Below are 56273 nucleotides of genomic sequence, written 5' to 3' on the forward strand. Positions count from 1 at the left end.
GAGGTGTCGATATTGACTTCGCCGCCGACGGCGTAATTGACACCGTTGGGGCCGCGCTCGTAGGTGTAGGACGGGCCAGAGGTGGCGAGTCCGCCTGCGGCTGACAGATGCGCCATTTCATGCTGGCGCACCGCGGTATCGCGCGCTTTCAGCTTGTCCAGCTGGGCTTGCGCTTCCTTGCTGAGCTCGGCCGTGCGCACCGGCCGCGTATCGGCGGCAGGGGGCAGGCTGCGAACGGCTGGGATAGCGCTGATGCTCATGGCTGCATGATAGCAAAGCTTGTGCGCACATTTTTTGCATGCGAGGTCAACGGGGGCTTAGCGGCCCACGTTCTTTGAGAAGCAGTACCGTCAGCTCTCTGAGAGGTCCATGTCATGGAAGAGAAGAAGCAACCGAGCAAGGAAGATGTCCGCCATTGGCTGCAGACGCAGGTCGAGGGGCGCAGGCCGCCCCCTGACCCGCAACAGATCCGGCGCGAGCTGGGCTGGGATCTCGTGAAAATGGAGCGGGGCGAAATGCCGAAGCGCTAGTTCCTGCCGGTTTATTGAACACCCACCACGCTGCGCCCGCCCGCTGCGGGCTGAACCACGATGCGGGTGCCGATCCGATCCGTCATCTCCTGCACATGGGAGATGATGCCTACCTTTCTTCCCATCGATTGCAGATTGTCCAGCGCATCCATCGCCACGCGCAGCGTTTCCGCGTCCAGGCTGCCGAAACCTTCGTCGATGAACAGCGACTCGACCCGTACACGGTTGGAGGACAGCGAGGCCAGGCCCAGCGCCAGCGCGAGCGAGACGAGGAAGGATTCGCCGCCGGACAGCGAATGTACCGAGCGCAGGTCGTCGCCCATGTGCTGGTCGCGCACCAGCAGGCCGAGCGAAGGCTGGCCGGGGTTATCCGTGCGCTGCAGCTGGTAGCGCGGCGCGAGCTGGCCGAGGTGGGCGTTGGCATAGCCCAGCAGTACGTCCAGCGTGAATTGCTGGGCGTAGTTGCGGAATTTTTTGCCATCCGCCGAACCAATCAGTTCGTTCAGGCGCGCCCAGCGCCGTTCTTCCATTTCCTGCTTGCCGATATCGGCCAGCATGGATTCCGCGGCCTTGCGGCGCCCATCGTCCTGGGCCAGCACGAACTTCGCGGCGGCTGCGGCGTCGTGCGCCTGCTTGCGTTCGGCCTCGATGGCGGAGAGCGCGGCCTGCAGCATGGCGGCATCCGCGCCAGCACCGTCTCCGATGGCATCGCTGGCACCGGCCTCGCCCGCGGCAGGCTGCGGCGCCAGCGCGGCATGGCGGGCCGCCTGGGCTTCGCGTTCCGCGAGAACGCTCTGCGCATTGGCGAGCGACTGTTCCATCGCCTGCAGCGCTTCGCGCTCGCGGCGGATGGCATCTGCGGGCTGCGCCAGCAGCTCGCGCAGGGCTTCCGGCGTGTCGGGATCGTCCTCCTGCGCGCCGGGGCGCTGGCGGAAAGCGCTGAGCCACTGCGCAAGCCGGCCGGCTGCGAGATCTTGCGCGGCGGCGGTGTCGGCCAGGCGCTGTCTGCATTGGGCCAGCGCTTCGTCCGCGCGCGCCCTTTGCTGGCCTGCCGCGTGCAATGCCTCCTGTTGCGCGGTCAGCGCGCTGCGGGCGGTGTCGACCGCTGCCTGCAGCCCGGCTTCGATCTCGCTGACCGCTCTGCCGTCCCACAGCGCTGACCGTGCCGTGCGTGCGGCATGCAGCGCTTCCCCATTGCGCTGGTGCGCAAGGCGCGCGGCGGCAAGATCGGCGGCCGCTTTGTCCGCGGCAGTGCGCAGCGCGCCGGCGGTGACGGCTGCGGAAGTGATTTCGGCCTTGCGCTCGTCGCATGCTGCCTGCTGCGCCAGCCATTGGCGGCTTTGGTCCTGATGCCGTTCGTGGAAAGCCGCCGGATCGGCTTGCCAGCTTGCGCGCCACGCCTGGTCTCCGAAGGCGCTGTCGATGCGTTCCAGCAGGCCGTTCAGGCGCTCGCGTGCCTCGCTGTGCCGGGAGTGCAGCCCCTCCAGCTGCGTGCGCTGCGCCGTGAGTGTGTTCTGTGCGCCGGCGGCCGCGGACTGCAGCTGCGTGTGCTCGGCGCTGGCGCGGTCGCACGCGGCCTGCGCTGCATCGCGCGCCTTGCGGGCGCTGTCCAGCCGCTGCGCCTGCACTGCGAGAGCGTCCAGCGCGGCGAGCGTGTTGGCCAGCTCGGTGGACAGCCATGCAGTGATGCCGCTTTCAGGCAGTCCGCCCAATGCTGCACTGGCCTCTGTCCATAGCGTGGACAGTGCATCCACGGCGGTGCCGAGCGCGTTCAGTTCCGTGCCAAGGCTTGCCTGTTGCCCGATACTGGCCTGCGCTTTCGTACGAAGTTCCGCTTCCTGCTCGATGCCTGCCTGGGTAGCGGCGCGGCAGCGGGCCACTTCGGCCTGCAGCTCCGCGAGCATCGCGTGCAGTTTGCTGTCGCCGTGGCGGTAGGGATGGTCGGTGGCGCCGCAGACAGGGCAGGGCACCTCGTCCTCCAGCGTGGCGCGCAGGGTTTCCACATTCTCGCCGGTTGCGGCTTCGGCCAGCCGCAGGGAGCGCTCGGCCTGAACCAGCGCGGCGGCCAGGGCGGGGCCGTGCTGCTGAACGGCGGCGAGCTGCTGTTCAGCGGCGGCTTGCGCCGCCTGCAGGTCCGCCAGCTGCTGTGCGAGTGTGCGCTGGCGCTGCCTCGCCGCCTCCATGTCCGTGAAGGCGCGTTCCGCCTTGGCCAGGGCCGCACGGCGGCTTTCCAGCTGTTCGCGGCCGGTCAACAGCGCATCGGCATCGATGCCGGCCAGCGTGGCCGCCGCTTCCTGGCGTTTCGCTTCGCAGGCATTCAGCCGTCCGGATGCGGCGGCAAGCCGTTCGAGCGCGGAGGCATGCGCTGTACTCGCGCTTTCCATCGCTGTCTGCAGCGCGATGCGGTCCTGATCCAGCTTGCGGACCTGGCCGTGGGCCTGCTCGGCCTGGGTGAACAGCACTTCCCAGCGCTGCCATTCGCGCGCAAGGGCGGCCCAGCCGGCATGCTGCGACAGCCACTCGCTGCCCGCATGCTGCGCCTGCTCCAGGGCCTGCAGCGCAGCCTGCTGGCGCGTGGCTGCGGCACGCGCATCGTCATCCGTGGCACTGGCAGCCTGCAGCGCGGTCTGCGATTGCCGGTGCGCGGGCAGCATGGCTTCAATGCGGGCGTCCAGCGCCTTGGCCTGGTCCAGTCCCGGTCCCGCATCGCGGCGTGCCTGTTCAGCCGCCTGCAGCCGCGCGGCGTGCTCCTGCGATTGCGCGGCGAGCGCCTGCTGCGCTTCGGCCGCAGCGGCGGCATCGCGTTCGCCGTGCTGCAAGGCCGTGCGTACCGCTGCCGCCTGCGCGTCGAGCCGCGCTGCTTCTTCAGCGAGGGGGCGCGCTTCCTGTGCTGCTTCCAGCCTTTGCAGTGCGGTGCGGCGCGGCGCGGCATCGTCCAGCGCTGCCTTGCAGCCGGCGATCTGGCGGTGCGCGGCGGCGATGTCCTGCGCCAGCTGGTCGGCCTGCAGGCGCCAGCGCAAGCGGGCTTCGGCGGCGGACTTGCGCAGGTCGATCTGCGCAAGCGCTTCTTCCGCGGCGGTGCTGCGCAGCTCTGCCTCGGCACGGGTTTCGGCGGAAAGCGGCTGCTGGTCGGCGAGGCGCGCGTGCAGCGCCTGCAGCCGTTGCAGCTCCAGCTTGGCGCGCTCGTGGGCGCGCTTCGAAATCTCGGAATAGACGGTGCTGCCGGTCAGGGTTTCCAGCAGCTGGCCGCGTTCGTCGTCCTGCGATTTCAGGAAGGTGGCAAATTCGTTCTGCGCCAGCAGCACGGCGCGCGTGAACTGGTCGAAGCTCAGGCCGATGCGCTGTTCGATTTCGGCTTTAACTTCGGTCTTGGTGCCGCCAATCGGCTGCAGTTCTGGAAGGCTGCTCAGCGACATGGCCGTTGCCTGCAGGGCGCCGGCAGCCTTGGTGCGCGCGCGGCGCACGCTCCAGCGCGCACGGTAGGCCTTGCCGTCGCTGCCCTCGAAATCCACCTCCGCATGGCCCTCGGCCATGCCGCGCCGGAGCAGGGTGCGCGTGTCATCGGAGGAAATGGCGTCGCCCGCATCCGGCGTCTTGCCGGTGGCCCGCACCAGGCGTGGCGTGCGGTCATACAGGGCCAGGCACAGCGCGTCCAGCAAGGTGCTCTTGCCGGCGCCGGTAGGGCCGCTGATGGCGAACAGGCCGGCCGATGCCAGCGGTTCGGCAGTGAAATCGATGGAGAATTCTTCGGCCAGCGAGGCGAGGTTGCGGCCGCCGATGCGCAGGATCTTCATCCGTGCTCCCGTGCCAGCACCAGTTCGGCGAACGCGCGCAGCTGTTCCTCGGGCACCTCGCTGTCGAACTTCTGGCGGTAGAGGCGGCGGAACACTTCGTCCGGCTGCAGCTGCGCCAGCTGGTCGAGCGACACGGCGGCATCTTCCAGCGACTGCCCGCGCGAGCTGCTCGATGTTTCGATCTTTGCCAGCCGTACCGGCTTGCCTTCGATGGCCGCTTCGATGCGCGCGCGCAGGCCCGGCTCCGGCGCATCCAGCCGCACCCGCACTTCGAGATAGGGCTGGGCCTGTGGCGGACAGCCCGGCAGGTCCAGTGCCGCCAGTTCGGCCAGCACTTCGTCGATCGGCGCCGGGCGGGCCGGAATGCGCAGCAGCGGCACCGCGCGCGGCACCATCAGCGGCGTGACGCTGCGCAGCGCGGCGCCTTCCAGCTCGATGCTCAATACCTGGTGCTGGTAGCCGGTTTCCGAGAACGACAGCGGAATCGGGCTGCCGGAGTAGCGGATATGCTCCTGCTTGCCCACGCTTTGCGCCAGGTGCAGGTGCCCCAGCGCCGTGTAGGCGATGGAGGGCGCGAACATCCCGGCCGGCAGCATTTCGGTGCCGCCGATGACGATGCGGCGTTCGGAGTCGGCCGACATCTGGCCATCCACCATATGGCAGTGGCCCATGGCGATCAGGGCTTCGTGGGGCTGGCGCAGGGCCTGCGCATGGGCTTCGGCCAGGCGGTACAACTCCGCGATGCCGGCCAGGTAGGGATCGCCTTCCACAGCTTCCAGGCGCGGGACGTCGCCGGGTCGCAGGAAGGGCACGGCGATACACCATGCGGCGATTTTGCCGTCTGCCGTGGTGAGCGGCACCACCAGGCTCCCGATATCGATGCCGCCATCCGCCTTGCGCAGCACATTGCCCACGATGCGCACGCCCTGCGCTTCCAGCAGCGGCACCGGCGCTTCCAGGCGGCCCGGCGAATCGTGGTTGCCCGCGATGATGACCAGCTCCAGCTGCGGCGCACGCTCACGCGCCTGCTGCAGAAAGCGGTACAGCTGGCGCTGCGAGGCGGCGGAGGGATTGGCATTGTCGAACACGTCGCCCGCGATCAGCAGCGCATCGGCGTTTTCGCTGACGATGCGGTCCAGCAGCCAGTCCAGGAAGCACTGGTGCTCGTAGTGGCGGTCAAAATTGTGGAGCGACTGGCCCAGATGCCAGTCGGACGTGTGCAGCAGGCGCATGGAATGTGAAACCGGTGGTGGAAGCCGATTCTATCAGGCCGCGTCCGGGGCTGCCTGAGGTTCCGCAAGCGGATCGCCGGAGCGGAAGGTGTTGCGGCCGGCCTGCTTTGCTTCATACAGCAGCATGTCGGCGCGGTTCAGCAGTTCGGCGCAGCTGATGTCCTCGTCGGTGTACCAGGTCAGGCCAATGCTGGTGGAGATGCTGACCTTCAGGCCATCGAGGTGGAAAGGGGCCTGCATGGTGGCCACGATCTTGGCCGCCGCCGCCGCCGCATCGTCGCGGCGGGCAATGCGCTCCATGATGATGGTGAATTCGTCCCCGCCAAGGCGGGCCACGGTGTCGGTGCCGCGCATGGCGTGGGTGAGGCGGCCGGAGAAAGCCCGCAGCAGGGCGTCGCCCACGCTGTGGCCGTAGGTGTCATTGACCGGCTTGAAACGGTCGATGTCCATGTACATGACGGCCATGGTGGCGCCGTTCTCGCGGCAGTACTGCATGGTTTCGCTCATCTTCTGCAGGAAGCCGGCGCGGTTCGTCAGCCCGGTGAGCGCGTCCACCTGCGACAGCTTGAGCAGGCGCTGCTTCTCGCGCTTCTGCGCCGTTACATCCTGCCGCATCACGTGGTAGCCGATCACCGTGGCGCCTTCCGCGTCGCTCTGCGGAATGTAGACAACTTCGAAATTGCGCGGCGCCGGGCCGCTGGTATCTTCCTCTTCGAAGGTCAGCGTCTCGCCGTCCAGCGCGCGGCGGATATAGGGCTGGAGGAAGCGGTAGCGTTCTTCGCCCACCACTTCGCGCACCGGATGGCCGGTGGGCGGCTCGCCATGGAAGCTGAATTCGCGCTCGTAGGCCACGTTCTGGAAACGGAACACCTCTTCGAAATCGATATAGGCGATCATTGCCGGCAGCGAGTCGGCGATGGTACGCAGGCGGGCTTCGCTCTCGCGCAGCGCAACCAGCGATTTGCGCACCAGCGTCACGTCGTCCAGCGTGCCCACATAGCCCTGGATCTTGCCGTCCACCATAATCGGCGCGACCTTCATCGACACCCAGACCAGCGTGCCGTCCGGGTGCACGCAGCGTATGGTGTCCTGGAAGGCCTGCTGCGTGCTGCGCAGCTGGTCGAACACATTGCGCATCACTTCGCGGTCGTTCGGATGGATGCTGGCGAGCCAGCCGTCATACATGGCATCGGCGCGCGCGATGCCGGTAATGGTCTCGAAGGTGCGGTTGACGTAGCTGCACTGGCCGAAACGGTCGATGCGGATCAGGCCCAGCGGCGAAGCGTCGTTGACCGCGGCCAGCTCCGCCTCGTTCTGCCGGATGGCCAGTTCCGCCAGTTTGCGCGGCGTGATATTGCGCGTGGTGACGGCCACCCCGTCCGCAATCGCCACGATCTGGTGGCGCAGCCAGCGTTCGCCCGGCAGGTTGCTGGTTTCGAATTCCTCTTCCAGCGGCTGGCCGGTGGCCAGCACCGAAGCGTATTTTTCAATGAAGCCTTCGCCGCGCCACACCGGGGCCAGCTCGCCGATGCGCTTGCCCAGGGCTTCTTCGCGCGGATAGCCCAGCATCTGCGCGCCGCGCTCATTGATGTCCACCAGCGTGAAGTCGACCAGCTTGCCGCCGCTGCGGCAGGCTTTCAGCAGGAAGACCGAATCCAGGCTGGCGTCGGCCGCCGCGCGCAGCTGCTGCTGCGCTTCCAGCGCCAGGCGGCTGCTGTTGCGCAGGCGGCGGCCCTGCTGGAACAGCAGGATGGCGAAGCCCAGCACCAGCAGCGAGGCAACGGCCACGGCCCCGAAATACAGGCTGCGGCGCCGTTCGAAGCGGCCCATCGCATGGTCCGCGTTGATGCCGACCACCGCCACCAGCGCATAGCGCGGCATGTCGCGGAAGCTGTAGGCGCGCTCGATGCCGTCGTAGGGCCGCTTCAGCAGCACTTCTTCCGGCAGCCGCAACTGGTCCGGCGAGGGCACGAAATCGACGGTGTCGCTGATGAACAGCTCCTCGTCCACCCGGCCCATGGAGAGGCCGGTGTCCCGGCTAAGCAGCATGGCCATGCTGCCATCCGCCATGTGCAGGCGGTCGTAGTCTTCAATGAAGATCATGGGATCGACCAGGATCACCACGGCGCCGGCGAACACGCCCTTGCCGTCATCGAGCCGGCGCGAGATCTGGATCTGCCACTTCTTGCTGATCGGGTCCACCGTGGGGTGCGTCACCAGCGCCGTATCGAGCGTGCTCGTGGCGAGGGTGCGGAAGAAGTTCTGGTCGTTGACCTCCGCGGGGAAGGCGCCATGGATGCTGTCCACCAGCTTGCCGTGCGCGCCATACAGCGCGATCGGCAGTTCCAGCTTGGAGGGCATCAGGGAATCGAGCAGGCCATTGCGGCGGGTGAATTCGGGCAGGCGCAGGGCGCCTCCGGTTTCCTCGAACTTCAATTTGAAAAGCTGGGTGGCGTGGTCGGTCTGGCGCAGCAGGTGGCTGGCGTTTTCCGCCATGGTGCGGGCCAGCGCATGGCTATGCAGCACGGCCTCGTAATGGGCGCTCTTGTGCTCCTGGCTTACCTGCCAGGCGACGGCGGCCCACATCGATACCAGCAGCACCAGAGTAAATCCAGGCAGCAGGACCGCCCGATACACTTTTTGCACTACCCGATGGACCGTCATCATTGTGGCGAGCCTTTATAAGTTCCTGGGATGTATTCTGCCTGTAATTGCCGCCCTTGGCACCTTCCTGGACAAGAAAATTGGCGAAACGCCGGGAAAGCGACAGAATCTTTATTAGAATAGCCACGCCCCCTCTTAAAGGATGCCACTTTTGAGCGATTTCCATTTCTCCCTGCCCGCGGCGCGTGCCCTTCACCTGGCCGCGCAGGGCCTGCTGCAGCCGCGCCGCCGCAAGGCGGTGAAGGCAGACGTGCTGGACGCCATCCGCCACCTGGGCGTGCTGCAGATCGACACCATCCATGTGGTGGCGCGCAGCCCCTACCTGGTGTTGTGGAGCCGCCTGGGCGACTACCCGCTGCCTTGGCTGGAGGAGCTGCTGGCCGAGGGCAAGCTGTTCGAATACTGGGCGCATGAAGCCTGCTTCGTCCCGGTCGAGGACTACCGCCTGCTGCGGCACCGCATGCTCAATCCGGGCGCCATGGGCTGGAAGTATTCAGAGCGCTGGATGCGCGAACACAAGGCCGATGTGGAAGCCCTGCTGGAGCATGTGCGGGCCAGGGGGCCGGTGCGTTCCTCGGACTTCGAACGCAAGGACGGCAAGGGCGGCGGCTGGTGGGAATGGAAGCCGGAAAAGCGTACGCTGGAGGTGCTGTTCACGGCGGGCGAACTGATGATCGCGCGCCGCCAGAATTTCCAGCGCGTGTACGACGTCGCCAGCCGCGTGCTGCCGGACTGGGACGACAGCCGGCTGCCGTCGAATGAAGAGACGCAGCGCGAGCTGGCCCTGAAAACGGTACGCGCACTGGGCCTGTCGAAAGCGGCCTGGATTGCAGACTACTACCGGACCCGGCCGCCGCGCCCGCAGCCGGAGCCGCTGGTGGAACAGGGCCTGCTGCTGCGCGGCCGGGTGGAAGGCTGGAAGGAGCCGGTCTATATCCATCCCGACCTGGAGAACCTGGCCCGCATGGCGCAGGACGGGACACTGGTCCCGAGCGCCACCACGCTGCTGTCGCCATTCGACCCCGTGGTCTGGGACCGGCGCCGCGCCCAGGAACTGTTCGGCTTCGACTACCGGCTGGAGTGCTATACGCCTGCCGAGAAGCGGCGTTACGGCTATTTCACGCTGCCCATCCTGCGCCGCGGCGCGCTGGTGGGGCGGGTGGACGCCAAGGCGCACCGCAAGCAAGGCATCTTCGAACTCAAGGCGCTGACGCTGGAACCGGGCGTGAAGACCAGCGAGCGCTTCGTGCGCGACGTGGCCGCCGCCGTGCAGCGCTGCGCCAACTGGCACCAGTGCCCGCAAGTGCAGGTGGTGCGCAGCGAGCCCGCCGCCTTCGCCGCCGCGCTGCAGCCGGTGCTGGATGGGGAGGCGATGGCAGCATGAAGCTCCCGCGCGCACCGCAGCACATTGTGGGGCCGGACGGCATGCCGGCGCTGGGCCGTTTTGCCGGCATGGCGGAAAGCTTCGACTGGGCCTCGCTGGCGCCGCCCCATCTGCGCGGCGCGCTGTGGCGGCGTTTCCATCACAAGAAGTGGCATTACCTGTCGCTCGTGAGCGAGCAGGTGCTGTGCGCCGTCGCCATCGTGGATGTGGGCTGGACCAGCACCTGTTTCGCCTACGCCTTCGACCGTTCGGATGGCGACATGATGGCCAATTTTTCGCAGGACGGCCGCCTGTTCGGCCATTCGGCGAAGATAGCGGACCACGCCGGCGGCAGCAGCAGCTTCACTACCCGCAGCACGAAGATCCGCATCGATGCGCTGGAGGGCGGGCGCTACCGCCTGGCGCTGGCCAGCCCCTGGCTGGAGATCGACGCCGAATTCGGGCCCGCTGCCGCGCCCCTGCTGCTGGCGGCGGGACCGGTAAAAGGCGGCGCTATCCACGCCACGCAGAAATCGCCCGGCATGCCTTTGAGCGGCGAAGTGCGCACCTGGCGCGACGAATATTCGCTGGATGGCGGCGTGGCCAGCTTCGATTATTCGAACGGCCTGCTGGCGCGCGAAACCTCATGGAAGTGGGCCTCGGCGCACAGCCTCGATCTCGGTTTCAACCTGCAGTCCGGCTATTTCGGCGGCCACGAGAACGCGCTGTGGCTGGACGGCGAGCTGGTTCCGCTGGCGCCCGCGCACTTCATCCATGACCTGAAAGACCCGCTCGAGCCCTGGCACATCTTCACGGAAGACGACCAGCTGGACCTGGTCTTCACGCCCGAAACCGCACGCCGCCAGGACCGCAGGATGGTGGTGGCGGCCAGCCGCTATGTGCAGCCGGTCGGCACGTTCAGCGGCTGGGTGCGCGAGACGCCGGAAGCCCCGCGCCGCATCGTGACCGGGCTGGCCGGCGTGACGGAAGACCACTACTCGCGCTGGTGACAAGGCCATGACCATCCGCCACCTGGATAAACTGTTCGAACCGCGCACGGTCGCGGTGATCGGCGCTTCCCAGGCTGCGGGACGCATCGGCACCACGGTCCTGAACAATATGGCGGGCAGCGGTTTTGCGGGCGCGCTGTGGCCGGTCAATCCCAAGTACGAGGAACTGCTGGGCATTCCCTGCTACAGCCGCGTGAGCGCCTTGCCGGCCGCGCCGGACCTCGCCGTAATCTGCACCCCGCCCGATACGGTGCCGGGACTGATCGCCGACCTCGGTGCACGCGGCACGCGGGCCGCCGTGGTGCTCACGGCGCTGCCGCCCGCCACGCGCACTGCCATGCTGAAGGCGGCCAGGCCGCACCTGCTGCGGATTCTGGGGCCGGGCGGCATCGGCCTCGTATCGCCGCTGGCAGGCGTGAATGCCAGCGTGGCCCATGTGGGAGCGAAGGCCGGCCACACGGCCTTCATTTCGCAGTCCGGCATGCTGATGACGGCGGTGCTGGATTATGCGCGCCTGCATAACATCGGCTTCTCGCGCGTGGTGTCTTTGGGCGAGGGCGGCGATATCGACCTGGGCGACCTGCTGGACTTCCTCGCGGGCGACGCCGATACAAGCGCCATCATCATGCACATGGAGTCCGTGGTCTGTGCACGCAAATTCATGTCGGCCGCGCGGCTGGCGGCGCGCGGCAAGCCGGTGGTGGTGCTCAAGTCGGGACGGGATGGCGGCGACCGCGTGGTCGACGCCGCGATCCGGCGCGCGGGCATGCTGCGCGTGCTGTCTTCGGCCGACCTGTTCGATGCGGTGGAGACGGTGGCCCGCGCCCGGCCCCTGCGCGGCGAACGCCTGGCGGTGATGAGCAATGGCACCAGCCTCGGTTTGCTGGCCAGCGACGCGCTGGCCGCCATCGGCGGCAAGCTGGCCGAATTCTCGCCTGCGACATTGAAGCAGCTGAAGCCCCACCTGCCGCCGGGCGGCGTGGCGGGCAACCCGCTCGATATCGGCGTGGCGGCGGACGCTGAGCGGCATGCGGCCGCGCTGCAGATCCTGCTCGATGCGCCGGAGGCGGACGCGCTGCTGCTGATTCATGCGCCCACATCCTCCGCAGGCAGCACCGAGGTGGCGCAGCGCCTCGCGCCGATGCTGGCGCAGACCCAGCGCAGCGTGCTGTCCTGCTGGCTGGGCGGCAGCGGCGTGGCCCATGCGCGCGCCGTGTTCGCGCGGGCGGGGCTGCCGGCCTACGACACGCCGGAAAAGGCGGTGCGCGCCTTCCGCCAGATCGTGCAATACCACCGCAACCAGGCCTTGCTGATCGAGGTGCCGGCGCAGGCGCCGCTGGCGCAGCGCCCGGAGCGCCAGGCGGCACGCAGCATCGTGGCTGCGGCGCTGGCCGCGCGGCGCAATATGCTCACGGACGATGAGAGCCAGGCGGTACTTGGCGCCTACGGCATCGCGCTCGCCGCGGCGCCGGATCCGCAGGCCGCCGCGTCCGGCAGCCGCGCCGTGCCCACGCCGCCCGGCACATCCGCCGCATCCGCTGCGCCGGATGCGCTGGCGCTGCGCATCGCCATGGAAGCCGATCCGGTCTTCGGTCCCGTCATCGCGTTCGGCCTGGCAGGCGATGCCGGCCGCGTGCTGGACGACGGCGCCGTGGGCCTGCCGCCGCTGAACATGGTGCTGGCGCGCGACATCGTGCGCCGCTCCCGCGCCGGCAAGCTGCTGGCGCATGATTCGGACGCCATTTGCCATGCGCTGGTGGCCGTCTCCGAGCTGGTTGCCGACCTGCCGGAAATTGCGAGCCTCGGCATCGAGCCCATCACCGTCGCCGGCAGTGCCGTGCAGGCGCGCGCGGCCGGCATCGCCATCGGCCCGCCGCGGCCCGAGCAGGCGATGGCGATCCGCCCCTATCCGCAGGAGCTGGAAGAGACAGCCGGCTGGAAGCAGGGCACGCTGCTGCTGCGCCCGATCCGGCCGGAGGATGCCGCCGCCCATGTGCGCTTCTTCGCCGCCGTGCATCCGGACGACGTGCGCCTGCGCTTCTTTACCGCGATGAAGGAGCTGCCGCCGGCCCAGCTGGCCCGCCTGACCCAGATCGACTACGACCGCGCCATGGCATTTATTGCAACACGCGACGGCGCGCACGGCGAGCCGGAAACCCTGGGCGTGGTGCGCGCTGTCGCCGATCCTGACAACCAGCGCGCCGAATTCGCCATCCTGATCCGTTCAGACCTGAAAGGACAGGGCCTGGGAAGTATTCTGTTCGGAAAACTTGTTCAGTATCTGCGCAGCCGGGGTACGCATTATCTGACCGGGGAAGCGCTGGCCGAAAACACCGGCGTGCAGCAGCTGGTGCGGCGTTTTGGCGGCACCGTGAGCGCCTCGGCCGAAGCCGGCATGGTCGATCTTCTGCTTGATTTGCAGGCGAAATCATCCTAACTTGGTAGGACTCCGCCGAGGTTTCAGCCTTGAGCAAAGTCAAAGTGGCCTTGTCGGGCGTCTTTACACTTGAACTTCCTTTTCGCCGTAGTGTCATCCGGGAGTCAGAATGTTAACGGCCACTTACACGCTGGTTGCGCTGTCCGTTGAGCAGGCAAGTGTGCGTCTCAGCCTTCAATCCTTTCAAAAGAGTATCCAGTCCATGGTCACGCGCCAGCAGACGTTGACGCTGTCCCAGCTCGAGCAGGCTTGCGAGATGCTGGAACAGCTGTACCAGGCCTGCAACTGGCGCAAGGTCGAGCTTTACCTCATTCCCGCCGTGCGCCAGGCCACCGAAAGGGCCGACCGGCTGCTGGAGGAGCTGGGCCGCCTGAACCAGAGCGCGCTGGCCCTGATCCGCCGCGTGAAGGCCCAGGTGGAGGCCATCGGCGCCAGCGGGCAGGCCCAGGCTGCCGCCATTGGCGAGGCCATCGACGCGTTCTGCCAGGCCATGCTGAAGCGGCTGGAGAAAGAGGAACAGGAACTGTTCGGCATTGCCCGCACCGTGATCGGCGGCGAGGCCTGGTTCAATATCGCGAACCAGCTGCTGACCCATGACGCCGAAGTGGCGGAGGCGCGCCGCGCGGCGCAGCCCGGCCAGCCGTCCCGCGCCGCCGAGCCCATCGCCTTGCTGCCCCGTTCGGCCCCGGCCGCCGGCGCCATCCAGGCCATGGACATCCGCGTGCCCGACCTGCATTTCCGCCGCCGCCATCGTTCGCTGCAGCGTGCTGCGGCCGAATAGCCTGTCTGCCGCCGCGAAAAACGGCGCTGCGCTATGATGGTGGTTTTGATCCATCCATAGCCCATCATGTTCGAATTCCTCCGCAAACGACCTGGCGATCCTTCCGGCACGGAAGGGGAGGCCGAACAGCCCGCCGCCCATGAGGCTGGCGCGGATGCGGCGGCCCGGCGTGCCCTGCAGGTAGAGCAGGCCCATGCGCTGGCCGGGAACGAGCCTGCCGCGCTGGAGCTCATTTTCAACAGCGAATTCGCCGATGTCCGGCTGGCCGCGGCCGAACACATACAGTCGCAGGAGGCGCTGCAGGCCGTGCAGCAGGCGGTGCGCAACTCGGACCGCCGGGTGGCCAAGCTGGTGCAGGGGCGGCTGGACGCGATCCGCCATCAGCAGGCCGAACAGCGCCAGGCGGAACACACGATTACCGTCGCGCAAAAAATGTTACAGGACGAGAAGCTCGCGCCCAACCACGTTGCCGACCTGGACCGTCAGTGGAAGGTCATTGCCGCGCCGCCGGAACTGGCGGCGCAGTTCGGCGAACTGCGTGCCGCGCTGGCGGCCCGGCTGGAAGCCCAGGTAGCCCTGCAGCGCCAGATGATCGACGCGCTGGGCCAGCTGCGCCGGCTGGCGCCGGGGGAGGGCGCCGACGCGGAATTCACGCGTATCGCAGAGGAACACGCGGCCCGCCTCGCCTCGGCCGAGCGCGCCTCGCTGCCGCGCCACCTGCTGAACGATTTCACGCAGGCGCTGGACGCTGCCCAGGCCCGGCTGGCCCGGCCGGCGGAAGCGCCGGCGGCGGCGGTGGCCGAACCTGCCCCCGCGGCCGAGGTGTCCGCGCCCGAACCCGCAGCGCGCCCGCCGCGCGAACGCAACAAGGCCTCGCCTGCGGACAAGGAAGCCAACCAGCGCTTCATGGCCATGGTGGACCAGATGGAGGCGGCGCTGAACCAGGGCCAGCTGCACATTGCGGCCGATATCGACAAGACCCTGAAAGAGACCCGCACCGGCCGCCTGAGCCCGCAGCAGGCGGACCGCCTGAGCCATGTGCGTGCCGAACTGAAGCGGCTGGGCGACTGGGCGCGCTGGAGCGGCAATGTGTCGCGCGAGGAAATGGTGCATGCCGTCGAGCAGCTGCCCGCACAGCAGCTGCCGATGAGCGAACTGGCGCGCAAGGTGGGCAGCATGCGCGAACGCTGGAAGGCGCTGGATGGGGTGTCCGGGCCGGCGCCCAAGAGCCTGTGGGAGAAATTCGATGCGGCCTGCACCGCCGCCTATGCGCCCGCCGCCGCCCACTTCAAGCACCTGGCCGAAGAACGGCACGGCAATGCGGCCAGGGCGCAGGCCCTGGTCGATGAGGTGCAGGCCCTGATCGCGGCCAACCCGGCGGCCCGCGAGGACTGGCGCGGCATCGCCTCGGCTTCGCAGCGCCTGCGCCAAGCCTGGAGCCGCCTTGGCACCATCGACCGCAAGGAAAAGAAAAAGCTGGATACCGCTTTCGGCAAGGCCATGGAAACGCTGATGGCGCCGCTGGAAGAACAGCGCAAGATCGAAGTGGCGCGGCGCGAGCAGCTGATCGAAGAGGTCGGCAAGCTCAATCCGGCCGAGCGCCACACGGTGGATACGCTGCGCGGCCTGCAGCAGAGCTGGCAGACCCACGCCAAGGCGCTGCCGCTGGAGCGCAAGTCCGAGCAGGCCCTGTGGCAGAAATTCCGCGCCGCCTGCGACGCGGTGTTCGCCCAGCGCAAGGAATCGGCGCACGCCGCCGACCATGAGCGCAAGGCCCACCTGCATGCGCGCGAAGCCATCTGCGCCGGCCTGGAGAGCGCCAGCTTCGAGGGCGATGACAAGGCCGTGCAGGCCGCCATCGGCAAGGCGCTGCGCGATGCCGCCAGCGCCTGGCAGGCGTCCGGCACGGTGCCGCGCGCCGCCGAGCAGCGCATCGAACAGCGCTACAAGGCCGCCGTCGCGGGCCTGCATGCGCAGGCCGACGCCATCCGCAAACGCGCCGGCGCGGCGCAGGCCAATGCCATGCGCGACAAGCTGCGGCTCACGCAGGCGCTGGAGCATGCCATTGCGGCGCCGGAGGCCATCGACGCGCAGGACTGGGCCGCGCGCTGGCAGGCGCTGCCGGCGCTGGCCGCCGACTACGAGCGCGCGCTGCGCAGCCGTTTCGACGCGGCCCTGAAAGCGGCGGCAGGCGAGGCCAGCGAACGGGCGGCCTATGCCGGCGAGCTGGAAGCGAACCGCTCACGCCTGCTGTCCGAAGTGCTGCGCCTGGAAATTGTGGCCGGCATCGACAGCGGCGCCGAGTTCGCGCGCGACCGCCTCAAGATGCAGGTCGAGGTGCTGCAGAGCTCCCTCAAGTCGGGCCAGAAACCGGCCAGCCAGGCCACCCAGTTCCAGCAGCTGTGCGCCATGCCGGCCCTGGTGGATGACCGCACCGCCAGCCGTATCGAGCAGCTGTTCCGCCGCATTGGCGCATCGGAGGGCAAATGAACCGTGTACGGATCCAGGAAGCCGACTTCGACCTCTCGCAAGAGGTGGCCCAATTGCGCGCCGGGCGAGGCAAGGTTGGCGCTATTGTGAGCTTCGTCGGCACCGTGCGTGATTTGAACGATGGCGCCGACGTGGCGGAACTGGAGCTGGAGCACTATCCCGGCATGACGGAGCAGGCCATCGAGGCCATCATCGTGCAGGCGGAGAAGCGCTGGCCCATCATGGGCGCCCGGGTCATACACCGTGTCGGTCCGCTCAAGCCGCTGGACCAGATCGTTCTGGTGGCCGTGACCTCGGCCCACCGCGGCGAAGCGTTCGCGGCCTGCGAGTTCATCATGGACTACCTGAAGACCGAGGCCCCGTTCTGGAAAAAAGAGCAGATCCCCGGAGGCCGGCGCTGGGTTGATGCCCGCAGCAGCGATGATGCCGCCCTGAAGAAATGGGAGTAGATTTGTGACGACGCTCACAAATTCCTCTTGAAATGTGGCCGCGCATCCATATTTGTCGGTAAGATAAATTCGGGAGGCAGCGATGCGCCAAGATAAGCTCACAACGAAACTGCAGGAAGCACTCGCCGACGCCCAGAGCCTGGCCGTCGGCAACGACAACCCCTATATCGAACCGCTGCACCTGCTGTTGGCCCTGATGAACCAGGACGACGGCGGGGCGCGCTCGCTGATGCAGCGCGCCGGTGTCAATATCAGCGGCCTCAGCAACGCGCTGAAGGCGGGCCTCGAGCGCCTGCCCAAGGTGTCCGGCACCGCCGGCAATGTGCAGGTGAGCCGCGAATTCGTGGCCATGCTGAACCTGGCCGACAAGGAAGCGCAGAAGCGCAACGACCAGTTCGTGTCCAGCGAGATGGTGCTGCTGGCGCTGACCGACGACAAGTCGGACGCAGGCCGCCTGGCGCGCGAGAACGGCCTCACCCGCAAGTCGCTGGAAGCGGCCATCGATACCGTCCGCGGCGGCAACAAGGTGGATTCGGCCGAAGCCGAAGGCCAGCGCGAGGCCCTGAAAAAATACACGCTGGACCTGACCGAGCGGGCCCGCATGGGCAAGCTCGACCCGGTGATCGGCCGCGACGACGAGATCCGCCGCGCGATCCAGGTGCTGCAGCGCCGTACCAAGAACAATCCGGTGCTGATCGGCGAACCGGGCGTGGGCAAGACCGCCATCGTGGAAGGACTGGCCCAGCGCATCGTCAACAACGAGGTGCCGGACTCGCTGCGCGGCAAGCGCGTGCTGTCGCTGGACATGGCGGCCCTGCTGGCGGGCGCCAAGTTCCGCGGCGAATTCGAGGAACGCCTGAAGTCGGTGCTGAACGAGCTGGCCAAGGACGAAGGCCAGACCATCGTCTTCATCGACGAACTGCACACCATGGTGGGCGCGGGCAAGGCCGAAGGCGCCATGGATGCGGGCAATATGCTGAAGCCTGCGCTGGCGCGCGGCGAGCTGCATTGCCTGGGCGCCACCACGCTGGACGAATACCGCAAATACATCGAGAAGGACGCCGCGCTGGAGCGCCGCTTCCAGAAGATCCTGGTGGACGAGCCGAGCGTGGAAGCCACCATCGCCATCCTGCGCGGCCTGCAGGACAAGTATGAGCTGCACCACAAGGTGGAGATCACCGACCCGGCGATCATCGCGGCGGCCGAGCTGTCGCACCGCTATATCACGGACCGCTTCCTGCCCGACAAGGCGATTGACCTGATCGACGAAGCGGCTTCGAAGATCAAGATCGAGATCGATTCCAAGCCGGAGGTGATGGACAAGCTGGAGCGCCGCCTGATCCAGCTGAAGATCGAGAAGGAAGCCGTCAAGAAGGAAAAGGACGAGGCTTCGCGCCGCCGCCTGGACCTGATCGACGAAGAGATCGCGAAGCTGCAGCGCGAGTACAACGACTATGAGGAAGTGCTGAAGGCCGAGAAGGCCAATGTGCAGGGCACCACCCATATCAAGGAAGAGATCGAGCGTATCCGCCTGCAGATGGAGGAAGCCACGCGCGCCTCCAACTGGCAGCGCGTATCCGAGCTGCAGTATGGCCGCCTGCCGGAGCTGGAGGCGCAGCTGAAGCAGGCCGAAACCCACGGCGCCGGCGAGGACGACGGCAAGCCGAAGCTGCTGCGCACCCAGGTGGGCGCCGAGGAAATCGCGGAAGTGGTGTCGCGCGCCACCGGCATTCCCGTGTCGCGCATGATGCAGGGCGAACGCGACAAGCTGCTGCACATCGAGGAGAAGCTGCACGAGCGCGTGGTGGGGCAGGATGAGGCGATCAACGCGGTGGCCGACGCCATCCGCCGTTCGCGCGCGGGCCTGTCCGATCCGAACCGCCCGTATGGCTCCTTCATGTTCCTGGGCCCGACCGGCGTCGGCAAGACGGAGCTGAGCAAGGCGCTGGCGGCCTTCCTGTTCGATACGGAGGATTCGCTGATCCGCATCGACATGAGCGAGTTCATGGAAAAGCATTCGGTGGCCCGCCTGATCGGCGCGCCGCCCGGCTATGTGGGCTACGACGAAGGCGGCTACCTGACGGAAGCCGTGCGCCGCAAGCCTTATAGCGTGATCCTGCTGGACGAGGTGGAGAAGGCGCACCACGACGTGTTCAATGTGCTGCTGCAGGTGCTGGACGACGGCCGCATGACCGATGGCCAGGGCCGCACGGTGGACTTCAAGAACACGGTGATCATCATGACTTCCAACCTCGGCTCGCACAAGATCCAGTCGATGGACGAGTCCGACCCGGCGGTGGTGAAGCTGGCGGTGATGGCCGAAGTGCGGTCGCACTTCCGTCCCGAGTTCATCAACCGCATCGATGAAATCGTGGTGTTCCATGGCCTGGACGACAAGAACATCGGCTCGATCGCGAAGATCCAGCTGAAGATCCTGGAAGACCGCCTGAAGCGCATGGACATGGACGTGGACATCAGCGAGGCGGCGCTGCAGAAGATTGCGGAAGCCGGCTACGATCCGGTGTATGGGGCCCGCCCGCTGAAGCGCGCCATCCAGCAGCAGATCGAGAACCCGCTCTCCAAGCTGATCCTGGAAGGGCGTTTCGGTCCCAAGGACACCATCCACATCGACGCGCGCAATGGTTCGCTGGTATTCGGCGCCGACGGCAAAGAGGAATTCGTGCAGCGCTAAGCGAACCGGGTGGCCGATTCAGGCCGCAGTATCGCGCCGCCGTGCTCTCCGGAGTACGGCGGCGTTTTCCATTCTGGCCAGCAGCTGCGTGGCCGCCTGCAGGTCGGCCGTGCCGAAGCCTTCGCTGAAACGCGCCAGCACGCCGTCCAGCAGTTCGCAGGCCGCTTCGGTGCTGCCTTCGCGGTGCCACAGGGCGGACAGCGAAGTGGCGCAGCGCAGTTCCCAGGCCAGGGCGCCCTGGCTGCGCGCCAGGTCCAGCGCCTGCCGGTACAGGTGGCCGGCGCGGCGCGCGGCGCCGGTCTGGCCGTCGGCCAGCGCGGCATCGCCCTGCAGGCGCAGCACTTCGGGCGCGCACCAGCCGGCCTGGCCGGCTTCCACCCGGCCCACGGTTTCCGCATCCAGATAGCGCCCGTCGAGGGTGAGCAGGGTTTCGATCTGGGGCCCGCGGCGCGGACTGTGGTGCTGCGGCCCCGCTGCGGGAGACTGTCTTGCCAGCAGCGCTTCGTAGCGCTCGCCCCAGGCATTCCAGTAGGGATGCGAACGTTCCGCATTCAGCTCGGCCAGCGCGCGCAGTGCCGCCGCCGCGCCTGCGAGCTCGCCGTTCCACCAGGCGACAGGGAAGGCGGCGGCGGTCAGCGCATAGCATTCGGAGATGCGGTCGCCGGTGTGGCGGGCACGCGCCACGGCGGCATCGGCAAGCTGCTGCGCGTGTTCCGGATAGCCCTGCAGCCAGCGTGCGCGCGCCAGCACCACGCCTGCGGCCACATACTGGTCGTAGTGCACGGCGCTGGCCCGCGTGCGGCGCTGTGCGGACTGGCGCTGGTGCATCACCTGCTGCGCCAGGCGTTCGGCGCCGCGCTGGTCGCCGGACAGGTGCAGCGACATCGCCGTGACGCGGTCATGCACCAGCTGCGCATCGCGCGAGCCGGCATAGCGGATGCCGGCCTGGAAGCGTTCGCCCAGCTGCAGCGCCGCCGCATAGTCGCCCGCCATCACGAAGCCGGAGCACAGGCCGGAGAAGGCCAGCGCAAGCTGGTGCAGGTCGCCATTGGCTTCGGCAATTGCAAAAGCGCGCGCGAAGGCGGCTGCCGAAGCATCGCCGCCATGCAGGTGGAACAGGGCATTGCCCAGCGCGCTGCACAGCTTCATCTCGGTCAGGGGATCGCTGTCCGCGCCTTGCGCGACGCGCTCCAGGGCCTGCTCAAGCCACTGCCGCTGTTCGTCCAGCAGCAGCATTTCCACCCACAGCAGGCCGGAGGCCAGCAGCAGCGCCATGCCTGCGTTCGCATCGCCCTGCGGCCCGAAGCACCAGGCCAGCGCACTGCGCACGTTCGGCAGCATGGGCGCATGGCGCTTGCGCCAGACGTCGGCGGGCTGGCATTGCCAGTCCGCTTCGAGCTGCGCCAGCTGCGTGATGCAGGCCTGCGCGTATTGCGCGTGGGCGGCCTGCGCCTGCGCTTCGTCCATGGCCAGCTGCTGGCGGCCATACAGGGCCACGGTATCGGGCAGGCCGCACACCAGCGTGTCGCCGCCCTTGCAGGTGTAGAGCAGGGAGCGCGCGCTCAAGCTGACGATGGCGTCTTCGATGGCGCCGGCGGACAGGCCGGCGCCCTGCATGGCAGCGCAGGCCATCGGCATGTCGAAGGGGCTGCGCCACAGGGAAAGCCGCTGCAGCACGCGCTGCTCGGCGGCCGTCAGCGTGCGGTAGCTCCAGTCCAGCGAGGCGAGCAGGCTTTGCTGGCGCGGCGGGGCCGTGCGGCGGCCGCGGTTCAGCAGCTGGAAGCGCTCGTCCAGCCTGGCGGCCATTTCCTGCACGCTGAACAGGTCCACCCTTGCCGCCGCCAGTTCAAGGGCCAGCGGCAGTCCATCGAGCGCGCTGCACAGCTGCAGCAGCGGCGCCACGTCTTCATCGCGCAGCACAAAGCCGTTGCGCACTGCGCCGGCCCGTTCCGCAAACAGGGCGACGGCAGGCCAGCGCAGCGCATCGTGCGCCGTAGTGATGGTGCGCGGCGGCAGCTGCAGGCCCGGCAGGCGGTGCACCCACTCGTCCGCCGCGCGCAGCGCTTCGCGGCTGGTGGCGAGAATGCGCAGCTGCGGCGCGTGCTGCAAGGCCTGCTCGGCGAACGCCGCCGCGCTGTCGATCACATGTTCGCAGTTGTCGAGGATGAGCAGCAGGGAGCGTTCCCGCAGGTGCTGCAGCACGGCCGGCAAGGGCTGCACGCCGAGGCCGAGCGCCAGCGCGACGGCGGGCACCAGGCGGCCCGGCGTGGTGACAGTGGAGAGGTCGGCGAAGCAGAAGGGCAGGCGGTTTGCCAGTGCGTGGGCGGCCGCCAGCGCAAGCGCCGTCTTGCCTGCGCCGCCGGCGCCCACCAGCGACACCAGGCGGTGCTCCTGCAGCTGCGCTTCGAGCTGCGCCAGCGCTTCGCCGCGTCCCGCCAGCGTGCTGACGGTAATCGGCCAGCCAGCGCGCGCCGCAGGCAGGCTGGCAGCCTGGCGGCGCTGCACCGGGGCGATGAAGCAATAGCCGCGTCCCGCCACGTTTTCGATATAGCGCTGTTGCTGCCCGCAGCGCAGCACCTTGCGCAGGGCTGCCACGTGCACGCGCAGGTTGGCTTCTTCCACCACGGTATCCGGCCACACGCGCGCCATCAGTTCGGCCTTGCCAATGGTTTCGCCGGCCCTTTCCAGCAGGGCAGCCAGGATGTCGAAAGCGCGTGAGCCGAGCTTGAGCGGCTGGTCGCCTTCCAGCAGCACGCGCTGGAAGGGGAGCAGGCGGAACGAGCCAAATGACACGCAATGCTCTGACGACTCGTTTTGCGGGAGTGTCATGCCGTGATCTCTCTCAGTGGATCTGTGCGTGTTGCTGTTTTGATTGGCCCGATTCTATCCCTGGAATATTACAGGAGGCTGACGCCAGGAAAACGTTTTACGGCAGATCGCGCTCCGCGAAATCTTCCACTTCGTACTGGTCCAGGAAACGCTCCGGCGGCCGGCCGGCGCCGAAGCGGATGCTGGCCAGGCCGTCCATCTGCTCGATCACGCGCCGCACATAGGCGCCCAGCGACTGGCGCGTGGTGCATTTCTGGCGCATCGGATAGAGGCCGCTCAGCTCGAAACCGTCGAGATAGACGATCTCGAACTCGCAGGCAGGCTGGTCGCGCTTGCCAGTTGCCCAGGATTTGAGCAGGCGGTCGGCGGCAACGAAGGAGCCCAGCACGGCCATGGTGTGGGCCGCGCTCTGGCGGATGCGGATTTTTGCGACGCCAACCTTTTCGCCGCTGCACAAGGCCGGCGTATGAAGCTGGGGAACGCGCTGCGGTAGGCACATGGTGGTCATGATCGGTCTCGCCCTATGGTGACGTTTCTGATTGTAGAAGTCGGCACTGCCTGCTAGCGAATTAATCCTTGTAAAGCCTTGTTAACTGCGGTGGAAGGTTCTGGAAAAACACCGGGCGCTGCAGGCGCGCGATGGCCTCGGCGGCGGTGGCCGGGGTCTGGCCTGGGGCGGCGCTGAAGCTGTTGATGGCCACATGGGCCGTCATGCGCTCCAGCAAGGGCAGCAGGCGGGCGGCCAGCGCCAGGTCCGCCGCATCGCCGTCGCGCAGGTGCAGGGCGGCCATGGGCTGGCGCCGCAGGATGCGCGCCACCGCCAGCATCTGCCCGGCGTCCGCGCAGCGCAGCAGCAGGCCGGCGGGGCCCGGGCGCTCCTCGGCCAGCTGCGGGGAGCCGAGCAGGGCGCCGGCTTCCGCTTCCGCAAACATGGCACGGGCGCCGGAAGGCGCATCGGCCGGTTCCGCGCCTTGCGCCAGCAGGTCCACCTGCGCATCGTTCAGCAGGCGGTCGACGCTGCCCCGGTGGTAGCAGCTGATGCTGTAGTTCGCCATCGGCACCGGCGGCATGGCCGCTACCGTATCCATGATGGCTTCGCGCAGGTCGATGAAGCCGGGACCGTCGATTGCCACCACCATGCCGGTTTTATGGGCCTGGTGCAGGCCGGGCGGCATGAACTGGCGCAGCAGCTGCTGGCCCAGGTGCTCGGCGCGCGCATTCAGCGCGGCCGGCAGGATGAAAACGGGATTGCTGCCGGGGAGCTGGCCCAGTACGGGAATCGGGTCGGCGCGCTCTAGCACCGCGTGCTGGTAGCGCAGGCCGTCGAAGCGGCTGCCGTCATACAGCGCGCCGCGGATGGCGGGATGCGCCAGCAGGGTTTCCGCGCTGCCGGGATGGTCGTCCAGCATCTGGTACAGGCCGGCGGGCAGGCCGCAGTCGGCCAGCGCATGCTGCACCAGTCCGCCGACCAGGGCGCTGCAGCGGGGATGCAGGTGGTGGCGCAGCGTCACCACGGCGCAGCCCGCCGCCAGGGCGGCCACGATCTGGCTGCCGGCTGCCGCATACAGCGGCGTAAGGCAGCCATTGCCGAGGGCGGCGACGGCGCCGAGGGCGGCTTTGCGCACCGGGATCCCGGCTGCCGCGTCCGGCGTGCGCAGCACGGCCGCGAAAGCCGCCAGTTCCGCAAGCGCGGCGCTATGTTCCGCGTCGGCCGCCGCAGCGCTGCAGCCGGTATCGGCCATGGCCAGGCGGCGGATCGCGCCGCGCTCCTGCTCCAGGCGCAGGGCGATGCTGTCCAGCAGGCCGGCGCGCTGCGCCGCCGCGCCATGGGCCATCGCTTCGGCGGCCTGGGCTGCGGCATTGCAGGCCCGCTCCAGCGCCAGCCGCGCCTGGCCGGCCAGCGGCGCCGGCACCGGGCGGGCGTGGTGCGGAACGTACACTGCCTGTCCGCTTGTTGACTGTTGCTGCATAATGGTTGGCAACCTGCTGTCACAGGTGATTAATTGTTGTAAATCGCGTTGTAAACCGCATCAAGCGCGCTGTTCCATACGTTAGAATTCGCCCCCGAAAAAATCAATATTGCTTTTGAGGTAAGAGCGACCATGCAGCGTAGCGATTCCAGTGTTCGCGGCCTGCCGGCCATGCCGGAAGGCGCCGTGCTGTTCGGCGATTACCGGCTGGTGCCGTCGGAACGCGCGCTGCTGTTCCGCGGCCATCCGGTGCGCCTCAGCGGGCGTGCTTTCGACCTGCTGCTGGCGCTGGTAGACCAGGCCGGCGCGGTGGTCGGCAAGGACGAGCTGATCGCCCGGGTATGGCCGCGCACCTTCGTTGAGGAAGGCAACCTGCGGGTGCATATCGGCGCCTTGCGCAAGGCCCTGGGGGGCGACGCCCACAGCTATGTGGAAAACGTGGTGGGCCGGGGCTACAGCTTTGTGGCGCCGGTGCGCCATGTGCCGCACCCTGAACCGGCGCCGGAACCGGCGCCGCCGCCCGCCCAGTTGCCCGCCGCGCGCGCGCGCGTGATCGGGCGCGACGATGTACTGGACTGGCTCGCCACCCAGCTGCCCGAACACCGCCTGGTGACGATTGTGGGCCCGGGCGGCATGGGCAAGACCACCATTGCGGGCGCCGTCGCAAACCGGCTTGTGCCAACGTTTTCCGGCCATGTGGACTTTGCCGACCTGGCGCCGCTGGCCGATGCGCGCCTGCTGCCCAGCGCCATCGCGCTGTCGCTCGGCCGGCCCGCCGGTTCGAACGAGTCGCTGGATACGCTGATCGGCGCGCTGAAGAACCGGCATGGTCTGCTGGTGCTGGACAGCTGCGAGCACCTGATCGATGCCGTGGCTGGCCTTGCGGAGCGCATCCTGCGCGAAACCAGCGGCATCTACATCCTCGCCACCAGCCGCGAGCCGCTGCGTGCGGAAGGCGAATGGGTGCACCGCCTGCAGCCGCTGGCGGTGCCGGCCAGCGCCGGCGAAGGCCTGAGCCTGGACCAGCTGACCGCCTGTCCGGCCGTGCAGCTGTTCGTGGAACGCGCCACGGCGGCATTGGGCAGCTTTGTGCTCGATGCCGGCAATGCGGGCGCCGTGGTCGATATCTGCCGCCGCCTGGACGGCATTCCGCTGGCGATCGAGCTGGCCGCGGGACGCGCCGAATTCTTCGGCGTGCAGGGCCTGGCGGCGCGGCTGGAAGACTGCTTCGCCGTGCTGACGCGCGGCCGCCGTACCGCACTGCCGCGCCACCAGACCCTGCGCGCCACGCTGGACTGGAGTTTCGACATGCTGTCGCCCGAAGACCAGGCCATGCTGTGCCGCCTGTCGATCTTCCGCGGCAGCTTCACGCTGGATGCCGCGGCGGAGGTGGCGCATGCGGGCGCCATCGAGCGCGCCGATGTGTTCGAGAGCATCGCCAATCTTGCTGCCAAATCGCTGGTGGGCGTGGACTCGGGCAATGAGCTGGTGCATTACCGCCTGCTGGATACCACGCGCGCCTACGCGATGGAGAAGCTGCGCGCGGGCAGCGAAGCGCGCGGGGTGGCGCGGCGCTATGCGCGCTATTACTGCGCCCTGATGGCAAGCGCGGAGGCGGATTGGGAAGTGCTGAACCCCACCGAATGGCAGGCGCGCTACGGCCGCTGCATCGACCATGTGCGCGCGGCGCTGGACTGGGCCTTCGGCCCGGACGGCGAACTGGCTACGGGGCTGGAACTGACCGCCGTATCGGCTGCGCTCTGGTACCAGCTGTCGCTGATGGAGGAATATCGCCAGCGGCTCGATCTGGCGCTGGCGCGCAGCGCCGATACCATCGACCTGGCGCCGCCGCTGGCCATGCGCCTGCATCTCGCGCTGGGCCATACCTTGCTCCATGTCGGCAATATGCATGATATCGACGAGCGCTCGCGCAATTTCGAGCGCGCACTGGAGCTGGCGGAACAACTGGGCGACAACGATACGGCGGTGCGCGCCCTGTGGGGCTGCTTTACCGACGCGCTGTTCCGCGGCGAGTACCGCAAGGCGCATTTCCTGACCGGACGTTTCGGCGAACTGGCACAGGGCGGCGGCGACATGCTGCAGCTGGCATGGCGGCGCATGCAGGCGCGCGCCATGCACTACCTGGGCGACCAGCATGCGGCGCGCGCGCATGTGGATGTGCTGATGGCGCATCCCCTGAGCGGGCGGCGGCGGCCGCGCGTCAACGGCTTCCAGTTCGACCAGCGCGTGTCATCGCTGGCGGTGCAGGGCCGGGTGTTATGGATGCAGGGCAGTCCCGACAAGGCCCTGGAGGTGGCGCGGCAGGCCGTGGCGGAAGGGCTGGAGCTCGACCACAGCGTGTCGCTGTGCTTCGCCCTGCTGCTGGCCTGCCCGGTGGCCCTGTGGACCGGCGAGCTGGCGGCAGCGGGCGAGTACAGCGCGCTGATGCTGGAGCGTTCGCGCCAGGGATCGCTGCCCCTGTGGCAGTTCTGGGCGCGCGCCTTCGATGCGGCGATCCAGCTGCATACGGGCGGCGGGGGCGATGGCGGCGCCGGCTTCAGCGCGCTGGAACGCAGCCCCTTCTGCAGCGGCATGCACGTGGACATGCTGGCCACCCTGCACGGCGCCATGCTCACGCCGCGTGCCATCGCCCGCGCCGACGAGGGCCTTGCGGGATGGAGCATGGCGGAGATCCTGCGCTGCTGGGGCGAGGAGGTGCTGCAGGTGGGATCCTTCACGCAGGCCGAGACGCTGTTCCGCCGCGCGCTGGCGGTGGCAAGGGAGCAGGGCGCACGCGCCTGGGAACTGCGCGCAGCCTGCAGCCTGGCGCGCCTGGCCATCGGCAATGGCGGCGCACCGGCGCGGCAGGAGGCCCGGCACACGCTGGCGGAGGTCTATGGCTTCTTCACGGAAGGCCGGCAGACGTACGACCTGCGCACCGCGGCGGCCTTGCTGAAAGCGCTGGCCTGATCAGGCGCCCTGCTGGTCCGCGAAGAAGGCGGAGGGCGTGCTGCCGAAGGTCTTGCGGAACATGGCCGTGAAAGCGGACTGGCTGGCATAGCCCAGCTGCTGCGCCACCTGCCACAGGGGCATGCCGCGCGCGATCATGGGCGCCGCATGCGCCAGCCGCACCTGCTGCCGCCACTGGCCGAAGGTCATGCCCAGCTCCTTCTCGAACAGCCGTGCCAGCGTGCGTTCCGACGCGCCCACTTCGCGCGACCAGTGCTCCAGCGTTTGCGTGGCGCCGGGGCTCCCGATCAGCGCCTCGCACAGCGACTTGAGGCGCTTATCCTGCGGCAGCGGCACCCGGATCGGCCGCGTCGGCGCGCGCGCCAGTTCATCCAGCACCAGTTCGCCGATCAGCGCGGCGCGCTGCGGCGCCAGCTGCGGGTCGCCCATCGCCGCAATCAGCTCGCGCAGCAGCCCGCTCACTTCCACCACGCGGCACTTCTCGCCGTTGAAGGGTTCGCGCTCCGCATGAATGCGCAGCGGCGACAGGTAAGCCGGTTCCAGCATCGTCACCTCATGGTCGATGCCGGGCGCGATCCAGATTGCGCGCTGCGGCGGCACGATCCAGCTGCTGTTGTTCGCGTTTACGCGGATCACGCCATTGACCGCATAGGTGAGCTGGCCCCAGGGATGGCTGTGGGCGCCGATCGAGGTGTCCGCATCCAGGTTGCGTGCCGTGATGGTCACGGGCTGCTGGAGCGTGGGGCCGGGGCCGGGCATCGGGCGCAGGGTCTGCATGGCGGTTTCTCGATAAATGTTGTCCTTCTATCTTAAATCAGCCGCCGCCACTTTGCTTACACTGATTCTTTCTACAAGGATTTTTCCATGAGCTCTGACGACAACACCGTCCGGCAGGATGCCCGCGTGATCGGCCTGGTTGGCATCGCGCACGGCACCTCGCACTTCTATCACCTGATCCTGGCCGCGCTGATTCCCTGGCTGAAGCCGGCCTTCAATCTCAGCTACACCGAGCTGGGCATGCTGATGACGGTGTTCTTCGTGATTTCCGGCGCGGGCCAGGCCATGGCCGGTTTCGTGGTGGACCGCGTGGGAGCGCGCGCCGTGCTGTTCTTCGGCATGGCCATGCTGGGCGTATCGGCGCTGGTGCTGTCGGGCGCCGGCAGCTATGGCGCGCTGCTGGCGGGCGCGGTGCTGGCCGGCGTGGGCAATTCCATTTTCCATCCGGCCGACTACACGCTGCTGAACCAGCGCGTGTCGCGCCCCCGGCTGGCGCATGGTTTCTCGGTGCACGGCATCAGCGGCAATATCGGCTGGGCCGCGGCGCCACTGTTCCTCACTTCGATTGCTGCCGTCCAGGGCTGGCGCTCAGCGCTGCTTTGGGCTGCACTCATTCCGTTCAGCGTGCTGTTTGTATTGTGGCTGAACCGCCATGCGTTGCGTCCCGACCCCATCGTGCGCCATGCCGGCGCGGTGGAGCAGGGCGGCACGCTGGCTTTCCTGCGCCTGCCTTCGGTGTGGATGTGCTTCGCCTTTTTCCTGCTGACGGCGGTGGCGCTGGGCGGCATCCAGAGTTTCGCCTCGATCAGCCTGCAGTCGCTGTACGGCATCTCGCGGGAACTGGCCACCAGTTCCTATACGGCGTATATGCTGGCCTCGGCAGGCGGCATGCTGCTGGGCGGTTTCCTCGGCGCGGGCGCGCAGAAGCATGACCGCACCGTGGCGCTGGCCTTCGCTGCCGCGGCCCTGCTGGCGCTGGTGCTGGCGGCGGGCGCCGGCCCGGCGTGGATGGCATTGCCGCTGATGGGCCTGATCGGCTTCTGCTCCGGTATCGCCGGACCTTCGCGCGACCTGATGATACGCGCCGCTGCGCCGAAGGGCGCGACGGGCAGGGTCTACGGTGTGGTGTATTCCGGCCTGGACAGCGGCCTCGCCATCGGCCCGCTGCTGTTCGGCGCTGCCATGGATGCGGGCCATCCGAGCTGGGTATTCGCGGGCATCGCTTTCTTCCAGGCACTGGCCATTGCCACGGCGGTCGGGGTAGGCGGCAGCACGCGCTCCGCGCAGCTGCGCACCGCCTGAACAGGCCGATTTTTCATCTGGCGAGAACGTCATTTCGCATCCTGAAATGCGCACCATTTACTGCCGGGATTTTCCTTCCATTGCGAGAAATGTCGTTCCGTATCATGGAAAATACAATACAAGATATTGAAAAATAAGGAAAATATATTGCTCATATGTCTTATATAAGACTATTGTTGCACTGAACAATTTTGCCTAAGATGTTCTTAACGGACTTCACTTCCAACTAAGGAGAGCATCATGGCAACTCGTGAACAGCAAATCGCAGCACTGCAGCAAGACTGGGACACCAATCCTCGCTGGAAAGGCGTTACCCGTACTTATTCGGCGGAAGACGTGATCCGCCTGCGCGGCTCGGTGCAGATCGAACACACGCTGGCCAAGCGCGGCGCGGAAAAGCTGTGGGACCTGGTGAACAACGAGCCCTTCGTCAACGCGCTGGGCGCGCTGACCGGCAACCAGGCCATGCAGCAGGTCAAGGCCGGCCTGAAAGCCATTTACCTGTCCGGCTGGCAGGTGGCGGGCGATGCCAACCTGGCGGGCGAAATGTATCCCGACCAGTCGCTGTATCCGGCCAACTCGGTGCCGATGGTGGTCAAGCGCATCAACAACACCTTCCAGCGCGCCGACCAGATCCAGTGGTCCGAGGGCAAGGACGATATCGATTTCTTCGCTCCCATCGTGGCTGATGCGGAAGCAGGCTTCGGCGGCGTGCTGAATGCCTTCGAGCTGATGAAGTCCATGATCGAGGCGGGCGCCTCCGGCGTGCACTTCGAAGACCAGCTGGCTTCCGTGAAGAAGTGCGGCCACATGGGCGGCAAGGTGCTGGTGCCGACCCGCGAAGCGGTCGAGAAGCTGACCGCGGCGCGCCTGGCGGCCGATGTGATGGGCACCTCGACCCTGGTGATCGCCCGCACCGACGCGGAAGCGGCCGACCTGCTGACCTCCGATATCGACGACAACGACAAGGAATTCTGCACCGGCGAACGCACGGTGGAAGGCTTCTTCAAAGTGCGTCCCGGCATCGACCAGTCGATCTCGCGCGCGCTGGCCTATGCGCCGTATGCGGACCTGGTGTGGTGCGAGACCGGCAAGCCGGACCTGGCCTTCGCCAAGAAGTTCGCCGAAGCCGTGCATGCCAAATTCCCGGGCAAGATGCTGGCCTACAACTGCTCGCCGTCCTTCAACTGGAAGAAGAACCTGGACGATGCCACCATCGCCAAATTCCAGAAAGAGCTGGGCGCGATGGGCTACAAGTTCCAGTTCATTACGCTGGCCGGTTTCCATGCGCTGAACTACGGCATGTTCAACCTTGCCCACGGTTATGCGCGCCGCCAGATGTCGGCCTTCGTGGAACTGCAGGAAGCGGAATTCGCCGCGGCGGAAAAAGGCTTCACGGCCGTGAAGCACCAGCGTGAAGTGGGGACGGGTTATTTCGATGCGGTGACGCAGACCATCCAGCAGGGCCAGAGCTCGACCACCGCGCTGCATGGCTCGACCGAGGACGAGCAGTTCTTCGATAAAAAAGTGGCTTGAGGAAGATGGGCAGCCCCATCGGGGCTGCCCCGGCTGCGCTTATGGCTTCGGCACGTGGGCCGACAGGCGCTGCTGGTACTCGTCCAGGTCGCGGATGGTGCCCATGTCATCATCCACGTCCACCGTATGCAGCTGGTGGCCCGGTGCGAAGCTCACCGTCGCCTCCACGCCGTCTTTTTTCTCGGTCAGGGACTCGCCCTGCACCGCGCCGATGATGTTGCCGGCACGATCCGTCACAATGGTCATCTTCATGACATCCCCCCGCCTTGCAGATTGTGGAAGCAGCCACCCGCACCCTGGTTGTGGATGGCGACGAAGTAATTCGTGTTGCCGTTGTTGAGCTTTTGCTTGCGCTGCTGGTCGGCCAGGTGCACCGCGCCCAGGTTGGGCGTCTTCACATCCGCCGACGCGAACTGGGTGCCGTGATCGGCGCCGTAGGTGTAGCTCCAGAAGGCCGTCTGACCAGGCGCCAGGAAGGTCAGGGGACCAACGTTATTAAATGCCATGATGTCCTCCACGGAATGGGCCGCACGCCCGATTGTGCGCGGCTCAGCTATCCTGGCACATCCTGCCGGGCTCGCCTTTGATCCATGTCGATATGGGATAATGATGGCTCGATCAAGAAGAAGCCCCCTATGTTCAGTTACCGCCACGCCTTCCATGCCGGCAATCACGCCGACGTCCTCAAGCATTTCGTGCAGATGCAGGTGCTTCAATACCTGAACCAGAAAGACGTCGCCTATACCTATATCGATACGCACTCCGGCGCCGGCGTGTATGCGCTGGACAGCGCCCAGGCCACCAAGAATTCCGAGTTCGATACCGGCATCGGCCCGCTGTGGGAGCGCGACGACCTGCCGCCGGCGCTGGCCGAGTACGTGAACCTGGTGCGCGCCATGAACCCCAGCGGCAAGATGCGCTACTACCCCGGCTCGCCGTATGTGGCGGAGCAGGTGGCGCGCGAACAGGACCGCCTGCGCCTGTTCGAGCTGCACCCGGCCGACGCGCGGCTGCTGGATGAAAACTTCCGCAAGCTGGAACAGCACCAGGCCGCGCAAGGCCAGCGTCCGGCCACGCGCGGCAAGCGCGTCATCGTCAACAAGGCGGACGGCTTCCTCGGTGTGCGCGCCTTGCTGCCGCCGCCATCGCGCCGTGCGCTGGTGCTGTGCGATCCGCCGTATGAGGACAAGCAGGATTACAAGAAGGTGGTGGACATGCTGGCGGACTCGCTGAAGCGCTTCCCCACCGGCACCTATGCGATCTGGTATCCGGTGCTGCAGCGTATCGAGGCGCGCAACTTCGCGGAAAAGCTGAAGCGCCTGCCGGCCGCCAGCTGGCTGAACGTGACGCTGACCATCTCCACGCCCGGCCCCGACGGATTCGGCCTGCACAGCAGCGGCATGTTCCTGCTGAACCCGCCATATACGCTGGAGCCTGTGCTGAAGCAGGTAATGCCCTATCTTGTCAAGGTTTTGGGACGGGACAACGGTGCCAAATTTACACTGGAGAGTGGTGAAGTGACCACATCGAAGGCAACAGGCCATAGCAAATCATAAAGATATTGCTAAAAAACATGGGTAGGATTAGTCTTACAAGTATCTATTCGTAAGTGAGTCCCCGCCATGATGGTCGCCGACGCTGCGTTCAACGCACCAGGTTTTGTTAATCAATTCTTCCTGGCCCGCCAGCCCATCCTCAACCGCGAGCAGCGGCTGGTGGCGTACGAGCTGCTGTACCGCAGCGCGAACCATGCGCCGGGCGCCGAGTTCTCGGACGGGACCTCCGCTACCGCCTCGGTGATTGCGCATGCAAACGAGCTCGGCATGCAGCAGGTGGTGGGCGACCAGCTGGCCTTCGTCAATGTGGACGCGGCTGGCCTGATGAGCGATTTCATCGCCTTCCTGCCGCCCGGCAAAGTCATTCTCGAAGTGCTGGAAACGGTGGACCCGACGCCCGAAGTGGTGGCGCGCGTGGTGGAGCTGAAGGCACTCGGCTACAAATTTGCGCTGGACGACGTAGCAACCGATTGCGAAATCGTGGAGAAGCTGCAGTCCCTGGTGGACATCATCAAGGTGGACCTGAAGGCGATTCCGCCCGGCGAGCTGCCGGCGCTGACCGAATCGCTGAAAAGCCCGCACCGCAAGCTGCTGGCGGAGAAGGTCGAAACCCAGGAAGAATTCGAGGAATGCCTGAAGCTGGGCTACGAGTACTTCCAGGGCTATTACTTCGCCAAGCCCGCCGTCCTGAGCGGCAAGAAGATTTCGCCGTCGCAGATGGCCATCATCAAGCTGCTGGAGCTGCTGACGACGGAAGCGGAACAGCGCGATATCGAACAGCAGGTCAAGCAGGATCCGCTGATCTCGGTGAACCTGCTCAAGCTGGTCAACACCCCGGGCGTGGGCGCCAGCGTGCGCATCGACTCCGTCGGCCACGCCTTGCTGGTGCTGGGGCGCCGCCAGCTGCAGCGCTGGCTGCAGATCCTGCTGTATGCGCGCGGCTCCGAATTCGATTCGCCGCTGCTGCAGCTGGCGACTTCGCGCGGCAAGATGATGGAGCTGCTGATGCAGCGCCTGAATCCGCGCGACCGCGCCACGGCGGAAGTGGGCTTCACCATCGGCATCATGTCGCTGATGGACGCGCTGTTCTCCATCAAGATGGATGAATTGCTCGAATCGATCCATGTGCCGGAGGAAGTGAGCGAGGCGCTGCTGCACCGTAGCGGCACCTTCGGCGATGTGCTGATGCTGATCGAGCTGATCGAGATGGCGCGCGGCGGCGAAGAGCTGACCAGCCTGCTCGACAAGGTGGGCATCGAGCTGCCGGAGCTCTACGAGACCCAGCTCAATGCCTACGAGTGGGTGAACGGCGTTTCAAGCAGCCAGTAAGAGGAACACCGTCGGCTTCTTGTGGAAGTCCGGCGCCTTGCCCGCATCCAGCAGGCCTTTCCATTGCGCGCCCGTGCGCGTGCCGATCGTTTCCGAAGGCAGGCTGATATCGGTCGCCACGCAGATCAGCGTGGACGGCGCGCAGCCTGCCACCAGCGCTTCCAGCATGGCGGCATTGCGGTAAGGCGTTTCGATAAAGAGCTGGGTCTGCTTTTCCTTGCGTGAGCGTTCTTCCAGCTCCTTCAGGCGTTTGGCGCGCGCCGCCGCATCGGTGGGCAGGTAGCCGTTGAAGGCAAAGCTCTGGCCATTGAGGCCGCTTGCCATCACCGCCATCAGCAGCGAGGATGGCCCGACCAGCGGGCGCACCGCAATGCCTTCCTTATGGCACAGGCGCACCAGGTCGGCGCCCGGATCGGCCACCGCGGGCACGCCCGCTTCGGACAGCAGGCCCACATCATGGCCCGCCTTCAGCGGCGCCAGCAGGCCGGCCAGCGCATCGGCCTTCGTATTCACGTTCAGCTCCGCAATCGCGATTTCCTGCATCGGCTTGCTCAGCGGGTGCGTGCCGCCCACCAGCTTGAGGAAGGCGCGCGCCGTCTTGGCATTCTCGGCCACGAAGTGATCGAGTTGGGCGGTCAGCGCCTGCACATGGTCGGGAATGACATGGTTCAGCGATGCGGTTTCGCCGAGGGTGTTCGGGATCAGGAAGAGGGTGCCGGGCATGGTTATACGTTAAAGAATTGAATGCCGGCCTTGCGCAGCATGCCGGTCAGGGCAATCAGGGGCAGGCCGGTGAGGGCGGTGGGATCGCTGGAATCGATGCGTTCGAGGATGGCGATGCCGAGCGCCTCGTTCTTCGCGCTGCCCGCACAATCGTAAGGCTGCTCGATGCGCAGGTAGGCATCCAGTTCGGCATCGGGCAGGTCGCGGAACTTCACCACCGTTTGAATGTCTTCCACTTGATGGCTGCCGTCGCGGCCATCCCACAGGCAGAGCGCGGTATGGAACACGACTTCGCGGCCGCGCATCAGCTGCAGCTGGGCCAGCGCATTGGCGTGGCTGCCGGGCTTGCCGATCTGCAGATGGTCCAGTGTGGCGACCTGGTCGGAGCCGATCACCAGGCTGCCGGGATGGCGGCCGGCCACGGCGGCCGCCTTTTCGCGGGCCAGGCGCAGGGCGGTGGCGGACGGGCTTTCGCCGGGCAGGGGGCTTTCGTCGATGTCCGGTACGTCGGCCGTGAAGGGGAGTTGCAATCGTGACAGCAGTTCACGCCGGTAGGCGGAGCTGGAAGCGAGGATCAGTGCGGGATTCGGCATTTTTGTTCTGGATAGGCGACAGGATTTGCGCTATGCTCTCTGCGCCGTCGGTTTTGCGCGAAAAAACGCGCAAGTCTTTGACGCGGCGGTGAAAATCCTGTTATTATCGCAGGTTTTCGAGGGAAAATTTAGCCAATGAATGCTTTTGTGATCGACGCTTTCGAGTTCTGTCGGACCAACAGCAAGCGCGACGGCGTAACGCCGGTGGCTGAAATGGAACGTCTGGCGAAGGACTGCGCCGACGACGGCGGCGATGTGCGCTGGACGGCGGAGGGCGGTACCAGCAAGCAGGGCTACCCGCAGATGCGTTTGGGCGTCGCCGGTACCGTGCACCTGAACTGCCAGCGCTGCCTGACCCCGTTTGCATATGAAATGGATTCGTCCACGCTGCTGATGCTGGGCGAGAGCGATGCCGAAGCCGATGAGATTGAAGAGCTCATCGATGATGAATCGATCGATGTGATCGTCGGCACCCGCTCCATGAACCTGATGGATTTGATTGAAGACGAGGCATTGCTGGCCCTGCCGCAATCGCCGCGCCACGAGGTGTGCCCGGATACGGCGCTGCTCGACAAGCTCAAGACTGAGAAGCCGAGCCCGTTCGCGGCGCTCAAGGACCTCAAAAAGTAAGAATTGCAGTCGTAAGGAACGTGTCAAAACGCGTGTAGTCGATCGAGTATTGGCATTTGTAGTAAGGCAGTAACGTCGGTTGGACCATCGGGTAAAAATATTTGCCCCAGGGATACTCGATCTGCATCGTTTTGCCGATCGGATGTGTTAAAATTTTAGAACTTAAGTTTAAGTATTAGGAGTCATCATGGCAGTTCAGCAGAACAAAAAATCCCCTTCGAAGCGCGGTATGCACCGTTCGCACGACTTCCTGGTTGCTCCGCAACTGGCAGTCGAGCCAACCACCGGTGAAACCCACCTGCGTCACCACATCAGCCCTAACGGCTTCTACCGTGGTCGCAAAGTGCTGAAGACCAAGAACGACGAGTAATCGACGTTTTTTGTTGGGCCCAAGACTAAAGCGGTGCGACGCAGTGCATGCTGACGTGGCGCCGCTTTTTCTTTTATGAACTCCCCAGCAACTGACGCCGCGTCAGCATTGCTCTTTGCCCCGCAATGACAATCAAAATCTCTATCGACTGTATGGGCGGCGACCACGGCCCCTCAGTTACCATTCCCGCTGCAGTTTCCTTCCTCAAACGCGATCCCAATGCCGAGCTGATCCTGGTTGGCCTGGAGGATGCCGTGCGTGCCGAGCTGAAGAAGCTGGGCGCCGACAACCACCCGCGCATCACCGTGCACCACGCCTCCGAGCAGGTGACGATGGACGATCCGCTGGAAGTGGCGCTGCGCCGTAAAAAAGATTCCTCGATGCGCGTGGCGATCGAGCTGGTGAAGGACGGCAAGGCCTCGGCCTGCGTCTCCGCCGGCAATACGGCCGCCCTGATGGCCGTCTCGCGCTACGTGCTGAAAACCATGGCGGGCGTGGACCGTCCCGCCATCTGCTCCATCCTGCCGAACCAGAAGGATGGCCCGACCTATGTGATGGACCTGGGCGCCAATGTGGACTGCGAACCGCACCACCTGCACCAGTTCGCCATCATGGGTTCCGTGCTGGTGCACGCGATGGAGGGCATCGAACGCCCGACCATCGGCCTGCTGAACGTGGGTACGGAAGACATCAAGGGCAACGAGGTCGTCAAGCTGACCTCCAAGCTGCTGCAGGCCGACCACGAGCGTGGCGCCCTGAATTTCTACGGCAATGTGGAAGGCAACGACATCTTCAAGGGCACCACCGACATCGTCGTATGCGATGGCTTCGTCGGCAATGTCACGCTGAAGGCGGTGGAAGGCCTGGCGCGTTTCGTGAAAATGGTGCTGACCACCGAGTTCAAACGCAACCCGATTACCATGTTGGGCGCGCTGATTGCGAACTCTGCGCTGCGCCGCATCTCTAACCGTCTGAATCCTTCACGCTATAACGGCGCCAGCCTGCTGGGCCTGCGTGGCCTCGTGTTCAAGAGCCACGGCGGCGCCGATGCGGAAGCGTTCAGCTGGGCCATCCGGCGCGCGCACGATGCGGCCAGCCAGGACGTGCTGCAGCAGCTGTCGGCGATGATCGCCGAGCTGATGCCGCGCGAAACCCCACAAGAACCTGTTGCAACGAACATCGGGTGAGACATGTATAGCAAAATCATCGGTACAGGCAGCTACCTGCCTGAGCGGCGCGTCACCAACCAGGATCTGACGGACCAGCTCGCTGCCAAGGGCATCGAGACCTCGGATGAATGGATCTCCTCGCGCAGTGGCATTTCGGCGCGCCATTATGCGGCGCCGGAACAGAATTCCTCCGACCTGGGCGTGATTGCTGCCCAGCGCGCGCTGGACATGGCGGGCCTGAAGGCGGACGATATCGACCTCGTCATCGTGGCCAGCTCCACGCCGGACTTCTTCGGCAGCTTCCCCAGCACGGCCTGCGTGGTGCAGCGCAAGCTGGGCATCAGCAACGGCGGCGCGGCGCTGGACGTGCAGGCTGTGTGCAGCGGCTTCGTGTATGCGATGGCCACGGCGGACAGCTTCATCAAGTCCGGCATGCACAAGAAGGCGCTGGTGATCGGCTCCGAAGTGTTCTCGCGCATCCTGAATTTCGAAGACCGCACCACCTGCGTGCTGTTCGGCGATGGCGCCGGCGCCGTGGTGATGGAAGCATCGGAAGAGCCGGGCGTGCTGGCGTGCAAGCTGCATGCGGACGGCCGCCATGGCGATATCCTGAACCTGCCGGGCAGCCTGTCGGGCGGCGCGGTGGAGGGCAATGCCTTCCTGTACATGGACGGCCAGGCGGTGTTCAAGCTGGCGGTCAACGTGCTGGAGAAGGTGGCCAATGAGGCGCTGGAACAGGCGGGCATGACGTCGGACCAGATCGACTGGCTGATTCCGCACCAGGCCAATATCCGCATCATGAACGGCACGGCCAAAAAGCTGGGCCTGCCGCCGGAAAAAATGGTGGTGACGGTGGACCAGCACGGCAATACCTCCGCCGCCTCGATCCCGCTGGCGCTGGACCAGGCGGTGCGCGACGGCCGCGTGAAAAAAGGCCAGACCGTGATGATGGAAGGCGTGGGCGGCGGCTTCACCTGGGGCGCGGTGCTGGCCAGGATGTGATTTCCGGGCCTTGCGAAAATCCAAGGCCCTGTCATCTGAGCCGTGTAAAATCGCACATCTTTAGAATTAGTAGTCTAAAAGAACAGAACTATGAGCAAATTTGCATTCGTTTTTCCCGGCCAGGGTTCCCAGGCCGTCGCCATGATGGAAGGCTTTGCCGGCAACCCGGTCGTGGCCCAGACCATCGCCGAAGCCTCCGACGCGCTGCAGTTCGATATCGGCAAGCTGATGGCCGAAGGTCCGAAGGAAGAACTGGACCTGACCACCAATACCCAGCCGGTGATGCTGACCGCCGCCGTCGCCGCCTACCGTGCCTGGATCGCCGCCGGCGGCCCGGTGCCGTCCGTGGTGGCGGGCCACAGCCTGGGTGAATACTCGGCCCTGGTCGCGGCCGGTGTGATCGATTTCAAGGACGCCGTGCCCATGGTGCGTTTCCGCGCCCAGGCCATGCAGGAAGCCGTGCCCGTGGGGCAGGGCACCATGGCCGTGGTGCTGGGCCTGTCCGACGACGACGTGCGCGCGGCCTGCGCCGAAGCCGTTGCCGCCGACCCGTCGCAAGTGGTGGAGCCGGTCAACTTCAACGCCCCCGTCCAGGTGGTGATCGCCGGCCATACCGCCGCCGTGGAAAAAGCCTGCGAATTCGCCAAGGCCAAGGGCGCCAAGCGCGCCATGCGCCTGCCGGTATCGGCCCCGTTCCACAGTTCGCTGCTCAAGCCGGCTTCGGACCGCCTGCGCGACTACCTGGCCAATATCGAGTTCAAGGCGCCGCAGATTGCATTGATCAATAACGTGGACGTGGCCGTCGTCAACGACCCGGCCGGCATCAAGGATGCGCTGGTGCGCCAGGCGGCCCGTCCGGTACGCTGGGTGGAAACCATGCAGAAGGTGGCCGCCGACGGCATCAGCAATGTGATCGAATGCGGTCCGGGCAAGGTGCTGATGGGCCTGACCAAGCGTATCGATGCTTCGCTGGTGGGCGACGCCATCACCGACCAGGCTTCGCTGGAACGCCTGCTGGCTTCCCTGAAATAACAGAAGGAGAACGAATGAGTCTGTCCAAACAAGTTGCACTGGTGACTGGCGCCTCGCGCGGCATCGGCAAGGCCATCGCGCAGGAACTGGCGCGCCAGGGTGCGATCGTGATCGGCACCGCCACCACCGAAGCGGGGGCGGAAGCCATTTCCGCCTACCTGGCGGAAATCGGCGCCGAAGCGTGCAAAGGCATGGTGCTGAACGTGACCGACGCCGAACGCTGTGCCGCGGTCATCGATGAAATCGGCAAGGCCTACGGTGCGGTCGGCATCCTGGTCAACAACGCGGGCATCACCCAGGATAACCTGGCCATGCGCATGAAAGATGAAGAGTGGGATAGCGTCATTTCCACCAACCTGACGGCCGTGGGCCGCCTGTCGCGCGCGGTCCTGCGCGGCATGATGAAAGCGAAAACTGGGCGTATTATTAACATCACTTCGGTGGTGGCGTCTTCCGGCAATCCCGGCCAGATGAACTACGCGGCGGCCAAGGCCGGCGTGGAGGGCATGAGCCGCGCGCTGGCGCGCGAGATCGGCAGCCGCAACATCACCGTCAACAGCGTTGCCCCCGGTTTCATCGATACGGACATGACCAAGGTGCTGGGCGAAGACCAGCACGCAGCCCTGCTGACCCAGATTCCGCTGGGCCGCCTGGGCAAGCCAGAAGACATCGCCGCCGCGGTCGCTTTCCTCGCGTCCCCGGCTGCGGCATACATCACCGGCACCACGCTGCACGTGAACGGTGGCATGTATATGAATTGATGAGGCCGCGCGGCAAGATGGCTGCGCGATCCCGTCTTTTAGCAGTGAATTCGGTTCAGCTAGGTGCAAAAGCCGAAATTAGTTTTTCAGTGCGCAAACCTGATAAAATGCGCGCTTTCCGTAACATACACATAATGGAGCTATAACATGTCGGATATCGAACAACGCGTTAAGAAAATCGTCGCTGAGCAACTGGGCGTCGCTGAAGCGGACATCAAGAACGAATCGTCCTTCGTTGACGACCTGGGCGCCGATTCTCTGGACACCGTTGAACTGGTGATGGCACTGGAAGACGAGTTCGAAATGGAAATCCCTGACGAGCAGGCTGAGAAGATCACCACCGTGCAGCAAGCCATCGACTACGCTACCAACCACGTCAAGGCCTAAGTTTCAGCAGCACCCGATCGACTCCAGGAGATTCGCTTGAGTTCCAAAAACCGTCGTGTAGTGGTTACCGGCCTCGGCTGCGTATCCCCGGTCGGCAATACGATTGCCGAAGCGTGGAGCGCGGTTACCGAGGGTAAGTCCGGTATCGCCAATATCACCAAGTTTGATGCAACGCCGTTCTCGACCCGTTTCGCGGGCGAGGTCAAAGGCTTCAACGTCGAGGACTACCTCGACGCCAAGGAAGCCCGCCATATGGATACCTTCATCCACTTCGGCATGGCGGCAGGCATTCAGGCGATCCAGGATTCCGGTCTGGTCGTCACCGAAGAGAACGCCGACCGTATCGGCGTGATCATCGGCTCCGGCATCGGCGGCCTGCCGATGATCGAAGAGCAGAAGGAAGACTACGACAAGCGCGGTCCGCGCCGTATCTCCCCGTTCTTCGTCCCGGCCTCGATCATTAACATGATCTCCGGCAACCTCTCGATCAAGTACGGCATGCGCGGCCCCAACCTGGCCATCGTCACCGCCTGCACCACCGGCCTGCACAGCATCGGCGCGGCGGCCCGCCTGATCGAGTACGGCGATGCCGACATCATGATTGCCGGCGGCGCGGAATCGACCGTGTCGCCGCTGGGTCTGGGCGGTTTCGCCTCGGCCCGCGCGCTGTCCACCCGCAACGATGACCCCGCTACCGCGTCCCGTCCATGGGACAAGGACCGCGACGGCTTCGTGCTGGGCGAGGGCGCCGGCGTCATGGTGCTGGAAGAATACGAACACGCGAAAGCGCGCGGCGCCAAGATCTACGCGGAGCTGCTCGGTTTCGGCATGAGCGCGGACGCCTACCACATGACGTCGCCGCTCGAAGACGGCAGCGGCGGCAGCAAGTCGGCCCAGGCTGCGATCAGGAACGCGGGCATCAACCCGGACCAGATCAACTACGTCAACGCGCACGGCACCTCCACGCCGCTGGGCGACGTGGCCGAAGTGGTGGGCATCAAGCGCACCTTCGGCGACCACGCGACGTCGAAGAATATGGTGGTGTCCTCGACCAAGTCGATGACCGGCCACCTGCTGGGCGGCGCGGGCGGCCTGGAAGCCGTGTTCACGGTGCTGGCCCTGCATCACCAGGTGGTGCCGCCAACCATCAACCTGATGAACCAGGACCCGGCCTGCGATCTGGATTTCTGCGCCAACACCGCGCGCAATATGCAGATCAACTATGCCCTGAAGAACTCCTTCGGCTTCGGCGGCACGAACGGCAGCCTCGTCTTCGGAAAAGTTTGAACTTTCTGAGCTCACTCCGGTCATACCGGAGTGAGCGTTAAGCCCGGCCCCTGGCTGGCGCTCCTGTAATACCCCTCCAACCTTTGATGTCAGCGCGCGCAATGTCGATTGCGGTGAGCGTGTTCGTCCGTCCTTCGCGCCTGCTGCGGCTGCTGCAGGGCGGCTTCTGCCTGTCGCTGGCGCTGATGGCCGCTGCGCTGCCCTGGTGGCAGGGGACGCCGCTCGCGGTGGCGGCGCTGGCCGCGCTATGGGCCGCCGTGTATCCGGGAAAGCCCGCGCACATTGATATTTCTGGTGTCGGGCGGATCCGGCTGACGGTATACCGGAAGCAAGGGCTGGACGTGCGCCTGCTGCCGGGCTCGACCTTCTGGCCGCAGCTGATGCTGCTGCGCCTGCGGCCCGAATCAGGACGGACCCGGTGGCTGCTGGTGCTGCCGGATAGTGTGGCGGCGCCGCAGTTTCGCCGCCTGGCGCTCGCTTTGCGGGCGATTGCCGCGCGCGGCTGAAAAAAAAGCCGCCGGCCCATGAACCAATTGCAGCGGACAAACTCTATAACAGGGTAGCGTCCCGAGGACACCGGTGTGACGACAGACCGTGAAGGCGATCAGCTACTTGTCGAGCGCGTCCAGGCGGGCGAGCGGCAGGCATTCGACCTGCTGGTGTCGAAATACCAGCGGCGCCTGATGCGCCTTGTCTCCCGCATCGTGCATGACCCGGCCGAAGCGGAAGACGTGGTGCAGGAGACCTTTATCAAGGCCTTCCGCGCCCTGCGCCATTTCCGTGGCGATGCCGCCTTCTACACCTGGCTGTACCGCATCGGCATCAACACGGCCAAGAATTTCCTTGTGAACCAGGGGCGGCGTCCGGCGACGTCGAGCGAGCCGGACATGGACCAGGCGGGGCAGGGCGAAGGCGAGGCTTTGCGCGATATCAATACACCGGAGTCCATGTTGGCAAGCAAGCAGATCGCACAGACGGTCAACGAGGCAATGGACGCCTTGCCGCTCGACCTGCGCACGGCCATCGTGCTGCGCGAGATCGAGGGACTGAGCTACGAGGAGATTTCGGCCATCATGGGCTGCCCCATCGGTACCGTGCGCAGCCGGATTTTCCGGGCCCGTGAAGTCATTGCGGAGAAATTGCGGCCTTTATTGGATATGCCGGTTGACAAGCGCTGGTAAGCGTCTGACACTAAAGGATCAGTCTGGTGTAATTTTTGGTGACATACGGCAATGAACAGCTCCCACCATCTGCAGCAGAACATTTCGGCCATGCTGGACGGCGAATTGCCGGCCAGCGAGACCGAGCTGACCCTGGCCGCGCTCGCCATGCCGGAAGGGCAGGCCGCCTGGCACACTTACCAGCTGATCGGCGATATACTGCGCGCCGACCAGGCGGGGGCCGAGCTGACGCCCGATTTCAGTGCCCGGCTGGCGGCGCGCCTGGCGCAGGAAGTGGCGCCCGCTGCGCCTGCTGAAACCGCCCCCTTGAGCCGCCACGCACCCGCCGCAACATAGCGCTACAAATTCCCTCTTGAAATTCCTCGTGGCTTGCAACATCTTGTGCGTGCTGCAACGCTGCTTTTCGCTTACCATGTGGCGGAGCTTCGCGCTTGCGCCAAGCGACCCTGACTTACCCTGGATAAAACCTACTATTCGATATGAAAACTCAATTTTCTGCTGGTAGTAAAACCATGTCGGCGCTGATGCTCAGCGCAGGTGTTCTGTTCGCGCCGGCGCTGCTGGGCGCGGCCCCGGCCGCTATTGCCGCCCCGGCGGCCGTGGCCGGACTGCCGGACTTTGCCGATATCGTGGACCGTGTCGGCCCCGCTGTGGTCAACATTCGCACCACCGAACGCCTCAAGATGCGCGAGCAGCCTGATGAAGACGAAATGCAGGAATTCTTCCGCCGCTTCTTTGGCGGCCAGATGCCGCGTGGGCAGGCGCCGCGCAGCCAGCGCCGCCAGGCGCCGCAACAGCAGCCGGAACGCGAAGTGCAGCGCGGCGTCGGCTCCGGGTTCATCATTTCGGCCGACGGCTATGTGCTGACCAATGCCCATGTGGTGGCCGGGGCAGACGAGGTCTATGTCACCCTGACCGACAAACGCGAGTTCAAGGCCAAGGTGCTGGGCTCGGATGTGAGCACGGACGTGGCGGTGCTGAAGATCGACGGCGCCAGGCTGCCCTACCTGACGATAGGCGACTCCAACAAGATCCGCCCGGGCGAATGGGTGCTGGCCATTGGCTCGCCCTTCAACCTGGAAAACACCGTAACGGCCGGTATCATCTCGGCCAAGTCGCGCGATACCGGCGAATACCTGCCGCTGATCCAGAGCGACGTGGCCGTCAACCCGGGCAACTCCGGCGGCCCGCTGCTGAATATGCGCGGCGAAGTCATCGGCATCAACTCGCAGATCGCGACCCTGTCCGGCGGTTATAACGGCATTTCCTTTGCCGTGCCGATTGACGAGGCCATGCGCGTGGCCGACCAGCTCAAGAAGAGCGGCAAGGTCTCGCGCGGCCGCATCGGCATCTCGCTGAACGAAGTGAGCCGCGAAGTGGCGGAAACGCTGGGCCTGAAAGGCGCGCGCGGCGCCGAAGTGGCCATGGTGGAGGATGACGGTCCGGCCGCCAAGGCCGGCCTGAAAGCGGGCGACATCATCGTCAAGTTCGGCGGTACCGAAATCGTCAAGTCGAACGACCTGCCGCGCATCGTGGGCAACACCACGCCGGGCACCAAGACCACGGTGACGGTATTCCGTTCCGGCGCCATGGTGGACCTGCCGATTACCGTGGTTGAACGCGAAGGCGACCAGCCAACGCGTGGCGGCAAGCCGACGCCGAAAAAACCGAAACCGGAAGCCACCGCGAATGCGCTGGGCTTCAAGGTCAGCGACCTGACGGCGGCCCAGAAGAAAGACCTGGGCATTGCTGGCGGCGTGATGGTGGACGCGACCGAAGGCAGCGCCGCCGGTGCAGGCCTGCGCGAAGGCGACATCGTTCTCGCAATCAACAACACGGCGATTGTGAGCGCCAGCCAGTTCAACAGTCTGGTCGCCAAGCTCGACCGCAGCAGGCCGGCCGTCGTGCTGGTCCGCCGCGACGACGTCACCACCCACATCCTGCTCCGTCCGGCCCCGGCCAAGGAAAAGGACGCCAAGTAACTGACACCATGGGGTCAGGCACCGCGTGTCACATGACACCGGGTGCCTGACCCCAAGGTGTCATGATTCGCATATGCAATTTACTCTTTATTCCCGCAGTTATTGCCATCTTTGCCAGGACATGCTGGACGCGCTCAATGCGCTGCAGGCGCCTGACAAGCCCTTCACCGTCAACGTCATCGATGTGGACCAGGACCCGCAGCTGGTGGAGCGCTTCGATGAGCTGGTGCCGGTGCTGTTCGCCGACCTGAACCAGCCCGAGCTCTGCCACTATTTCCTGGATGAAAGCAAGGTTCGTGCCGTTTTGGCATCTTTGTGAGCCAAATGCGTCAGAATTCGGGCTTTCCCCTCTGAAATCCGGTAAAATGCGAAGGGTTTTCCTTTGCTTCTCGCGGTCCAAAGGCGCTCATGAGCGCTTTTTTTGTATTGAACTTTAATGAAGAACATTCGTAACTTTTCCATCATCGCCCACATCGACCACGGCAAATCCACGCTGGCGGACCGTATCATCCAGCTCTGCGGTGGCCTGTCCGAGCGCGAAATGGAAGCGCAGGTGCTCGATTCGATGGATCTGGAGCGCGAGCGCGGCATCACCATCAAGGCCCAGACCGCAGCGCTGAAGTACAAGGCCCGCGACGGCCAGATCTACAACCTGAACCTGATCGACACCCCCGGCCACGTGGACTTCTCCTATGAGGTGAGCCGTTCCCTGTCCGCCTGCGAAGGCGCGCTGCTGGTGGTGGACGCCTCGCAAGGCGTGGAAGCCCAGACCGTGGCCAACTGCTATACCGCGCTGGATCTCGGCGTGGAAGTGGTGCCGGTCCTGAACAAGATCGACCTGCCGAACGCCGATCCGCCGACCGCCATCGCGGAAATCGAGGACGTGATCGGCATCGAGGCCGGCGACGCCGTGCACTGCTCGGCCAAGACCGGCTTCGGCGTGGACGACGTGCTGGAATCCATCATCGCCAAGGTGCCGCCGCCGAAGGGCGATCCCGAGGCGCCGCTGCAGGCCCTGATCATCGACTCCTGGTACGACCCCTATGTGGGCGTGGTGATGCTGGTGCGCGTGGTGAACGGCACCATGCGCCCGAAAGAAAAGATCCGCCTGATGGCCACCGACTCGGTGCAGCTGGTGGAAGACGTGGGCATTTTCTCGCCGCGTTCCGTGTCGCTGCCGGAGCTGAGCGCAGGCCAGGTGGGCTTCGTCATCGCCGGCATCAAGGAGCTGAAGGTGGCCCGCGTGGGCGACACCATCACCACCGCCGTGAAACCGGCCGAAGCGCCGCTGCCAGGCTTCAAGGAAGTGCAGCCGCAGGTGTTTGCCGGCCTGTTCCCGGTGGAAGCGAACCAGTACGACGCGCTGCGCGATTCGCTGGAAAAGCTGAAACTGAACGACGCCGCGCTGCAGTACGAGCCGGAAGTGTCGCAGGCGCTGGGCTTCGGTTTCCGCTGCGGCTTCCTCGGCCTGCTGCACATGGAAATCGTGCAGGAGCGCCTGGAGCGCGAGTTCGATATGGACCTGATCACGACGGCGCCTACCGTGGTGTATGAGGTGGAGCAGCGCGACGGCACCATCCTGAACGTGGACAATCCGTCGCGTATGCCGGACCCCTCGCACATCACCGAAGTGCGCGAGCCTATTGTGACCGTCAACCTCTACATGCCGCAGGAGTATGTGGGTTCGGTGATCACGCTGTGTATCGCCAAGCGCGGCATCCAGATGGACATGGCCTACCACGGCCGCCAGGTGAAGCTTATCTACGAAATGCCGATGGCCGAGATCGTGCTGGACTTCTTCGACAAGCTGAAATCCACCTCGCGCGGCTACGCCTCCATGGACTACGAGTTCAAGGAATACCGCGCCGCCGACGTGGTGAAGGTGGACATGCTGATCAACAGTGAGAAGGTCGATGCGCTGGCCATCATCGTGCACCGCGCCAACGCGCCGTACCGCGGCCGCGCCGTGGCGGCCAAGATGCGCGAGCTGATCCCGCGCCAGATGTTCGACGTGGCGATCCAGGCTGCGATCGGCTCCAACATCATCTCGCGTGAGAACGTGAAGGCGATGCGCAAGAACGTGCTGGCCAAGTGCTACGGCGGCGACATCAGCCGTAAGAAAAAGCTGCTGGAGAAGCAGAAGGCCGGCAAGAAACGCATGAAGCAGGTGGGCTCGGTCGAGATCCCACAGGAAGCATTCCTGGCAATCCTACAAGTGGAAGAGAAATGAGCCTCCAAGGTATCCTGAGCAACTTCGCCCTGATCCTGTTCGTGCTGATGGTGATCACGGGCGTGATCTGGTGCATCGACGTGTTCTACCTGGCCAAGCAGCGCCGCATCGCCGCCGACAAGGCGCTGGCCGAGTACGACGCGCGCACCGCCAAGCTGACCGCCGACGGCATCAAGCTGGACCAGAACGGCAGCCGCGCGCAGATCGAGCACGCGCTGCTGCGCCAGCCTACCTGGATCGAATATTCGGGCAGCTTCTTCCCCGTGATTGCGCTGGTATTCCTGCTGCGCTCCTTCCTGTTCGAGCCCTTCAAGATTCCCTCGTCCTCGATGGTGCCGACCTTGCTGGTAGGCGACCTGATCCTGGTGAACAAGTTCACCTACGGCATCCGCCTGCCCATCGTGAACCAGAAAATCATCCAGCTCAACGACCCGCAGCGCGGCGATGTGATGGTGTTCAAATTCCCGCGCGATATGAGCCAGGATTACATCAAACGGGTGGTCGGCGTGCCGGGTGATAAAATTGTTTATGAAAACAAGCGCTTAACCGTGAATGGCAAAGAAATTTCTTATGCGCCGCTGGACGACTACCTGGAAGAGGGGAGCGAAAGCCTGACGTACAAGAAGCAGTTCACGGAAAACCTGAGCGGCGTGGAGCACCGTATCCTGAATGATGAGCGGGCCCCGACCATCAACCTGACCGGCGTGAAGGAATTCCCGCACAGCGAGGCCTGCACTTACCGCTATGAAGGCTTTACGTGCGTCGTGCCTGCTGGCAATTACTTTATGATGGGCGATAACCGCGATAATAGCGAAGACAGCCGTTATTGGGGTTTCGTTCCTGATAAGAATATTGTCGGAAAAGCAGTGGCAGTCTGGATGAACCTGAGTAACCCGCGCCGCATCGGCGGGATCCACTAACACTAACAATAAATAAGCAGCGGGGGAATAGGGATGAAGAACAAGCAGCGCGGCATTTCGCTGGTGAGCCTGATTCTGGTGCTGGCGATTCTCGGTTTCGTGGGCATGATTGCAGCGCAGGTATTCCCCACCTACACCGAATTCCGTTCCGTGAAGACGGCGGCGGAAAAAGCCAAGGCGGCGGGCAGCACGCCGGCCGAGATCAAGGCTTCCTTCGACAAGAGCGCCGAAGTGAACTACATCACCTCGATCAAGGGCAGCGACCTGGTCATCACGCGCGAAGAGAGCGGCCTGGAAGTGAGCTTCGCCTACGAGAAGAAGGTCCACCTGTTCGGCCCTGCCAGCCTGGTGATGGACTACGCGGGCACCACCTCGAAGAACGGCATGCCGGCCGCCAATCCGGCGCAGTAAGAACCAGAGAACAATGAATTTACAGTTATTGCAGACTCGGCTAGGCCACACGTTCCAGGATGCTGGTTTGTTGCAGCAGGCCCTGACGCACCGCAGCCATAGCAGCCTGCATAACGAACGCCTGGAATTCCTGGGCGACTCCATCCTGAACTGCGTGGTGGCCTCGATTTTGTACGAGCGCTATAACGCGATCGACGAAGGCGACCTGTCGCGCCTGCGCGCCAACCTGGTCAAGCAGCAGTCGCTGTACGAGATTGCGCAGAAGCTGGAACTGTCGCAGTTCCTGCGCCTGGGGGAGGGCGAGCTGAAATCGGGCGGCTTCCGCCGTCCATCCATTTTGGCCGACACGCTGGAAGCGCTGCTGGGCGCGATTTTCCTCGACGCCGGCTTCGATGCGGCGGCCAAGGTGATCCGCGCCTTCTACATCCCCATCCTGGACACGGTCGACCCGCGCACCCTGGGCAAGGATGCCAAGACCCTGCTGCAGGAATTCCTGCAGTCCAAAAAGATATCCCTGCCGCTGTACAACGTGGTGGCCACCCATGGCGCCGCGCACAGCCAGGAATTCGAGATCGAATGCCTGGTGCCGAAACTCGGCATCCAGGTCTACGGCCGTGGCGGCAGCCGCCGCGCCGGCGAACAGGCGGCGGCCAAGCTGGCGCTGGAAGTCGCCGAGCAGGCCCTGCAAAAGACCCCGGCCGCGGGCCGCAAGCCCCGTCCGCGCGCAGCGCAACTGAAACTGGCAGGCATCGCCACCGTCCAGAGCGACGAACCGGCTGAGAAAAAAGCCGCCAACAAGTAAAGAGATTCACACCATGACAAGCGCACCCACTCCCGCCGGTTTCCGCTGCGGCTATATTGCCATCGTCGGCCGTCCCAACGTGGGCAAGTCGACCCTGATGAATACCCTGATCGGCGCCAAGGTCAGCATCACCTCGCGCAAGGCGCAGACCACGCGCCACCGCATTACCGGCATCCAGACCGTGAGCGACGCCCAGTTCATCTACGTCGATACGCCGGGCTTCCAGACCCGCCACTCGAACGCGCTGAACAAGACGCTGAACAAGACGGTCACCAACACCCTCGATTCCTCCGACGTGATCCTGTACGTGGTGGAGGCGGGCACCTTCGGCCCGGCGGACCAGCAGGTGGTGGACCTGCTGCCGAAGAACGTGCCGGTGATTTTGGTGATCAACAAATCCGACCGCGCCAAGGACAAGGCCGTGCTGCTGCCGTTCGCGCAGACCGTGGCGTCGAAGTTCGACTTCGCGGCCGTGGTGCCGGTGTCGGCCAAGCTGCGCTTCCAGCTGGACGGCCTGCAGAACGAGATCAAGCGCTTCCTGCCGGAGAACGAACCAATCTTCGGCGAAGACGACATTACCGACCGCAGCGAAAAATTCCTCGCCTCGGAAATCGTGCGCGAAAAGCTGTTCCGCTTCGTGGGCGACGAGCTGCCGTACACCAGCACGGTGCTGATCGAAAAATTCGAGCAGGAAGGCAACTTGCGCCGCATCTTCGCGGCTATCCTGGTGGAGCGCGACGGCCACAAGTCCATGATCATCGGGAACAAGGGCGCGCGGCTGAAAGAAGTCTCCACGCAAGCGCGCCTGGACATGGAAAAGCTGTTCGGCGGCCCCGTCTACCTGGAAATCTGGGTCAAGGTCAAATCCGGCTGGGCCGACAACGAAGCCGGCTTGCGCGCCTACGGTTACGAATAAGCCATGCCCCACGAGCTGACAGTCGAGCCCGTGTCCACCCTGGGGTCAGGCACCCAAGTGGACACGGGTTCGGCTGTAAGTCCATCATTTGCCGCTGAGGCCGTGTCCACCTCGGTGCCTGACCCCAAGGTGGACAGGAGCTCGGCTGTAGGCGGGCGGCGCAAGCTGCCGCCGCGCACGGTGGGGATTCGCGTGGCCGGCCAGCCGGCCTTCGTGCTGCATAGCTATCCCTACAAGGAAACCAGCCTCATCGTTGAGCTGCTGACGCGCGATTTCGGGCGGGTGGCGCTGATCGCCAAGGGCGCCAAGCGCCCCCATTCGCAGCTGCGCGGCGTGCTGCAGACCTTCCAGCCCCTGTCCGTCAGCTGGACCGGCAAGAACGAGCTGCGCACCCTCACCGATGCGGACTGGGTCGGCGGCATGCTGCCGCTGGAGAAGACCGCGCTGCTGTGCGGCTTCTATCTCAATGAGCTGATGGTCAAGCTGCTGGCGCGCGATGATGCGCATCCGGCCTTGTTCGACCACTACGTCTCCACCCTGAACCAGCTGGCGCATGCGGAACCTGCGCCCATCGTCTTGCGTAAATTCGAAACGGCCTTACTTAAGGAGACTGGCGTTGCGGCCGACCTCACCCGCTGCACCGCCACGCGCACGAAAGTGCTGGCCGATGTACAGTATGTGGTGGAGCCGGAACGCGGCCCGCGTCCGGAACGCGAGGATGACGACTTTATCCCGCGCGTGTCCGGCAAAACCCTGCTCGATATGGAGCGCGAGGATTATCAGGACGCCATCACGCAAACGCAATCGAAGCAGCTGATGCGCTTCCTGCTGGCGCACCACCTCGGCGGCGCGCCGCTGAATACGCGCCAGATCCTGATCGACCTGATGCAACTCTGAAAACGAAACGAAGAACATGAGCTTTCTGCACCCATCCGGCCCGGTGATCGACCTGGGCGTGAATATCGACCACGTCGCCACCTTGCGCAATGCGCGCGGCACCAGCTATCCGGATCCGGTCCGCGCAGCGCTGCTGGCCGAACAGGCCGGCGCCGACTGCATCACGCTGCACCTGCGCGAAGACCGCCGCCATATCAAGGACGCCGACGTCATTGCCATGGCGCCGCAGCTGGTCACCCGCATGAACCTGGAAGCTGCCGTCACGCAGGAGATGATCGATTTCGCCTGCCGCATCAAGCCTGCGGATGTGTGCCTGGTGCCGGAGAAGCGCACCGAGATCACCACCGAAGGCGGCCTCGATGTGGTGCGCTTCCATAAGGAGGTTGGCGCCGCCGTGAAGCAGCTGCAGGGCGAGGGCATCCGCGTCAGCCTTTTCATCGATGCCGATGAAGCGCAGATCGCTGCCGCGGCCGATGTCGGCGCGCCTGTGATCGAACTGCACACCGGCGCCTATGCCGATGCGGGAGGCGAGGAACAGCTGAAGGAACTAGAACGCATCAAGGCCGGTGTGCGCTGGGGCGTGCAGAAGGGCCTGAAGGTCAACGCGGGCCACGGCCTGCATTACACGAACGTGCAGGCGATTGCCGCCATTCCAGAGATCGCGGAACTGAATATCGGCCACGCCATCGTGGCCCACGCCGTGTTCGCAGGCTGGGAAAACGCTGTGCGTGAAATGAAAGCCATCATGGTCTCCACCCGCCTGGGAGCAAGATGATCTACGGCGTCGGCACCGATGTCTGCAAGATTCCGCGTATCGATGCCGCGCTGCAAAGGCACGGCGAACGCTTTGCGCGCAAGGTGCTCGGACCCGAAGAACTCAAGGAATACCATGTGCGCCGCGAACACCACCAGGTGCGCGGCGTGCGCTATGTGGCCACGCGCTTCGCGGCCAAGGAAGCCTTTTCCAAGGCGCTCGGCCTGGGCCTCACGCCGCCCATGACCTGGCACACGGCACAATTGCTGAACGTGGAGAAGGGCAAGCCGGTGCTGGTGTGCAGCGGCGCGCTGCAGGCGTATATGCAGGAGCTGCGCCTCAAGGCGCATGTGTCTGTGAGCGATGAAGAGGATGTAGCGGTCGCATTCGCGGTCGTTGAGAAGGCAGATGACTGAACAGATTCAAGACCCGCGCGAGCAGGTACTGGCGACCGTCGCCAAGCTGCCCAACCTGCCGGGCGTGTACCGCTATTTCGATGCGGAGGACAAGGTTCTCTACGTGGGCAAGGCGCGCGACCTGAAGAAGCGCGTGTCCAGCTACTTCCAGAAGAACCTTTCCAGCCCGCGCATTGCGATGATGGTCGAGCGCATTGCACGCCTCGAAACCACGGTCACGCACAGCGAGGCCGAAGCGCTGATCCTGGAAAATAACCTGATCAAGACGCTGCAGCCGCGCTTCAACATCCTGTTCCGCGACGACAAGTCCTACCCCTACCTGAAACTGACCGGCGACGCGGTGCCGCGCATGGTCTACTACCGTGGCGCGGTGGACAAGAAGAACCAGTACTTCGGCCCTTTCCCTTCCGCCTGGGCAGTGAAGGAATCGATGCAGATCCTGCAGAAGGTCTTCATGCTGCGCACCTGCGAGGACAGCGTTTACCAGAACCGCACGCGTCCCTGCCTGCTGCACCAGATCGGCCGCTGCAGCGCGCCCTGCGTGGGCGCCATCACGGCCGAGGACTACCGCCTGGACGTGAACAATGCCGCGCGCTTCCTGCGCGGCCGCCAGACCGAGGTGCTGGAAGAGCTGGAAAAGAAAATGCACGGCTTCGCCGCCGACCTGAAGTTCGAGCAGGCCGCCGCCGTGCGCAACCAGATCCAGTCGCTGTCCAAGGTGCTGCACCAGCAAAGCATGGAAACCTCCGGCGATGCCGATGTGGACGTGATTGCCGTGGTGGTGCAGGGCGGCCGCGCCTGTGTCAACCTGGCCATGGTGCGGGGCGGCCGCCACCTCGGCGACCGCGCCTACTTCCCGACACATGTGATGGATGCGGAAGCCGTGGCCGAACAGCCGATCGAAGTGGAGGTGCTGGCCGCCTTCATCGTGCAGCACTACACGGAGAAATACATTCCCGGCTGCCTGATCCTGAATATCGAGTTCGACCAGCCGGAACTGATGATCGCGCTGCAGCAGCAGTGCGGCCACCGCATCAACCTGATCTTCCAGCCGCAGGGCCAGCGCCGTCAATGGCTGGAGCTGGCGCAGAAGGGCGCCGAGATCTCGCTGGCACGCCTGCTGTCCGAACAGGGCTCGCAGCAGTCGCGCACGCGCGCCATGGTGGATGCGCTCGGCATCGAATGCGAAGACCTCGATGCCTTCCGCGTGGAATGCTTCGACATCAGCCACACCCAGGGCGAGGCGACGCAGGCATCCTGCGTGGTGTTCCATCACCACCAGATGCAGAACAGCGAATACCGCCGCTACAACATCAACGACATCACGCCGGGCGACGACTATGCCGCCATGCGCCAGGTGCTCACGCGCCGCTACGAAAAAGTGGCCAACGGCGACGGCGTGATGCCGGATGTTGTGCTGATCGACGGCGGCAAGGGCCAGATCGAAATGGCGCGGCAGGTCTTCGTCGAGCTGGGCCTGGATATCAGCCTGATCGTAGGCGTGGCAAAAGGCGAGGGCAGGCGTGTTGGCCTGGAAACCCTGATGTTCGTGGACGGCCGCCCCCAGCAGGAACTGGGCAAGGAATCGGCAGCCCTGATGCTGGTAGCCATGATCCGCGACGAAGCGCACCGTTTCGCCATCACCGGCATGCGCGCCAAACGCGCCAAAGCCCGCCAGACCTCGCGTCTGGAGGAGATCGAAGGTATTGGCGCCAAAAGACGGCAGAAGCTGCTGGCGCGCTTCGGCGGCCTGCGCGGCGTGGTCAATGCCAGCGTGGAGGACTTGATGTCGGTTGACGGCATTTCGAGCACGTTGGCGGAAGAAATCTACCGTCAGCTGCATTAAAGTGTTCGTGCTTGCTAGTAATAGCGGCATTGGCGGGTTAGACTAGCGGCGCGTCATAACAATTCCTACAGCCGCCGTCTTATATGCCTTTTAACATTCCGATCCTGCTGACCTGGCTGCGCGTTGCGCTGATTCCGCTGGTCGTAGGCGTGTTCTACCTGCCGCCCACCTGGTTGCCGCTCGAAGACCGCAACCTGGCCGCCACCCTGGTCTTCATCGTTGCCGCCATCACCGACTGGTTCGACGGCTTCCTGGCCCGCCGCTGGAACCAGACCTCGGCCTTCGGCGCCTTCCTCGATCCTGTCGCAGACAAGCTGATGGTAGCCGGCGCCTTGCTGGTGCTGGTGCAGCTGGACCGCTGCAACGCCATCCTCGCCTTCATCATCATCGGCCGCGAAATCACCATTTCGGCGCTGCGCGAGTGGATGGCGCAGATCGGCGCCTCCAAATCGGTGGCGGTGAACTCCATCGGCAAGATCAAGACTGCGGCCCAGATGACCGCCATTCCGGCCCTGCTGTACTACGACGTGGTGCTGGGCGCCATCGACACCCGCTTCTGGGGCGAGAAGCTGCTGTGGCTGGCCAGCGTGCTGACGGTATGGTCCATGTTCTACTATCTGCGCAAGGCCTGGCCCCTGATTAAAGAGCGTTCCGGCGTGCTGGACTGATTTATAAGATTTTACCCTTGACAGGCTTGCTCCATGCTCTATAATGCTGGCCTGTTGTTGATGACGACAAACGAAGCGGGAGTAGCTCAGTTGGTAGAGCGCAACCTTGCCAAGGTTGAGGTCGAGAGTTCGAGACTCTTCTCCCGCTCCAAGTTGAAGTCAACATTCGCTGGAAATGTGAAGATGTTTCTGCGATAATGCGGTTCCTGTACGCGGGAGTAGCTCAGTTGGTAGAGCGCAACCTTGCCAAGGTTGAGGTCGAGAGTTCGAGACTCTTCTCCCGCTCCAGATTATCTGGAGGCGTACAAAGCGGTAAAACTCCTATGCGGGAGTAGCTCAGTTGGTAGAGCGCAACCTTGCCAAGGTTGAGGTCGAGAGTTCGAGACTCTTCTCCCGCTCCAGAATTCAGGAAAGACGCGGCGCTGCCGCGTTTTTTCTTCCCCTCCAAGGCGGGGTAGCAAAATGGTTATGCAGCGGCCTGCAAAGCCGTCTATGCCGGTTCGATTCCGGCCCTCGCCTCCAGTAGAATCAAGCACTTAGCTTGCGCAAAGCCCGGAACTTCCGGGCTTTTTTGCGTCTTTCTCCAGTGCGTTCATCGATTTACCCATCGGTCCCGATGTTGTCCTGTGAGTTCACGGGGGCAGGGGTCTGCACGGCTCTGTTTGCGGCGGTTGGGGGGCTGGCAGTAAATGTTGAGTTTTGGCGGATTGCACTCTTCGATGCTCGCTAGCATGCCAAGGCGTTTAATTTGAAGATGCTATCGATGTTCGTGGATCTGCGCCTGAGGCGGGGCGAACAGCCGAGAGCAATAGATGCCAGTGCGCAAAACCATAGAGCGCAGCGTCCACCAACATTCCGTAGCACGGGTAGCCCTGGGAGAAGCAATGACTATCATTACCACCTTTGATACTTCAGAAAAAATCCGGGCATTAAGCACCGGCACTATTGCGGCGCTGTCCACTGAGATGATGGCAGAGCTGACATCCAGTCAGTTTTCCTGGTTCGCCACGAATCAGATTGCCGCGCTAAGCACCAATAGTCTGGCCAGTCTTGCGACCACGGTTCAATTGGCGGGCTTGACCACCGCCCAAGCTGCTGTCTTGTCTGCTGCTCAACTGGATGCGCTTTCCGACAGCAATATCATCTCACTGGAAACCGCAGATGTCCGCGCGATCTCCAGCGCGGCCATCAGCGCACTCAGTTCGGATAAATTCGCTGCGTTCGTCTCTACCCAGATTGGCGCGTTAACGACGAAGCAATTCGTGGGCCTGAATGCGGCTTACCTGAACTCCAGTCAAGTTCATGGGCTGACTACTGCTCATGCGATTAGCCTCACTTCGGCTCAGCTCAATAATATTTCCAACGCTGCTCTGGGGGAACTGAGTACACGCTCAATCGAGGTGATCAGGACTGGAGCAATTCGCGCCATGCTCTCGTCCCAGCTCGATGCCTTCACCTCGGCCCAGTTCATTGCGCTGACGACAAACCAGGCGGCGGCGCTCACCGGCGCCCAGGCCGGGGCCTTGTGGACCGATATCCTGGGCGTGATGGAAACGCGCGATGTGCGGGCCCTGAACACCGGCGT

The 56273-nt window shown here is 65.0% G+C and carries 48 protein-coding genes, 4 tRNA genes and 1 pseudogene (1 of these 53 only partly in view); 41 read left to right on the top strand and 12 right to left on the bottom strand.

Annotated features, from left to right (window positions below):
* Positions 1-260, bottom strand: the 5' portion of a protein-coding gene (locus ACJRPG_RS14305) for a putative metalloprotease CJM1_0395 family protein (RefSeq protein WP_408000757.1). The gene continues 220 nt to the left of window position 1, outside the view; 260 of the gene's 480 nt are visible here — the first part of the coding sequence; the start codon lies at positions 258-260; the stop codon falls past the left edge of the window.
* Between the two features lie 114 nt (positions 261-374).
* Here ACJRPG_RS14305 and ACJRPG_RS14310 point away from each other — a divergent pair, with 114 nt between their 5' ends.
* Positions 375-530 (top strand): hypothetical protein, encoded by a 156-nt coding sequence (locus ACJRPG_RS14310; RefSeq protein ID WP_408000758.1) that lies wholly within the window; start codon positions 375-377, stop codon positions 528-530.
* A gap of 11 nt (positions 531-541) precedes the next feature.
* Here the strand turns inward: ACJRPG_RS14310 and ACJRPG_RS14315 are convergent, their stop codons facing one another.
* Genes ACJRPG_RS14315 through ACJRPG_RS14325 form a run of 3 tightly spaced genes read right to left on the bottom strand, consistent with a single transcriptional unit; the run spans position 542 to position 8223 of the window.
* The gene (locus tag ACJRPG_RS14315) at positions 542-4324 is read right to left on the bottom strand and encodes an AAA family ATPase (protein WP_408000759.1); all 3783 of its coding nucleotides are present in this window, start codon (positions 4322-4324) and stop codon (positions 542-544) included.
* Complete coding sequence (locus ACJRPG_RS14320; protein WP_408000760.1) at positions 4321-5556, bottom strand: exonuclease SbcCD subunit D C-terminal domain-containing protein; 1236 nt, start codon at positions 5554-5556, stop codon at positions 4321-4323. Before ACJRPG_RS14320 ends, ACJRPG_RS14315 begins: the two co-directional genes overlap by 4 nt.
* A gap of 33 nt (positions 5557-5589) precedes the next feature.
* On the bottom strand, positions 5590-8223 hold the full coding sequence (locus tag ACJRPG_RS14325) for a diguanylate cyclase domain-containing protein (RefSeq protein WP_408000761.1): 2634 nt from the start codon (positions 8221-8223) through the stop codon (positions 5590-5592).
* Between the two features lie 148 nt (positions 8224-8371).
* Between ACJRPG_RS14325 and ACJRPG_RS14330 the strand changes: the two genes are divergently transcribed.
* The 7 genes from ACJRPG_RS14330 to clpB all read left to right on the top strand — a co-directional run bounded on the left by ACJRPG_RS14330 (position 8372) and on the right by clpB (position 19442).
* Positions 8372-9604 carry a winged helix-turn-helix domain-containing protein gene (locus tag ACJRPG_RS14330; protein ID WP_408000762.1) on the top strand — a complete coding sequence of 411 codons (1233 nt, stop codon included), beginning with the start codon at positions 8372-8374 and terminating at the stop codon, positions 9602-9604.
* Positions 9601-10593, top strand: coding sequence for a DUF2804 domain-containing protein (locus ACJRPG_RS14335; RefSeq protein ID WP_408000763.1), 993 nt, complete (start codon positions 9601-9603; stop codon positions 10591-10593). Before ACJRPG_RS14330 ends, ACJRPG_RS14335 begins: the two co-directional genes overlap by 4 nt.
* Before the next feature lie 7 nt (positions 10594-10600).
* The gene (locus ACJRPG_RS14340) at positions 10601-13030 is read left to right on the top strand and encodes a bifunctional acetate--CoA ligase family protein/GNAT family N-acetyltransferase (RefSeq protein WP_408000764.1); all 2430 of its coding nucleotides are present in this window, start codon (positions 10601-10603) and stop codon (positions 13028-13030) included.
* Positions 13031-13139: 109 nt separating this feature from the next.
* A complete protein-coding gene (locus ACJRPG_RS14345) occupies positions 13140-13811 on the top strand; it encodes a hypothetical protein (RefSeq protein WP_408000765.1) in 672 nt (223 codons plus the stop codon).
* Between the two features lie 66 nt (positions 13812-13877).
* On the top strand, positions 13878-16301 hold the full coding sequence (locus ACJRPG_RS14350; protein WP_408000766.1) for a DUF349 domain-containing protein: 2424 nt from the start codon (positions 13878-13880) through the stop codon (positions 16299-16301).
* Complete coding sequence (moaE, locus tag ACJRPG_RS14355; RefSeq protein ID WP_408000767.1) at positions 16298-16750, top strand: molybdopterin synthase catalytic subunit MoaE; 453 nt, start codon at positions 16298-16300, stop codon at positions 16748-16750. Before ACJRPG_RS14350 ends, moaE begins: the two co-directional genes overlap by 4 nt.
* A gap of 82 nt (positions 16751-16832) precedes the next feature.
* On the top strand, positions 16833-19442 hold the full coding sequence (gene clpB / locus ACJRPG_RS14360; RefSeq protein ID WP_408000768.1) for an ATP-dependent chaperone ClpB: 2610 nt from the start codon (positions 16833-16835) through the stop codon (positions 19440-19442).
* A gap of 18 nt (positions 19443-19460) precedes the next feature.
* Here clpB and ACJRPG_RS14365 read toward each other — a convergent pair whose 3' ends face one another.
* The 3 genes from ACJRPG_RS14365 to ACJRPG_RS14375 all read right to left on the bottom strand — a co-directional run bounded on the left by ACJRPG_RS14365 (position 19461) and on the right by ACJRPG_RS14375 (position 24211).
* Complete coding sequence (locus ACJRPG_RS14365; protein ID WP_408000769.1) at positions 19461-22235, bottom strand: ATP-binding protein; 2775 nt, start codon at positions 22233-22235, stop codon at positions 19461-19463.
* Between the two features lie 133 nt (positions 22236-22368).
* Complete coding sequence (locus ACJRPG_RS14370; RefSeq protein WP_408000770.1) at positions 22369-22779, bottom strand: hypothetical protein; 411 nt, start codon at positions 22777-22779, stop codon at positions 22369-22371.
* A 61-nt stretch (positions 22780-22840) separates the two neighbouring features.
* Positions 22841-24211: an aldehyde dehydrogenase family protein gene (locus ACJRPG_RS14375; protein WP_408000771.1), complete on the bottom strand. Its 1371-nt coding sequence runs from the start codon at positions 24209-24211 to the stop codon at positions 22841-22843.
* A gap of 162 nt (positions 24212-24373) precedes the next feature.
* On the opposite strand from ACJRPG_RS14375, the gene ACJRPG_RS14380 reads away from it, so the two are divergent.
* Entirely contained in the window at positions 24374-27211 is a 2838-nt protein-coding gene (locus ACJRPG_RS14380) for an ATP-binding protein (RefSeq protein WP_408000772.1), read from the top strand.
* Here the strand turns inward: ACJRPG_RS14380 and ACJRPG_RS14385 are convergent, their stop codons facing one another.
* Positions 27212-27988: an AraC family transcriptional regulator gene (locus tag ACJRPG_RS14385; protein WP_408000773.1), complete on the bottom strand. Its 777-nt coding sequence runs from the start codon at positions 27986-27988 to the stop codon at positions 27212-27214.
* Between the two features lie 87 nt (positions 27989-28075).
* Between ACJRPG_RS14385 and ACJRPG_RS14390 the strand changes: the two genes are divergently transcribed.
* On the top strand, positions 28076-29290 hold the full coding sequence (locus ACJRPG_RS14390; protein ID WP_408000774.1) for an MFS transporter: 1215 nt from the start codon (positions 28076-28078) through the stop codon (positions 29288-29290).
* A gap of 240 nt (positions 29291-29530) precedes the next feature.
* Positions 29531-30826: an isocitrate lyase gene (gene aceA, locus ACJRPG_RS14395; RefSeq protein ID WP_408000775.1), complete on the top strand. Its 1296-nt coding sequence runs from the start codon at positions 29531-29533 to the stop codon at positions 30824-30826.
* A gap of 39 nt (positions 30827-30865) precedes the next feature.
* On the opposite strand, the gene ACJRPG_RS14400 is transcribed toward aceA, so the two are convergent.
* Both ACJRPG_RS14400 and ACJRPG_RS14405 read right to left on the bottom strand, forming a co-directional pair.
* Complete coding sequence (locus tag ACJRPG_RS14400) at positions 30866-31078, bottom strand: hypothetical protein (protein ID WP_408000776.1); 213 nt, start codon at positions 31076-31078, stop codon at positions 30866-30868.
* A complete protein-coding gene (locus ACJRPG_RS14405) occupies positions 31075-31332 on the bottom strand; it encodes a hypothetical protein (RefSeq protein WP_408000777.1) in 258 nt (85 codons plus the stop codon). The genes ACJRPG_RS14400 and ACJRPG_RS14405 overlap by 4 nt, the downstream gene beginning before the upstream one ends.
* Positions 31333-31461: 129 nt before the next feature.
* Here ACJRPG_RS14405 and ACJRPG_RS14410 point away from each other — a divergent pair, with 129 nt between their 5' ends.
* Both ACJRPG_RS14410 and ACJRPG_RS14415 read left to right on the top strand, forming a co-directional pair.
* Positions 31462-32382, top strand: coding sequence for a 23S rRNA (adenine(2030)-N(6))-methyltransferase RlmJ (locus ACJRPG_RS14410; RefSeq protein ID WP_408000778.1), 921 nt, complete (start codon positions 31462-31464; stop codon positions 32380-32382).
* A 66-nt stretch (positions 32383-32448) separates the two neighbouring features.
* Positions 32449-33711: an EAL and HDOD domain-containing protein gene (locus ACJRPG_RS14415; protein WP_408000779.1), complete on the top strand. Its 1263-nt coding sequence runs from the start codon at positions 32449-32451 to the stop codon at positions 33709-33711.
* Here ACJRPG_RS14415 and ACJRPG_RS14420 read toward each other — a convergent pair.
* Both ACJRPG_RS14420 and ACJRPG_RS14425 read right to left on the bottom strand, forming a co-directional pair.
* A complete protein-coding gene (locus ACJRPG_RS14420; RefSeq protein ID WP_408000780.1) occupies positions 33697-34434 on the bottom strand; it encodes an SAM-dependent methyltransferase in 738 nt (245 codons plus the stop codon). The two genes, ACJRPG_RS14415 and ACJRPG_RS14420, sit on opposite strands and share 15 nt — an antisense overlap.
* 2 nt (positions 34435-34436) lie before the next feature.
* Positions 34437-35027, bottom strand: coding sequence for a Maf-like protein (locus ACJRPG_RS14425; RefSeq protein ID WP_408000781.1), 591 nt, complete (start codon positions 35025-35027; stop codon positions 34437-34439).
* Between the two features lie 135 nt (positions 35028-35162).
* Here ACJRPG_RS14425 and ACJRPG_RS14430 point away from each other — a divergent pair, with 135 nt between their 5' ends.
* The 28 genes and pseudogenes from ACJRPG_RS14430 to ACJRPG_RS14565 form a co-directional block, all read left to right on the top strand.
* A complete protein-coding gene (locus ACJRPG_RS14430; protein ID WP_408000782.1) occupies positions 35163-35657 on the top strand; it encodes a YceD family protein in 495 nt (164 codons plus the stop codon).
* A gap of 187 nt (positions 35658-35844) precedes the next feature.
* Entirely contained in the window at positions 35845-36027 is a 183-nt protein-coding gene (gene rpmF / locus ACJRPG_RS14435; RefSeq protein ID WP_231765507.1) for a 50S ribosomal protein L32, read from the top strand.
* 125 nt (positions 36028-36152) lie between these two features.
* The gene (gene plsX, locus ACJRPG_RS14440; protein WP_408000783.1) at positions 36153-37214 is read left to right on the top strand and encodes a phosphate acyltransferase PlsX; all 1062 of its coding nucleotides are present in this window, start codon (positions 36153-36155) and stop codon (positions 37212-37214) included.
* Positions 37215-37217: 3 nt separating this feature from the next.
* Positions 37218-38198 carry a beta-ketoacyl-ACP synthase III gene (locus ACJRPG_RS14445; protein ID WP_408000784.1) on the top strand — a complete coding sequence of 327 codons (981 nt, stop codon included), beginning with the start codon at positions 37218-37220 and terminating at the stop codon, positions 38196-38198.
* 90 nt (positions 38199-38288) lie between these two features.
* Positions 38289-39230 carry an ACP S-malonyltransferase gene (gene fabD / locus ACJRPG_RS14450; protein ID WP_408000785.1) on the top strand — a complete coding sequence of 314 codons (942 nt, stop codon included), beginning with the start codon at positions 38289-38291 and terminating at the stop codon, positions 39228-39230.
* A gap of 14 nt (positions 39231-39244) precedes the next feature.
* Complete coding sequence (gene fabG / locus ACJRPG_RS14455; protein ID WP_408000786.1) at positions 39245-39991, top strand: 3-oxoacyl-ACP reductase FabG; 747 nt, start codon at positions 39245-39247, stop codon at positions 39989-39991.
* Between the two features lie 147 nt (positions 39992-40138).
* Positions 40139-40378 (top strand): acyl carrier protein, encoded by a 240-nt coding sequence (gene acpP / locus ACJRPG_RS14460; protein ID WP_130188465.1) that lies wholly within the window; start codon positions 40139-40141, stop codon positions 40376-40378.
* A 36-nt stretch (positions 40379-40414) separates the two neighbouring features.
* On the top strand, positions 40415-41665 hold the full coding sequence (fabF, locus tag ACJRPG_RS14465; RefSeq protein ID WP_408000787.1) for a beta-ketoacyl-ACP synthase II: 1251 nt from the start codon (positions 40415-40417) through the stop codon (positions 41663-41665).
* Between the two features lie 86 nt (positions 41666-41751).
* Positions 41752-42171 carry a protein YgfX gene (locus ACJRPG_RS14470; RefSeq protein ID WP_408000788.1) on the top strand — a complete coding sequence of 140 codons (420 nt, stop codon included), beginning with the start codon at positions 41752-41754 and terminating at the stop codon, positions 42169-42171.
* A gap of 75 nt (positions 42172-42246) precedes the next feature.
* The gene (rpoE, locus tag ACJRPG_RS14475) at positions 42247-42846 is read left to right on the top strand and encodes an RNA polymerase sigma factor RpoE (protein WP_408000789.1); all 600 of its coding nucleotides are present in this window, start codon (positions 42247-42249) and stop codon (positions 42844-42846) included.
* A gap of 51 nt (positions 42847-42897) precedes the next feature.
* The gene (locus tag ACJRPG_RS14480) at positions 42898-43182 is read left to right on the top strand and encodes a sigma-E factor negative regulatory protein (RefSeq protein ID WP_408000790.1); all 285 of its coding nucleotides are present in this window, start codon (positions 42898-42900) and stop codon (positions 43180-43182) included.
* Positions 43183-43358: 176 nt separating this feature from the next.
* Positions 43359-44828 (top strand): Do family serine endopeptidase, encoded by a 1470-nt coding sequence (locus tag ACJRPG_RS14485; RefSeq protein ID WP_408000791.1) that lies wholly within the window; start codon positions 43359-43361, stop codon positions 44826-44828.
* A 73-nt stretch (positions 44829-44901) separates the two neighbouring features.
* A complete protein-coding gene (locus tag ACJRPG_RS14490; protein ID WP_408000792.1) occupies positions 44902-45147 on the top strand; it encodes a glutaredoxin family protein in 246 nt (81 codons plus the stop codon).
* Between the two features lie 117 nt (positions 45148-45264).
* Complete coding sequence (gene lepA / locus ACJRPG_RS14495) at positions 45265-47058, top strand: translation elongation factor 4 (RefSeq protein WP_408000793.1); 1794 nt, start codon at positions 45265-45267, stop codon at positions 47056-47058.
* Positions 47055-47978, top strand: a complete 924-nt coding sequence (gene lepB / locus ACJRPG_RS14500; RefSeq protein ID WP_408000794.1) for a signal peptidase I — start codon at positions 47055-47057, stop codon at positions 47976-47978. Before lepA ends, lepB begins: the two co-directional genes overlap by 4 nt.
* Positions 47979-48011: 33 nt before the next feature.
* On the top strand, positions 48012-48389 hold the full coding sequence (locus ACJRPG_RS14505) for a DUF4845 domain-containing protein (RefSeq protein ID WP_408000795.1): 378 nt from the start codon (positions 48012-48014) through the stop codon (positions 48387-48389).
* Between the two features lie 13 nt (positions 48390-48402).
* Positions 48403-49191, top strand: coding sequence for a ribonuclease III (gene rnc / locus ACJRPG_RS14510; protein WP_408000796.1), 789 nt, complete (start codon positions 48403-48405; stop codon positions 49189-49191).
* A 13-nt stretch (positions 49192-49204) separates the two neighbouring features.
* On the top strand, positions 49205-50107 hold the full coding sequence (gene era / locus ACJRPG_RS14515) for a GTPase Era (protein ID WP_408000797.1): 903 nt from the start codon (positions 49205-49207) through the stop codon (positions 50105-50107).
* A 3-nt stretch (positions 50108-50110) separates the two neighbouring features.
* Positions 50111-51004, top strand: coding sequence for a DNA repair protein RecO (recO, locus tag ACJRPG_RS14520; RefSeq protein WP_408000798.1), 894 nt, complete (start codon positions 50111-50113; stop codon positions 51002-51004).
* Between the two features lie 16 nt (positions 51005-51020).
* Positions 51021-51779: a pyridoxine 5'-phosphate synthase gene (pdxJ, locus tag ACJRPG_RS14525; protein WP_408000799.1), complete on the top strand. Its 759-nt coding sequence runs from the start codon at positions 51021-51023 to the stop codon at positions 51777-51779.
* The gene (acpS, locus tag ACJRPG_RS14530) at positions 51776-52174 is read left to right on the top strand and encodes a holo-ACP synthase (RefSeq protein WP_408000800.1); all 399 of its coding nucleotides are present in this window, start codon (positions 51776-51778) and stop codon (positions 52172-52174) included. The genes pdxJ and acpS overlap by 4 nt, the downstream gene beginning before the upstream one ends.
* Complete coding sequence (gene uvrC / locus ACJRPG_RS14535) at positions 52167-54020, top strand: excinuclease ABC subunit UvrC (protein WP_408000801.1); 1854 nt, start codon at positions 52167-52169, stop codon at positions 54018-54020. The genes acpS and uvrC overlap by 8 nt, the downstream gene beginning before the upstream one ends.
* A gap of 83 nt (positions 54021-54103) precedes the next feature.
* On the top strand, positions 54104-54688 hold the full coding sequence (pgsA, locus tag ACJRPG_RS14540; protein WP_408000802.1) for a CDP-diacylglycerol--glycerol-3-phosphate 3-phosphatidyltransferase: 585 nt from the start codon (positions 54104-54106) through the stop codon (positions 54686-54688).
* 75 nt (positions 54689-54763) lie between these two features.
* Positions 54764-54839: transfer RNA gene (locus ACJRPG_RS14545), tRNA-Gly, on the top strand.
* 61 nt (positions 54840-54900) lie between these two features.
* Positions 54901-54976 (top strand) — tRNA-Gly (locus ACJRPG_RS14550).
* Between the two features lie 37 nt (positions 54977-55013).
* Positions 55014-55089, top strand: a tRNA-Gly gene (locus ACJRPG_RS14555).
* A 47-nt stretch (positions 55090-55136) separates the two neighbouring features.
* Positions 55137-55210, top strand: a tRNA-Cys gene (locus tag ACJRPG_RS14560).
* A gap of 362 nt (positions 55211-55572) precedes the next feature.
* A pseudogene (locus ACJRPG_RS14565) lies at positions 55573-56273 on the top strand (heme utilization protein); the annotation flags it as partial.

Source organism: Pseudoduganella rhizocola (assembly GCF_045984285.3).
Taxonomy (GTDB): Bacteria; Pseudomonadota; Gammaproteobacteria; order Burkholderiales; family Burkholderiaceae_D; genus Rugamonas.

Bases quoted from the DNA above. Each gene is read 5' to 3' on its own strand.
- ACJRPG_RS14310 (WP_408000758.1), top strand. From the start codon at position 375: ATGGAAGAGAAGAAGCAACCGAGCAAGGAAGATGTCCGCCATTGGCTG.
- ACJRPG_RS14315 (WP_408000759.1), bottom strand. From the start codon at position 4,324: ATGAAGATCCTGCGCATCGGCGGCCGCAACCTCGCCTCGCTGGCCGAA.
- ACJRPG_RS14320 (WP_408000760.1), bottom strand. From the start codon at position 5,556: ATGCGCCTGCTGCACACGTCCGACTGGCATCTGGGCCAGTCGCTCCAC.
- ACJRPG_RS14325 (WP_408000761.1), bottom strand. From the start codon at position 8,223: ATGATGACGGTCCATCGGGTAGTGCAAAAAGTGTATCGGGCGGTCCTG.
- ACJRPG_RS14335 (WP_408000763.1), top strand. From the start codon at position 9,601: ATGAAGCTCCCGCGCGCACCGCAGCACATTGTGGGGCCGGACGGCATG.
- ACJRPG_RS14340 (WP_408000764.1), top strand. From the start codon at position 10,601: ATGACCATCCGCCACCTGGATAAACTGTTCGAACCGCGCACGGTCGCG.
- ACJRPG_RS14345 (WP_408000765.1), top strand. From the start codon at position 13,140: ATGTTAACGGCCACTTACACGCTGGTTGCGCTGTCCGTTGAGCAGGCA.
- ACJRPG_RS14350 (WP_408000766.1), top strand. From the start codon at position 13,878: ATGTTCGAATTCCTCCGCAAACGACCTGGCGATCCTTCCGGCACGGAA.
- moaE (WP_408000767.1), top strand. From the start codon at position 16,298: ATGAACCGTGTACGGATCCAGGAAGCCGACTTCGACCTCTCGCAAGAG.
- clpB (WP_408000768.1), top strand. From the start codon at position 16,833: ATGCGCCAAGATAAGCTCACAACGAAACTGCAGGAAGCACTCGCCGAC.
- ACJRPG_RS14370 (WP_408000770.1), bottom strand. From the start codon at position 22,779: ATGACCACCATGTGCCTACCGCAGCGCGTTCCCCAGCTTCATACGCCG.
- ACJRPG_RS14380 (WP_408000772.1), top strand. From the start codon at position 24,374: ATGCAGCGTAGCGATTCCAGTGTTCGCGGCCTGCCGGCCATGCCGGAA.
- ACJRPG_RS14385 (WP_408000773.1), bottom strand. From the start codon at position 27,988: ATGCAGACCCTGCGCCCGATGCCCGGCCCCGGCCCCACGCTCCAGCAG.
- ACJRPG_RS14390 (WP_408000774.1), top strand. From the start codon at position 28,076: ATGAGCTCTGACGACAACACCGTCCGGCAGGATGCCCGCGTGATCGGC.
- aceA (WP_408000775.1), top strand. From the start codon at position 29,531: ATGGCAACTCGTGAACAGCAAATCGCAGCACTGCAGCAAGACTGGGAC.
- ACJRPG_RS14400 (WP_408000776.1), bottom strand. From the start codon at position 31,078: ATGAAGATGACCATTGTGACGGATCGTGCCGGCAACATCATCGGCGCG.
- ACJRPG_RS14405 (WP_408000777.1), bottom strand. From the start codon at position 31,332: ATGGCATTTAATAACGTTGGTCCCCTGACCTTCCTGGCGCCTGGTCAG.
- ACJRPG_RS14410 (WP_408000778.1), top strand. From the start codon at position 31,462: ATGTTCAGTTACCGCCACGCCTTCCATGCCGGCAATCACGCCGACGTC.
- ACJRPG_RS14415 (WP_408000779.1), top strand. From the start codon at position 32,449: ATGATGGTCGCCGACGCTGCGTTCAACGCACCAGGTTTTGTTAATCAA.
- ACJRPG_RS14420 (WP_408000780.1), bottom strand. From the start codon at position 34,434: ATGCCCGGCACCCTCTTCCTGATCCCGAACACCCTCGGCGAAACCGCA.
- ACJRPG_RS14425 (WP_408000781.1), bottom strand. From the start codon at position 35,027: ATGCCGAATCCCGCACTGATCCTCGCTTCCAGCTCCGCCTACCGGCGT.
- ACJRPG_RS14430 (WP_408000782.1), top strand. From the start codon at position 35,163: ATGAATGCTTTTGTGATCGACGCTTTCGAGTTCTGTCGGACCAACAGC.
- rpmF (WP_231765507.1), top strand. From the start codon at position 35,845: ATGGCAGTTCAGCAGAACAAAAAATCCCCTTCGAAGCGCGGTATGCAC.
- plsX (WP_408000783.1), top strand. From the start codon at position 36,153: ATGACAATCAAAATCTCTATCGACTGTATGGGCGGCGACCACGGCCCC.
- ACJRPG_RS14445 (WP_408000784.1), top strand. From the start codon at position 37,218: ATGTATAGCAAAATCATCGGTACAGGCAGCTACCTGCCTGAGCGGCGC.
- fabD (WP_408000785.1), top strand. From the start codon at position 38,289: ATGAGCAAATTTGCATTCGTTTTTCCCGGCCAGGGTTCCCAGGCCGTC.
- fabG (WP_408000786.1), top strand. From the start codon at position 39,245: ATGAGTCTGTCCAAACAAGTTGCACTGGTGACTGGCGCCTCGCGCGGC.
- acpP (WP_130188465.1), top strand. From the start codon at position 40,139: ATGTCGGATATCGAACAACGCGTTAAGAAAATCGTCGCTGAGCAACTG.
- ACJRPG_RS14470 (WP_408000788.1), top strand. From the start codon at position 41,752: ATGTCAGCGCGCGCAATGTCGATTGCGGTGAGCGTGTTCGTCCGTCCT.
- ACJRPG_RS14480 (WP_408000790.1), top strand. From the start codon at position 42,898: ATGAACAGCTCCCACCATCTGCAGCAGAACATTTCGGCCATGCTGGAC.
- ACJRPG_RS14485 (WP_408000791.1), top strand. From the start codon at position 43,359: ATGTCGGCGCTGATGCTCAGCGCAGGTGTTCTGTTCGCGCCGGCGCTG.
- ACJRPG_RS14490 (WP_408000792.1), top strand. From the start codon at position 44,902: ATGCAATTTACTCTTTATTCCCGCAGTTATTGCCATCTTTGCCAGGAC.
- lepA (WP_408000793.1), top strand. From the start codon at position 45,265: ATGAAGAACATTCGTAACTTTTCCATCATCGCCCACATCGACCACGGC.
- lepB (WP_408000794.1), top strand. From the start codon at position 47,055: ATGAGCCTCCAAGGTATCCTGAGCAACTTCGCCCTGATCCTGTTCGTG.
- ACJRPG_RS14505 (WP_408000795.1), top strand. From the start codon at position 48,012: ATGAAGAACAAGCAGCGCGGCATTTCGCTGGTGAGCCTGATTCTGGTG.
- rnc (WP_408000796.1), top strand. From the start codon at position 48,403: ATGAATTTACAGTTATTGCAGACTCGGCTAGGCCACACGTTCCAGGAT.
- era (WP_408000797.1), top strand. From the start codon at position 49,205: ATGACAAGCGCACCCACTCCCGCCGGTTTCCGCTGCGGCTATATTGCC.
- recO (WP_408000798.1), top strand. From the start codon at position 50,111: ATGCCCCACGAGCTGACAGTCGAGCCCGTGTCCACCCTGGGGTCAGGC.
- pdxJ (WP_408000799.1), top strand. From the start codon at position 51,021: ATGAGCTTTCTGCACCCATCCGGCCCGGTGATCGACCTGGGCGTGAAT.
- acpS (WP_408000800.1), top strand. From the start codon at position 51,776: ATGATCTACGGCGTCGGCACCGATGTCTGCAAGATTCCGCGTATCGAT.
- uvrC (WP_408000801.1), top strand. From the start codon at position 52,167: ATGACTGAACAGATTCAAGACCCGCGCGAGCAGGTACTGGCGACCGTC.
- pgsA (WP_408000802.1), top strand. From the start codon at position 54,104: ATGCCTTTTAACATTCCGATCCTGCTGACCTGGCTGCGCGTTGCGCTG.